The organism is Natronoarchaeum mannanilyticum, assembly GCF_039522665.1.
Lineage (GTDB): Archaea > Halobacteriota > Halobacteria > Halobacteriales > Natronoarchaeaceae > Natronoarchaeum > Natronoarchaeum mannanilyticum.
In genome coordinates this window covers 55622-111036 of record NZ_BAAADV010000002.1, presented here as the reverse complement: position 1 = coordinate 111036, position 55415 = coordinate 55622, and the positions used below count along the sequence as shown (strand labels likewise).

55 protein-coding genes, 3 tRNA genes and 1 pseudogene (2 of these 59 running past the window's edge) are annotated in these 55415 nt (G+C 65.4%); 27 read left to right on the top strand and 32 right to left on the bottom strand.

Annotated features, from left to right (window positions below; translation table 11 throughout):
• From ABDZ81_RS08265 to ABDZ81_RS08245, 5 genes are all read right to left on the bottom strand, one after another.
• Positions 1 to 260: the 5' portion of a hypothetical protein gene (locus ABDZ81_RS08265; RefSeq protein WP_343773485.1), read on the bottom strand. Its footprint begins 97 nt before the window's first position; only the first 260 of its 357 coding nucleotides appear in the window; the start codon lies at positions 258 to 260; the stop codon falls past the left edge of the window.
• Between the two features lie 74 nt (positions 261 to 334).
• Complete coding sequence (locus tag ABDZ81_RS08260) at positions 335 to 1111, bottom strand: hypothetical protein (RefSeq protein WP_343773484.1); 777 nt, start codon at positions 1109 to 1111, stop codon at positions 335 to 337.
• 31 nt (positions 1112 to 1142) lie between these two features.
• A complete protein-coding gene (locus tag ABDZ81_RS08255; protein WP_343773483.1) occupies positions 1143 to 1283 on the bottom strand; it encodes a hypothetical protein in 141 nt (46 codons plus the stop codon).
• A gap of 137 nt (positions 1284 to 1420) precedes the next feature.
• Positions 1421 to 1597, bottom strand: coding sequence for a hypothetical protein (locus ABDZ81_RS08250; RefSeq protein ID WP_343773482.1), 177 nt, complete (start codon positions 1595 to 1597; stop codon positions 1421 to 1423).
• A 189-nt stretch (positions 1598 to 1786) separates the two neighbouring features.
• Entirely contained in the window at positions 1787 to 4012 is a 2226-nt protein-coding gene (locus tag ABDZ81_RS08245) for a CDC48 family AAA ATPase (protein WP_343773481.1), read from the bottom strand.
• Between the two features lie 250 nt (positions 4013 to 4262).
• Between ABDZ81_RS08245 and larC the strand changes: the two genes are divergently transcribed.
• Positions 4263 to 5639, top strand: coding sequence for a nickel pincer cofactor biosynthesis protein LarC (gene larC, locus ABDZ81_RS08240; protein ID WP_343773480.1), 1377 nt, complete (start codon positions 4263 to 4265; stop codon positions 5637 to 5639).
• A 288-nt stretch (positions 5640 to 5927) separates the two neighbouring features.
• Positions 5928 to 6656 carry a four-helix bundle copper-binding protein gene (locus ABDZ81_RS08235; RefSeq protein WP_343773479.1) on the top strand — a complete coding sequence of 243 codons (729 nt, stop codon included), beginning with the start codon at positions 5928 to 5930 and terminating at the stop codon, positions 6654 to 6656.
• A 228-nt stretch (positions 6657 to 6884) separates the two neighbouring features.
• On the opposite strand, the gene ABDZ81_RS08230 is transcribed toward ABDZ81_RS08235, so the two are convergent.
• Positions 6885 to 7010 (bottom strand): phosphohydrolase, encoded by a 126-nt coding sequence (locus ABDZ81_RS08230; protein ID WP_343773478.1) that lies wholly within the window; start codon positions 7008 to 7010, stop codon positions 6885 to 6887.
• 90 nt (positions 7011 to 7100) lie between these two features.
• Positions 7101 to 7754 (bottom strand): helix-hairpin-helix domain-containing protein, encoded by a 654-nt coding sequence (locus ABDZ81_RS08225; protein WP_343773477.1) that lies wholly within the window; start codon positions 7752 to 7754, stop codon positions 7101 to 7103.
• Between the two features lie 117 nt (positions 7755 to 7871).
• Here ABDZ81_RS08225 and ABDZ81_RS08220 point away from each other — a divergent pair, with 117 nt between their 5' ends.
• On the top strand, positions 7872 to 8033 hold the full coding sequence (locus tag ABDZ81_RS08220) for a hypothetical protein (protein WP_343773476.1): 162 nt from the start codon (positions 7872 to 7874) through the stop codon (positions 8031 to 8033).
• Between the two features lie 54 nt (positions 8034 to 8087).
• Entirely contained in the window at positions 8088 to 8357 is a 270-nt protein-coding gene (locus tag ABDZ81_RS08215) for a hypothetical protein (RefSeq protein WP_343773475.1), read from the top strand.
• Between the two features lie 32 nt (positions 8358 to 8389).
• Here ABDZ81_RS08215 and ABDZ81_RS08210 read toward each other — a convergent pair whose 3' ends face one another.
• Positions 8390 to 9268, bottom strand: a complete 879-nt coding sequence (locus tag ABDZ81_RS08210; protein WP_343773474.1) for a hypothetical protein — start codon at positions 9266 to 9268, stop codon at positions 8390 to 8392.
• Positions 9269 to 9413: 145 nt separating this feature from the next.
• Between ABDZ81_RS08210 and ABDZ81_RS08205 the strand changes: the two genes are divergently transcribed.
• The 4 genes and pseudogenes from ABDZ81_RS08205 to ABDZ81_RS08195 all read left to right on the top strand — a co-directional run bounded on the left by ABDZ81_RS08205 (position 9414) and on the right by ABDZ81_RS08195 (position 14924).
• Positions 9414 to 10511, top strand: a complete 1098-nt coding sequence (locus ABDZ81_RS08205; protein WP_343773473.1) for a sensor histidine kinase — start codon at positions 9414 to 9416, stop codon at positions 10509 to 10511.
• Between the two features lie 373 nt (positions 10512 to 10884).
• Positions 10885 to 10986: pseudogene (locus ABDZ81_RS18150) on the top strand (surface glycoprotein); the annotation flags it as partial.
• 69 nt (positions 10987 to 11055) lie between these two features.
• A complete protein-coding gene (locus ABDZ81_RS08200) occupies positions 11056 to 13329 on the top strand; it encodes a BGTF surface domain-containing protein (protein ID WP_343773472.1) in 2274 nt (757 codons plus the stop codon).
• Between the two features lie 179 nt (positions 13330 to 13508).
• A complete protein-coding gene (locus ABDZ81_RS08195) occupies positions 13509 to 14924 on the top strand; it encodes an outer membrane protein assembly factor BamB family protein (RefSeq protein WP_343773471.1) in 1416 nt (471 codons plus the stop codon).
• Positions 14925 to 14955: 31 nt separating this feature from the next.
• Here ABDZ81_RS08195 and ABDZ81_RS08190 read toward each other — a convergent pair whose 3' ends face one another.
• From ABDZ81_RS08190 to ABDZ81_RS08180, 3 genes are all read right to left on the bottom strand, one after another.
• Entirely contained in the window at positions 14956 to 16287 is a 1332-nt protein-coding gene (locus ABDZ81_RS08190; RefSeq protein WP_343773470.1) for an aminotransferase class III-fold pyridoxal phosphate-dependent enzyme, read from the bottom strand.
• 118 nt (positions 16288 to 16405) lie between these two features.
• Positions 16406 to 17668, bottom strand: a complete 1263-nt coding sequence (locus ABDZ81_RS08185; protein ID WP_343773507.1) for an MgtC/SapB family protein — start codon at positions 17666 to 17668, stop codon at positions 16406 to 16408.
• Between the two features lie 254 nt (positions 17669 to 17922).
• The gene (locus tag ABDZ81_RS08180) at positions 17923 to 18198 is read right to left on the bottom strand and encodes a PadR family transcriptional regulator (RefSeq protein WP_343773469.1); all 276 of its coding nucleotides are present in this window, start codon (positions 18196 to 18198) and stop codon (positions 17923 to 17925) included.
• Positions 18199 to 18374: 176 nt separating this feature from the next.
• On the opposite strand from ABDZ81_RS08180, the gene ABDZ81_RS08175 reads away from it, so the two are divergent.
• The 6 genes from ABDZ81_RS08175 (at position 18375) to ABDZ81_RS08150 (ending at position 23287) form a co-directional block, all read left to right on the top strand.
• Entirely contained in the window at positions 18375 to 18647 is a 273-nt protein-coding gene (locus ABDZ81_RS08175) for an amphi-Trp domain-containing protein (RefSeq protein WP_343773468.1), read from the top strand.
• 1 nt (position 18648) lies between these two features.
• On the top strand, positions 18649 to 19056 hold the full coding sequence (locus tag ABDZ81_RS08170) for a GIY-YIG nuclease family protein (protein WP_343773467.1): 408 nt from the start codon (positions 18649 to 18651) through the stop codon (positions 19054 to 19056).
• A 63-nt stretch (positions 19057 to 19119) separates the two neighbouring features.
• A tRNA-Leu gene (locus ABDZ81_RS08165) sits at positions 19120 to 19203 on the top strand.
• Between the two features lie 350 nt (positions 19204 to 19553).
• Positions 19554 to 19973, top strand: coding sequence for a DUF8009 family protein (locus ABDZ81_RS08160; protein ID WP_343773466.1), 420 nt, complete (start codon positions 19554 to 19556; stop codon positions 19971 to 19973).
• A gap of 369 nt (positions 19974 to 20342) precedes the next feature.
• Positions 20343 to 21407 (top strand): gluconate 2-dehydrogenase subunit 3 family protein, encoded by a 1065-nt coding sequence (locus ABDZ81_RS08155; protein WP_343773465.1) that lies wholly within the window; start codon positions 20343 to 20345, stop codon positions 21405 to 21407.
• Positions 21408 to 21523: 116 nt separating this feature from the next.
• The gene (locus ABDZ81_RS08150) at positions 21524 to 23287 is read left to right on the top strand and encodes a GMC family oxidoreductase (RefSeq protein ID WP_343773464.1); all 1764 of its coding nucleotides are present in this window, start codon (positions 21524 to 21526) and stop codon (positions 23285 to 23287) included.
• A gap of 163 nt (positions 23288 to 23450) precedes the next feature.
• On the opposite strand, the gene ABDZ81_RS08145 is transcribed toward ABDZ81_RS08150, so the two are convergent.
• The 3 genes from ABDZ81_RS08145 to ABDZ81_RS08135 all read right to left on the bottom strand — a co-directional run bounded on the left by ABDZ81_RS08145 (position 23451) and on the right by ABDZ81_RS08135 (position 26361).
• Positions 23451 to 25541 (bottom strand): DUF7282 domain-containing protein, encoded by a 2091-nt coding sequence (locus ABDZ81_RS08145; protein ID WP_343773463.1) that lies wholly within the window; start codon positions 25539 to 25541, stop codon positions 23451 to 23453.
• 180 nt (positions 25542 to 25721) lie between these two features.
• Positions 25722 to 26030 (bottom strand): DUF8036 family membrane protein, encoded by a 309-nt coding sequence (locus ABDZ81_RS08140; protein WP_343773462.1) that lies wholly within the window; start codon positions 26028 to 26030, stop codon positions 25722 to 25724.
• Between the two features lie 55 nt (positions 26031 to 26085).
• A complete protein-coding gene (locus ABDZ81_RS08135; protein ID WP_343773461.1) occupies positions 26086 to 26361 on the bottom strand; it encodes an ArsR/SmtB family transcription factor in 276 nt (91 codons plus the stop codon).
• Between the two features lie 142 nt (positions 26362 to 26503).
• Here ABDZ81_RS08135 and ABDZ81_RS08130 point away from each other — a divergent pair, with 142 nt between their 5' ends.
• Together ABDZ81_RS08130 and ABDZ81_RS08125 are read left to right on the top strand one after the other, a co-directional pair.
• On the top strand, positions 26504 to 27292 hold the full coding sequence (locus ABDZ81_RS08130) for an inositol monophosphatase family protein (protein WP_343773460.1): 789 nt from the start codon (positions 26504 to 26506) through the stop codon (positions 27290 to 27292).
• Positions 27293 to 27388: 96 nt separating this feature from the next.
• Positions 27389 to 28522 carry a DUF63 family protein gene (locus ABDZ81_RS08125; protein ID WP_343773459.1) on the top strand — a complete coding sequence of 378 codons (1134 nt, stop codon included), beginning with the start codon at positions 27389 to 27391 and terminating at the stop codon, positions 28520 to 28522.
• 27 nt (positions 28523 to 28549) lie between these two features.
• Here ABDZ81_RS08125 and ABDZ81_RS08120 read toward each other — a convergent pair whose 3' ends face one another.
• The 5 genes from ABDZ81_RS08120 to ABDZ81_RS08100 form a co-directional block, all read right to left on the bottom strand.
• Positions 28550 to 28720 carry a hypothetical protein gene (locus ABDZ81_RS08120; RefSeq protein WP_343773458.1) on the bottom strand — a complete coding sequence of 57 codons (171 nt, stop codon included), beginning with the start codon at positions 28718 to 28720 and terminating at the stop codon, positions 28550 to 28552.
• Between the two features lie 123 nt (positions 28721 to 28843).
• Positions 28844 to 30562 (bottom strand): YcaO-like family protein, encoded by a 1719-nt coding sequence (locus ABDZ81_RS08115; protein WP_343773457.1) that lies wholly within the window; start codon positions 30560 to 30562, stop codon positions 28844 to 28846.
• 145 nt (positions 30563 to 30707) lie between these two features.
• The gene (gene tbsP / locus ABDZ81_RS08110; RefSeq protein WP_343773456.1) at positions 30708 to 31526 is read right to left on the bottom strand and encodes a transcriptional regulator TbsP; all 819 of its coding nucleotides are present in this window, start codon (positions 31524 to 31526) and stop codon (positions 30708 to 30710) included.
• Between the two features lie 361 nt (positions 31527 to 31887).
• Entirely contained in the window at positions 31888 to 32184 is a 297-nt protein-coding gene (locus tag ABDZ81_RS08105; protein ID WP_343773455.1) for a PRC-barrel domain-containing protein, read from the bottom strand.
• A 68-nt stretch (positions 32185 to 32252) separates the two neighbouring features.
• Entirely contained in the window at positions 32253 to 32456 is a 204-nt protein-coding gene (locus ABDZ81_RS08100; protein ID WP_343773454.1) for a hypothetical protein, read from the bottom strand.
• Positions 32457 to 32717: 261 nt separating this feature from the next.
• On the opposite strand from ABDZ81_RS08100, the gene ABDZ81_RS08095 reads away from it, so the two are divergent.
• The 3 genes from ABDZ81_RS08095 (at position 32718) to ABDZ81_RS08085 (ending at position 37029) form a co-directional block, all read left to right on the top strand.
• Positions 32718 to 35312, top strand: a complete 2595-nt coding sequence (locus ABDZ81_RS08095) for a glycoside hydrolase family 3 protein (protein ID WP_343773453.1) — start codon at positions 32718 to 32720, stop codon at positions 35310 to 35312.
• A 207-nt stretch (positions 35313 to 35519) separates the two neighbouring features.
• Positions 35520 to 35753, top strand: coding sequence for a zinc finger domain-containing protein (locus ABDZ81_RS08090; protein WP_343773452.1), 234 nt, complete (start codon positions 35520 to 35522; stop codon positions 35751 to 35753).
• 655 nt (positions 35754 to 36408) lie between these two features.
• Positions 36409 to 37029 (top strand): hypothetical protein, encoded by a 621-nt coding sequence (locus tag ABDZ81_RS08085; RefSeq protein WP_343773451.1) that lies wholly within the window; start codon positions 36409 to 36411, stop codon positions 37027 to 37029.
• 23 nt (positions 37030 to 37052) lie between these two features.
• Here the strand turns inward: ABDZ81_RS08085 and ABDZ81_RS08080 are convergent.
• Both ABDZ81_RS08080 and ABDZ81_RS08075 read right to left on the bottom strand, forming a co-directional pair.
• Positions 37053 to 37127 (bottom strand) — tRNA-Thr (locus ABDZ81_RS08080).
• Positions 37128 to 37225: 98 nt separating this feature from the next.
• Positions 37226 to 38212 carry a class I SAM-dependent methyltransferase gene (locus tag ABDZ81_RS08075; protein ID WP_343773450.1) on the bottom strand — a complete coding sequence of 329 codons (987 nt, stop codon included), beginning with the start codon at positions 38210 to 38212 and terminating at the stop codon, positions 37226 to 37228.
• A gap of 570 nt (positions 38213 to 38782) precedes the next feature.
• Here ABDZ81_RS08075 and ABDZ81_RS08070 point away from each other — a divergent pair.
• Positions 38783 to 39241 carry a hypothetical protein gene (locus tag ABDZ81_RS08070; RefSeq protein WP_343773449.1) on the top strand — a complete coding sequence of 153 codons (459 nt, stop codon included), beginning with the start codon at positions 38783 to 38785 and terminating at the stop codon, positions 39239 to 39241.
• On the opposite strand, the gene ABDZ81_RS08065 is transcribed toward ABDZ81_RS08070, so the two are convergent.
• The 5 genes from ABDZ81_RS08065 to ABDZ81_RS08045 form a co-directional block, all read right to left on the bottom strand.
• The gene (locus ABDZ81_RS08065; RefSeq protein WP_256393821.1) at positions 39242 to 39703 is read right to left on the bottom strand and encodes a NuoI/complex I 23 kDa subunit family protein; all 462 of its coding nucleotides are present in this window, start codon (positions 39701 to 39703) and stop codon (positions 39242 to 39244) included.
• A 25-nt stretch (positions 39704 to 39728) separates the two neighbouring features.
• Complete coding sequence (locus ABDZ81_RS08060; protein ID WP_343773448.1) at positions 39729 to 41396, bottom strand: NADH-quinone oxidoreductase subunit D; 1668 nt, start codon at positions 41394 to 41396, stop codon at positions 39729 to 39731.
• Positions 41393 to 42145 carry an NADH-quinone oxidoreductase subunit B gene (locus ABDZ81_RS08055; RefSeq protein ID WP_343773447.1) on the bottom strand — a complete coding sequence of 251 codons (753 nt, stop codon included), beginning with the start codon at positions 42143 to 42145 and terminating at the stop codon, positions 41393 to 41395. Before ABDZ81_RS08055 ends, ABDZ81_RS08060 begins: the two co-directional genes overlap by 4 nt.
• On the bottom strand, positions 42142 to 43083 hold the full coding sequence (locus ABDZ81_RS08050; RefSeq protein ID WP_343773446.1) for a thiamine pyrophosphate-dependent enzyme: 942 nt from the start codon (positions 43081 to 43083) through the stop codon (positions 42142 to 42144). The genes ABDZ81_RS08055 and ABDZ81_RS08050 overlap by 4 nt, the downstream gene beginning before the upstream one ends.
• A 136-nt stretch (positions 43084 to 43219) precedes the next feature.
• Positions 43220 to 44341: a hypothetical protein gene (locus ABDZ81_RS08045; protein ID WP_343773445.1), complete on the bottom strand. Its 1122-nt coding sequence runs from the start codon at positions 44339 to 44341 to the stop codon at positions 43220 to 43222.
• A gap of 831 nt (positions 44342 to 45172) precedes the next feature.
• Between ABDZ81_RS08045 and ABDZ81_RS08040 the strand changes: the two genes are divergently transcribed.
• Positions 45173 to 45745 carry an FxsA family protein gene (locus ABDZ81_RS08040; protein ID WP_343773444.1) on the top strand — a complete coding sequence of 191 codons (573 nt, stop codon included), beginning with the start codon at positions 45173 to 45175 and terminating at the stop codon, positions 45743 to 45745.
• 130 nt (positions 45746 to 45875) lie between these two features.
• Positions 45876 to 45949: transfer RNA gene (locus ABDZ81_RS08035), tRNA-Ile, on the top strand.
• Between the two features lie 183 nt (positions 45950 to 46132).
• Here the strand turns inward: ABDZ81_RS08035 and ABDZ81_RS08030 are convergent.
• The 3 genes from ABDZ81_RS08030 to ABDZ81_RS08020 all read right to left on the bottom strand — a co-directional run bounded on the left by ABDZ81_RS08030 (position 46133) and on the right by ABDZ81_RS08020 (position 48669).
• Positions 46133 to 46597, bottom strand: coding sequence for a site-specific integrase (locus ABDZ81_RS08030; protein ID WP_343773443.1), 465 nt, complete (start codon positions 46595 to 46597; stop codon positions 46133 to 46135).
• Between the two features lie 302 nt (positions 46598 to 46899).
• Positions 46900 to 47856 (bottom strand): hypothetical protein, encoded by a 957-nt coding sequence (locus ABDZ81_RS08025; protein ID WP_343773442.1) that lies wholly within the window; start codon positions 47854 to 47856, stop codon positions 46900 to 46902.
• 240 nt (positions 47857 to 48096) lie between these two features.
• The gene (locus ABDZ81_RS08020) at positions 48097 to 48669 is read right to left on the bottom strand and encodes a hypothetical protein (RefSeq protein WP_343773441.1); all 573 of its coding nucleotides are present in this window, start codon (positions 48667 to 48669) and stop codon (positions 48097 to 48099) included.
• A 94-nt stretch (positions 48670 to 48763) separates the two neighbouring features.
• Between ABDZ81_RS08020 and ABDZ81_RS08015 the strand changes: the two genes are divergently transcribed.
• Positions 48764 to 49651 (top strand): AlbA family DNA-binding domain-containing protein, encoded by an 888-nt coding sequence (locus tag ABDZ81_RS08015; RefSeq protein WP_343773440.1) that lies wholly within the window; start codon positions 48764 to 48766, stop codon positions 49649 to 49651.
• A gap of 109 nt (positions 49652 to 49760) precedes the next feature.
• On the opposite strand, the gene ABDZ81_RS08010 is transcribed toward ABDZ81_RS08015, so the two are convergent.
• From ABDZ81_RS08010 to ABDZ81_RS08000, 3 genes are all read right to left on the bottom strand, one after another.
• On the bottom strand, positions 49761 to 51098 hold the full coding sequence (locus tag ABDZ81_RS08010) for a phospholipase D-like domain-containing protein (RefSeq protein ID WP_343773439.1): 1338 nt from the start codon (positions 51096 to 51098) through the stop codon (positions 49761 to 49763).
• A gap of 123 nt (positions 51099 to 51221) precedes the next feature.
• Positions 51222 to 51542 carry a restriction endonuclease gene (locus ABDZ81_RS08005; RefSeq protein WP_343773438.1) on the bottom strand — a complete coding sequence of 107 codons (321 nt, stop codon included), beginning with the start codon at positions 51540 to 51542 and terminating at the stop codon, positions 51222 to 51224.
• Positions 51539 to 51742: a hypothetical protein gene (locus tag ABDZ81_RS08000; RefSeq protein WP_343773437.1), complete on the bottom strand. Its 204-nt coding sequence runs from the start codon at positions 51740 to 51742 to the stop codon at positions 51539 to 51541. The genes ABDZ81_RS08005 and ABDZ81_RS08000 overlap by 4 nt, the downstream gene beginning before the upstream one ends.
• A 149-nt stretch (positions 51743 to 51891) precedes the next feature.
• Here ABDZ81_RS08000 and ABDZ81_RS07995 point away from each other — a divergent pair, with 149 nt between their 5' ends.
• The 4 genes from ABDZ81_RS07995 to ABDZ81_RS07980 all read left to right on the top strand — a co-directional run.
• Positions 51892 to 52824: an NAD-dependent epimerase/dehydratase family protein gene (locus tag ABDZ81_RS07995; protein ID WP_343773436.1), complete on the top strand. Its 933-nt coding sequence runs from the start codon at positions 51892 to 51894 to the stop codon at positions 52822 to 52824.
• A 97-nt stretch (positions 52825 to 52921) separates the two neighbouring features.
• Positions 52922 to 54049: a lysylphosphatidylglycerol synthase transmembrane domain-containing protein gene (locus tag ABDZ81_RS07990; protein ID WP_343773435.1), complete on the top strand. Its 1128-nt coding sequence runs from the start codon at positions 52922 to 52924 to the stop codon at positions 54047 to 54049.
• A gap of 43 nt (positions 54050 to 54092) precedes the next feature.
• A complete protein-coding gene (locus ABDZ81_RS07985; RefSeq protein ID WP_343773434.1) occupies positions 54093 to 55247 on the top strand; it encodes an alpha-1 4-glucan-protein synthase in 1155 nt (384 codons plus the stop codon).
• A gap of 38 nt (positions 55248 to 55285) precedes the next feature.
• Positions 55286 to 55415, top strand: partial view of an iron ABC transporter substrate-binding protein gene (locus tag ABDZ81_RS07980; RefSeq protein WP_343773433.1) — the 5' end (the start) only. The gene runs 1007 nt beyond the window's last position; 130 of the gene's 1137 nt are visible here — the first part of the coding sequence; it begins with the start codon at positions 55286 to 55288; its stop codon lies off the right edge, out of view.

The following is a 55415-nucleotide window of genomic DNA, read 5'->3' as shown; positions in this document are numbered from 1 at the left end:
GGGTTGTCGCCGTCCTTCTCCGCGCTGATCACCATCGCACGCATGACCGCGAACACGGCGCCGATCATCATCACGAGCAACAGCGCCGTGATCGCGATCGCCGCTTGGTAACGCGTCACGTTCAGTTGCAGCCCGATCATGCTGAACAGGCCGCCGGTCAGCAGCGCGCCGAAGATCGACACCGCGGCGAGCTGCTCCGGGGTCATGTCGGAGAGCTGAACGGAGAAGTCTCCCGTCTCGTCCTCAGATGCTTGTGCCATCGGTAAGTTGTCGGACACAGGCGATAGAATACCATAATATTACCGGCCCGACCGGAATCGAGTGCGAGACGCCCTCAAAGACCGAAGATACGGCGGAACGCCGCTTCGAACTGGCGCCGAACGGTGTAGACGAAGGCCAGCGCCGTCGGCGCGCAGAGCCCGGCGTACGCGACCTCCCACGCGTCGAGCGTGAGATACTCGCCCCAGATCAGCGGCGTCGAGTTGCGGACCGCCGGCGGGATCGGCGGGTACAGCGCGGTCCGCTCGGTCAGGAACAGCCACGCGAGCACGATCCAGGGCAGCGACGCGACGTAGAACCACGCCGCCGGCATCACCCGGAAGCCCCGCCGGTAGCGGTCCGCAGCGATCAGTTCGGTCAGCTGGTACAGCAACAGCAGGAAGCCGATCGGCGTCGCCACGACGGCGATCCCCGCGGCGAGGTAGAAAAACGAGCCCGACACCTCGTAGAGGAACGGCATCGCGATGCCGGTCGCGATCAGGCCGACGATCGTGTACGACGCGACGGTTACGACCGACGCGAGCGAGACGTCCGAGCTCAGCGTTTTCGTCCCCGCGGCCATCGCCCGGTCGCGCTTGCGCTGGCAGTGGACGAACGCCAGCGCGCGGCCGCTCAGGAACGCCGCCAGAACGCCGGTCGGCGTCGTGACGGTCTCGACGACCGTCGGCGCGAACGGGGCGTCCCAGTGGAACCAGCCGACGACGCCGACCATCGCCGCGACGACGCCGGTCAGCACCGCCGACCACACCCACACACGCGCTGACAGCGTCCACGATGCGATCTCCAGCGATACGCTCGGCGGTTCCCCGGTCCTCGTCTGTGTCGTTGTCATGATGTCGTCGTTCAGTCCTGGGCGGGTCCTGTTACGTGGTCGTCACGTACAGGATGACGAGCACCAGGATGCTCAGGCCCAGCATGAGCATCGGCGCGACGCGGAGCGGGATCGACGCCGCGTCGTCTCGCCCCAGCGAACCGCTCTGCGCATCCGTTTCGGAACCCGTCACAGTCGTTTACCTAGGTGAAGCCTACACATCCACCCCTGATAAATCGATTCGTTTGTCAGGTTACTCGACCCGCTGATTTTACTCTCGACCGAGAATTTTTCACACGCCCCCGCCAGTTTATACGTATGTTGATATTTTCACAGAACGCTGATAACCACGAGTCCGCCGCCGATGGTGAGAAAGGCGATCGCGAACCCGTACTCGAGCACCTGCAGGTACAGCTCTTCCGTGTCGTTGCTTCCCCCGAGCCGCGTGAACACCGCCCCCAGGACGAACATCGCCGCGCCCGCGAGGACGTAGGAGGCCGTGACCATGCGGGTGTCGTACTCGCCGTTCCGACATAACTCCCCCGGCCCGAGAGACCACTCGTCGGACGGCGACGCCGCTGTCGAATCGGCGTCCAGTGCCGAACTCCGGCGCAAAATCAGGATCTGCCGCCACGAGAACGGCGTCGAAACGACGCCGGCGGCAGACGACGCCGTGAGTGGTTTCCCGCGAGCGCGTTACTGGAAGCCGATGCGGCCGCCGCCCTTACGGCCGGCCTCGCCGCTCCCGCCGCCCTTGAACTCCTCTTCCATCTGCTCGTAGTAGTCGAGGATCTCGTCGGTGATCGTCGGCCGGACGTCCTCCAGGGCCTGCCGGAAGTGGCGCATGTCGACGTTCTCGGCGTCGTCGTCCTCGCGGAGCGCCTCGATGGCGGCCTCCCGGGAGATCGACTCGAGGTCGCTGCCGACGTAGCCGTCGGTGATCTCGGCGAGCTCGCGCAGGCTCACGTCCGGCGACAGCGGGGTGTCGTCCGTGTGGATCTTGAGGATCTGCTCGCGGCCCTCCACGTCGGGCTGGCCGACCATCACGAGGCGGTCGAACCGGCCCGAGCGGATCAGCGCCGGATCGATCATGTCCGGCCGGTTCGTCGCGCCGATCACCATGACGTCCTCCATCTCTTCGAGCCCGTCGAGCTCGGTCAGCAACTGGTTGACGACGCGCTCGGAGACGTTCGAGCCCATCTCCTGGCTCCGCGAGGGCGCCAGCGAGTCGAGCTCGTCGAAGAAGATCACCGTCGGGGCGACCTGCCTCGCCTTGCGGAACGTCTGGCGGATCGCCTTCTCGGACTCGCCGACCCACTTGCTGAGCAGCTGCGGGCCGCGCACGCTGATGAAGTTGGCGTTGGTCTCGTTGGCGACGGCCTTCGCCATCAGCGTCTTCCCCGTGCCGGGCGGGCCGTACAGCAGGACGCCCTTGGGCGGGTTGACGCCCATCCGCTCGAACTTCTCGGGGCTGGACATCGGCCACTCGACGCTCTCTTGAATCTGCTGTTGGGCGTCTTCGAGGCCGCCGACGTCGTCCCAGGAGATCTTTGGCAGCTCGACGAGCACTTCCCGCATCGCGGAAGGTTCGACTTCGTTGAGCGCGCCGCGGAAGTCCTCCCGCTTGACGATCATCCGGTCGATCAAGCTCGGCGGGATGTCCTCCTCGTCGAGGTCGATCTCGGGGAGGTACCGCCGCAGCGCCTTCATCGCGGCCTCCTTCGTGAGGCTCTCGATGTCGGCGCCGACGAACCCGTGGGTCTCGTCGGCCAGGTGGCCGAGGTTCACGTCGTCGGACAGCGGCATCCCGCGGGTGTGGATCTGGAGGATCTCCTCGCGACCCGTCTCGTCGGGGACGCCGATCTCGATCTCGCGGTCGAACCGGCCGGGGCGCCGCAGCGCGGGGTCGACCGAGTCGACGCGGTTGGTCGCCGCGATGACGATGACCTGACCCCGGGATTCGAGCCCGTCCATCATCGTCAGCAGCTGGGCGACGACGCGGCGCTCGACCTCACCCGTCACGTCCTCGCGCTTGGGCGCGATCGAGTCGAGCTCGTCGATGAAGATGATCGACGGCGACTCCTCGGTGGCGTCCTCGAAGATCTCGCGTAACTGCTGTTCGGACTCCCCGTAGTACTTCGATATGATCTCCGGGCCGGCGATCGAGAAGAAGCTCGCGGAGGTCTCGTTGGCGACGGCCTTCGCGAGCAGCGTCTTCCCCGTGCCGGGCGGGCCGTGGAGCAGCACGCCCTGTGGCGGCTCGATCCCCAGCTTCTTGAAGATCTGGGGGTGTTTCATCGGCAGCTCGACCATCTCGCGGACCCGCTGGATCTCGCTCTGGAGGCCGCCGATGTCCTCGTAGGTGATGCCGCCGCCGGTCTTCTCGAACCCGGAGATGGGCTCCTCGCGGAGCTCGACGTCGGTGTCCTCGGTGACGAGCACCACCCCCTCCGGCTCGGTCTCGACGGCGATCAGCGGGATCGCCTGCCCGGGCGAGCGCATGAACGGGTGGTTCGTGCTACTCATCACGGGCACGATGTCGCGCTCGACGACCGGCCGCTTGAGGATCTGGCGTTTCACCATGCCGGCGGCGTCGGAGCCGAACTGGACGCTGGCCTCCTCGGGCGGCGCCAGCACCAGCGAATCGGCCTTCTTCGCCTCGGCTTTCCGGATCGACACCCGTTCGCCGATCCCCACGTCGGCGTTCTGTCGGGTGAACCCGTCGATGCGGACGGTGTCGGTGTTCCAGTCCTGTCGGTCGGCGCGCCACACCTTGGCGGCGGTGGTGTCGGCGCCCTCGATCTCGATGATGTCGCCCGGACTCAGCTTCAAATGCAGCAGCGTGTCCGGGTCGAGGCGTGCGATGCCGCGGCCCGAGTCGTTGGGGTAGGCCTTCGCGACTTCGAGTTGAACTTCATTCATGATTAAGTGCCTGCGGGGATGTTCGACTGTCCGGGACCGGTTCCGATATGTCTTTTGTTAGTCGGAGGTCGTCGTCGATCGGCGTCCCGTTTAGTGTCACACGTTAGCACGCGAAACTCCGTGACCCGGACACATATGGCTAACGGACGAGGCACCACGAACCTCGTTCGTAACCGGAAGCAGCTGTTCGGCCGCGCCCGCCTTCGACGGATCCCGATGGTTTTTCGGCTTCGCCCGCCGGAGTAGCGGTATGCGACTTCTCGCTTTCGACGGCCGGACCGGCGCCAGCGGCGACATGCTGCTGGCCGCGCTGCTGGCGGCCGGCGCCGACCGCGACGCGCTCGCTCCCGTCGAGGCGGCGCTCGACGTCGAGTACGTCGTCTCCGAGCGGACGCGGGCCGGCATCGCCGCGACGGCGGTCGACGTCGTGCTCGCCGGCGAGTCAGGCGGGGACGACGCCGACGCTCACTCGGACGACCACTCTCAGAGTCACAGCCACGACGCCGACGACCATTCACACGAACACTCGCACGACGCCGACGAGCACTCGCACGATCACGACCACACGCACGATCACGGTCACGACGCCGACGGCCACTCGCACGACCACAGCCACGCCGAGGGCGCCGGCCCGAACCGGACGTTCCCGGAGGTGATCGACATCGTCGAGGGAATGGACCTCCCCGAATCGGCCGAGGACGACGCGAAAGCCATCTTCCGGCTGCTCGGCGAGGCCGAGGCGTCGGTCCACGGCACCGATCTCTCCGAGACGCACTTCCACGAGGTCGGCGCCGACGACGCGATCGCCGACGTCGTGGGGACGGCGCTGTTGCTCGACGACCTCGACGTCGACCGGGTCGTCACGACGCCGGTGTCGGCCGGCGGCGGCACCGTCGAAATGAGCCACGGCGAGTACCCCGTCCCGGCGCCGGCGGTCGTCGAGATCGCGGAGCGAGCCGACTGGTCGCTCCGGGGCGGCCCGGTCGACGCCGAACTGCTGACGCCGACGGGCGCGGCGATCCTCGCGCACGTCGCCGAGGGACGGGCGCAGCTCCCCGACATCGACGTCGCGGCGTCGGGCTACGGCGCCGGCGATCTGGAACTGGAGGAGCGACCGAACGTGCTCCGGGCGCTGGTCGGCGAGCGGGAGGGCGAACTTCGGCGGGACGACATCGCGGTGCTGGAGACGAACGTCGACGACGTCGCGCCCGAGGTGCTGGGCGGGCTCCAAGAGACGCTCGCGGAGGCGGGCGCGCGCGACGTGACGATCGTGCCCACGACGATGAAGAAGTCCCGGCCGGGCCACCTCGTGAAGGTGATCGCCAAGCCCGAGGACGCCGAGCGCGTCGCCCGGCGGCTGGCCGAGGAGACCGGGACGCTCGGCGTCCGACAGGGCGGGGCCAGCCACCGTTGGATCGCCGATCGCTCGTTCGAGACCGCGCGGATCGAGGTCGACGGAGACGAGTTCGAAATCGCGGTGAAGATCGCCAGCGACGCCGACGGTGCGGTGTACGATGTCAGTGCGGAGTACGACGACGCGGCGGCGGTCGCCGCCGAAACCGGGCGACCGATTCGAGAACTGCTCCGCCGGGCCGAGGCGGCGATCGACGCCGGGGTCGGCGAGTAATCCCGACGCCTGCGAACGGCCGGGCGACGCGTTCGCCGCGGCCGACCTGACAGCCCCGGAAAACTTACTCGTCGTAACCCCCCGTTGCGGCGTTCGAACGAGCCGAAACGGTGACGACCGTTTATCACCGCACCCGTGGGACCATCCAGTGCGCGGCGGCGTTCCCGCCGACGATACATTATGAGTCAGCAACAGCCACCGGCAGGACGGTCGCGAGGCACAGGCCAACAGACGGGACAGCGGGGCGGCCAGATGCAAGGCGAGCAGCCTCGCCGAAGCGGGGGACAGATGCAGGGACAGGGCGAACAGTTCCACGAGAGCCCCCAACAGCTCGTCCCCCAGACCGGCCAGGAGCTCGACGAGGACCTCACCAGCGAACTCCGGGTCGCGCTCCACGACTTCGAGGAGGTCTCGCGGACGACGCGCTGGTGCGTCGACAAGATGGTCGACGAGGGGGCGGGGATGGCCGACTGCATCCGCGTGTGCCAGGATCTGGGGGAGCTCGCGGACCTCAACGTCGGGATGATCACCCGCGACTCGATCTACGGGCTGGAGGCCGCGCTGCTGTTCGCGGCGGTCGCCGATGACGGGCTCGACGTAATCGAGCAACACCGGATGGCGCACTGCCAGGAGACGGCCGACGCCGTCCGGCGCGCGCTCGACTCGACGTGGCAGCTGATCGAGGCGTTCGGCGAGCCCCAGTTGATGCACCAGCTCGAAGAGCGGCTCCACCAGTCGACCGAACAGCGCCAGCAGCAGTCCTCTCAAGAGATGCCGCCCGCGGTCGAGCAGTCCCAGGGCATCCCGCCGGAGCAGGGCGGGCAGCAGACGGGCGGCGGAAGGCGGGGCGGGCAGCAGACGGGCGGCGGAAGGCGGGGCGGGCAGCAGACGGGCGGCGGAAGGCGGGGCGGGCAGCAGACGGGACAGCCGACGCAGCAGGGCGGCCAGTCCCGTGGAGGTCAATCGCAGGGGGGTCAGATGAGAGGGGAACGTCAGCACGGCCGCCAGCAGTACTGAGCGCCCGCGCTCTCGCGTTTTTTCGGACGACGACTACAGCCCGCAGCCGCAGCTGGGTCAGCCCGCGCAGCGGTCGTGGCGCCGGGTCCCGTATCCACGCCGGATGCCGTGTCCACGCCGGCCGCAGTGCTGACTGACCATCGGCTTCTCCCCCGGACGGACCGGCTCAAAAATCAAATCGTTCGGTACGCGTCATACGTGCGCCCCATTCGCGTTCCGCGATCGCCGCTACGTCGGGTCGTTCGTGCGCTGGAGCAGGTACACCATCTCCCACATCGCGTCTTCCACCTCGCCGCCGTCGGCGGCGTCCTCGATCTGTTGGTACAGCGAGTCGGACACTGTGATCTCGGGCATCACGTGAAGTTGCGAGCGCATCGCTTATTAATGTACGGTAATTCGTAATAGAGTTAATCAGCGGCGGGCGCGCCGGACGGCGCGGCGCCATCACTCGATCCCGCGGAGCGCGTCGTGGATCCGCTGGGCGCGCTGCTCGCCGATCCCGTCGATCCGAGCGAGCTCGACGGGGTCGGCCGCCAGGAGCGCCTCCACGCTCGGATAGGCGTCGTACAGCGCCGTCGCGATCGCCGGCCCGATCCCCTCGATGCAGGCGTACATCCGCTTCGCCGTGGGTTCGCTTCTGCTCGTCACCGCCCCGGGCGATACCGGTCGCCGCGAGGGATCTTCGGTGTGTTTCCTGCCGAGTCGCACTGCAACGTCGACGAGTATGGGCAGCGTCGAACAGGGGATCACCGGTACGCCGCGACGGGCGGTGATCGACGCCATCGACCCGCGGATCGCCGCCGACGAGACGCCGGTCGGCAGCGCGTCGACGTCCGCGAGATCTCCCTCCAGCAGGAGGTAGGCGTGGTCGAACGCCTCACTCATCGCCTCGACCTGACGTTCGACGTCCGGCCCGGACTGCGCGGCGACGCCGTTCACGTAGTCCCGGAGGGTCTTGCGCTCGACGCCGACCGATCCGACGACGACGTCAGCTGCTGCGAGCCGCCGGACGTCGACGTCAGAGACGTCCGGATGCTCCCGGACCGCCTCGACGACCGACGAGGGCTCTCTGTCGTCGACGTGCACGGAGACCGTCATCGCTCGATCGTCGTACGGCTTCGACCGACTTCAACGTCTCGCGGCGGTCGCCGACGCGTCGGAGCGGTCGCGAGGACTCGTGTGAAACTTAAGGAGCGTCCGATGGTACCCACACGCATGGCCGAAACGCACCAGTCCGCGACGCGATCGCACTGCTGGAGCTGTGGCTTCGAGGCGCCGTCGGGGGGCGACGAGTGGGAGACGATCGAGGTCGTCTCGGTCGGGACGATGACGCGCTGTCCCGAGTGTGGCAGTACGGACGTATCGACCGGGCGATAGTGCTCCCCGGCGACGGCCCCGAACTATTTCTTCCCGTTCGTGGTGGTCGCGCACATGGGAGAGACACCGGACGTCGAATCCGTCGAAACCGACGACGATTACGTGCACGTGCGCTTCCGCGACCCGGACCAGTTCGACGAGATCCGGACGCCGGACTGGGCCGAGGAGCCCGCCGGCTCCGTCGCGGAGGGCAGCGAGGTCAGGACCGGCAAGGAGGAGGGCGACGACGATTGGCTCGTCCAGTCGGTGCTGATACCGGCGGACCACGACGAGGACGACGCGCGCGACGAGGCGAAACGGATCGTCGAAAAGATCGAGTCCTGACCCGGGCAGATCCGCACAGCGGGGTCATTCTGTCAGTCATCCAACCACTGCTCGCGGAGACACGGCCTGAAGAGGACGTCGTAGCCGGAGCTGTCCCGGACGTTGTCGACGCGCCGCCGGAGCAGCTCCCACTCGCGGTCGGTCAGGTCGATCCGGTCGCCCGATCCCATCACGCCCCGGTTGTCCGGATCGTCGGCGTGACAGAGCCCGAGATGGGCGAGCTCGTGGAGGACGAGCCGTCGTTCCTCGCGAGGATCGTCACGGTCGGCGACCACCGCGCGGTTGCCCACGCTGAACCCGTTGACGTTGCCGTCCTCGCCGCCCCCGAGCGCGTCCGTCACGGGGCTGTACACGAGCCCCGAGTAGTCCGGGTGCGCGCGGCCCGGCACGACGATCAACTGGATCGCGGCGTCCCGGAACAGGCGCTCGACCTCGGTTCGATAGAAGCTCTCGCCGCCCCACAGGAGCGCCCGCGCGTTCGACCCGTAGCGCCGCTCGAAGGCCTCCCTGTCGTATCGGTCGGGGTAATCGAGCCACTGAGCGTAGATTCCTTGGCGGCGGAACAGTCGCTCGATCGACGCCTTCGTTCCCGAGGAGACGTCGGTTCCCTCGACGTAGCGGACGTCGATCAGGAGGTCCCGCCGCTCGGGATCCAGCCCTTCGAACTGCTCGCCGAACGTGTCCGCGAACGCTCGTTCGAGGGACCCGTCGGCCTCGCCGCCGTCGGGAAGTCCGTCTCCGTCGCGGTCGGCGTCGGGGTTCGCGTGCGCGTGCGCCAGTGAACCAACCGAGAACGGAAACGCCGTCGCGCCGGCGATCGCACCGAGCAGCGAACGACGGGACGCCGTAGGGCGGGCCGCATCGTCGGAACCGCCTTCCGCTGTCCGACTCGACACGGCGCGGTGTGACATCGAACAGTCGATGGTTACGTTGGCGTTATATGATAGTAACGGCCTCGTACTGACAGGTCAGCGAAGCGACTTTCGGCCGCCGGTGACGAGTATCCGCCGGTCGCCTCACCGACGCCGTTTTGATGTTCCCGACCCATCCCGTAGTATGGTCGCCGGCCGAGACGACGCCGAAGCGCTCGGGCACGCCGCGCTGAACACGCTCCCGCTCAGCGTCGCCGTGCTCGACGCCGACGGCGTGATCGTCCAGACGAACGAGTCCTGGGAGACGTTCGCCGACGAGAACGATCTCTGCGGGGACTCGGTCGGCGCGAACTACATCTCGGTCTGTCGTTCGGACTCGGACGACGAGATCGCGATCGCCGTCGCAGATGCGATCGAGGCGGTCCTGGCCGGCGAACGCGACCAGTTCATCCAGGAGTACCCCTGCCACTCACCCACCGAACGGCGATGGTTCACCGCGCGCGTGAGCCGGTTCGAGCGCGACGGCGACGCGTTCGCGGTCGTCGCGCACGCGGACATCACCCAGCGCAAGCTGGCCGAGCTCGCCGCCGAGTCGCGCGCCGAAGAGCTCGAAGCCGAACGGGACACGCTCGCCTTCCTCAACCAGCTCGTCCGTCACGACATCCGCAACGACGTGACGCTCGTGGCCGGGTGGGCCGAGCTGCTCGACGACCACGTCGACGAGGAGGGTCGCGAGTTCCTCGACCAGATCGTGCAGACGACCGATCACATCACCGAGCTCACCCGCACGGCGGCCGACGTGGTGGCCGCGATGGAGGACGACGACCCCGACCTGCGAGCGATCGCGCTGGCGCCGGTGCTGGACGCCGAAGTTCGAAAAGCCGAGGCCAAACACGACCGCGAGCACCAGCCCGTCGAGTTCCGCCTCGACGACGTGCCGGGCGACGTGCGCGTCCGCGCGGACGATCTCCTGAGCTCGTTGTTCTCGAATCTCCTGAACAACGCCGTGCTCCACAACGATTCGGCGGTGCCGACCGTCGAAGTCGACGTCGGCGTCGGAACCGACGAGGTGACCGTGACCGTCGCCGACGACGGCCCCGGCATTCCAGAGGACCGCCGAGAGTCGATCTTCGGGCGCGGCGAGAAGGGCATCGAAAGCCCCGGCACCGGCGTCGGCCTCTACCTCGTCGCCGAACTCGCCGGGCGATACGGCGGGACGGTTCACGTTGAGGATAGCGACCTCGGCGGGGCGGCGTTCGTCGTGACGCTGCGGCGGGCTTGAACTATCGGATAGTAGCCGGCGAGGATACTTGGGCCCCGCCGTAACCGATTGCCGGACGACATCGTTCGGATCAGTAAGTTGTACTTTCCGGGATATACGGCGTTAGGACCTCGATCGGTTCAAGTACGAATCGGAGACCGATCGGGGGCCTCGGCTGACCCTACCCGTCGGAAAGGAGACCTGTAACGTCGCATGAGAACAGATAACAACGCCCTAGTCTCACCACAAAGCATTTATAACGACAGCGTAACCTTCGTACTGTACCCCTACCCATGGTGGCAGCATCGAGTATCACCGTCCGGAACGACTTCCGGTCGCGTGCGAAAGTTGGTGTCGCCGTCTGATCGACAGACAACTGATTACAACAACAACCATGACAGACAACAAGTCATATCGTGAAAAGGGACGCGCAGTGTTCCTGGCAGCGATGATGGTACTCTCTGTGGTTGCTGGCTCCGCCGCGCTGGTGGGGACTGCAGCTGCGAATCACGGAGATGCCGACAACACGAATCTAGACGGTGAAACGTTCTATCAAGGACAGACAGTGACGATCGACGGTTTCGACGCCGATGAGACCGTTGAGCTTCGCGAAGGTCTCGCGGACGACACGGCGAACTCGGAACGTGTCGAGTACATCCGTGCTGACGGTGACGGTCACGTCACGGTCAACATGAAGGATTACTCGGGACCGCACTACATCGAAGCTAATGGTGGTCCCTACGGTTCGTTCTGGGTCGAACAGCAGGACTTCGACGCCAGCTTCGCCTCCGACACGGTTGAGTCGGACTCGTCGGTCAACCTCGACCTGACGAGCGACAACCGCGACGTGCAGAACTTCGACGTCGAGATCTCGGGTGAGGACGCCAACGGAAACGCGCTCGACGCGAGCACGCTCTCGTCCATCTTCGGCGGTACTGAAGAAGATGGCTACGTCGTCGTCGCTGGCAGCTCCAGCATCACTGGTGACTTCAGCGACCAGAGCACCGGCAACTACTCCTTCGACGTGAACGTGGCCGACGCGGACGCGTCGTCCAGCGCTTCGGTCGAAGTCGTCGAGCCGGTCGACGCTGACATCACCTTCACGCAGGACAGCTTCGAGGGCCAGGTTGGCAACGAAGTCTCGTTCACCTTCAACGCGCAGGGCGTCGAGAATGACGTCTACGTGAAGGTCGGTGACGAGGACGATGTCAACTACGAGCAGCACCTCCGCGTCTCCAACCTCGGCGAGGTCGGTGATAACGAGGACGTTACGGTCACGCTCAACACCTACGACGTCACGTGGGAGGTCACCGAAAGTGACGCCAACGTGAACGTCGAGAACACGGTTCAGGACGTGCCCGGCGCACTCGGTAACGCCGGCTACGAGCTGAGCATCGCCGACCAGTACGGTGACAACGGTAACGACTACTCCACCGACTACGAGCAGGACGTCTCGTTCCTGAACCTGAATCAGCGCACGTCGTTCAACGATGCGACGATGAGCACGTGGACGGCACCGCAGAACGCCGTCGACAACGCTGACGATCTCGAAGACGCGACGCTCACCGAGACGAGCACCATCGCAGAGGGCGATGAGCTGCTCGTCAACGTCGAGGCAGAGAGCGTCTACGGCTTCGTCGAAGAGGGTGACGACATCGGCTCCGCCGCCAACGGCGTCCCCGGCATGCAGATCAAGGTCACGGAGGACGTCTCCGGTCCGAACCGCCCCGACGCGACGAACCTCTGGGCGACCTTCCCGGACGATGGCGACGCTGACTACCAGGGCGAGCTTCAGGGCACCGTCGTGAACGCCGACCAGCAGAACGGTTCGTTCACCATCCTGATGGAGTCCGAGCACGGCGCAGCGCTGCCGACCGGCTCCTCGCTCGACACCACGATCGAGATCGGCGCCAACAACAACTTCGTCAATAACTGGGACGACGACCTCGAGTCCATCTCGGGTTCGTTCAGTCTCGAAGAGCGCAGCATCGACTGGTCCGACAGCGCGTCGGAAGTCGCGGCCTCTGAGGACGCGAGCGCAACCGGTACGACCAACATCGCGCCCGGCAGCACGATCGACACGCGTGCCCGCACCGGCGGATCGAGCGGATTCGTCGAGCGAGACACGCCGACCGTGATGGCCGGCGAGGATGGTAACACGTTCACCGCTTCCTTCGACCTCTCGAACGAGGAAGCCGGTACGGAGTTCAGCCTCTACGCAGAGGATAACAGCTTCGAGAACAACAACGTCGAGATCACCTCGACGCTCGTAGAAGCTGACGCCCCGCCCGAAGCCGAGACCCAGGTCTCCTTCGGTCAGGACACCTACAAGGTCGTGAAGAACAGCAGCGTCGAAGTTGATGTCGAGGTTACCGCCGGCGCCGGCGGTCTCGACACCAGCGTCCCGCTGACGCTCGCTGGCGACGAGGTTGGCACGCAGTCCACTGGCAACCTCAGCGCCGACGACACCACGACGCTCACCTACAACATCGACTCCACCGACCTCGAGACGGGCGACCACACCCTCGAGGTTTCCGTTGACGACGCCTCCGCCTCCGCGACGCTGAACGTCACGGAGCAGAAGGGCGAGGACAACGGCACCGACAACGGTACCGACAACGGCACCGACAACGGCACCGACAACGGCACCGACAACGGCACCGACAACGGCACCGACAACGGCACCGACAACGGCACCGACAACGGCACCGACAACGGCACCGACAACGGCACCGATAACGGTGGCGACTCCAGCGACGGTCAGCCCGGCTTCGGCATCGCCGTCGCCATGCTGTCGCTGATCGGCGCCGCGATGCTCGCGCTCCGGAAGCGCGAATAACTAATCAGCCCTCGCGGCTGATCCCTTTCCGCATCGGGCGGATCCCATTTTTTGATACACGATACCGGATAGCTGCTGGTCTCGCAATCCGGTTCCGGTCGAGACGCCAGTACGCCGGATCACCGCGACGCGGACACCGTGACGTTTTTGCGCCTCGCATACATCGGAATCCACAGCAGATGCGCCCTCCAGAACAAGCGACGACGCCCGACGACGACGGTGTATCCTGCTCCCGTCGGCAGATACTGCGGAGCGCCGGCGTCGCCGGGACCGCCGGGATCGCGGGGTGTACGGGAGTTCTCGACGGCCCATCCGACGGAACGGATCGCGAATGTACGGCCGCCGAGCCCGCAGCGTCGGTCTCCGAGTACGCAACTCACCCGAGAGACGACGTGACGATGTTCCAGCGGGGGCTTCACAGACTCGGCTACTACCCCGACGAGACGGTTCCCGAGTCCCCGACCGTCAACTGGGAGTTCCCGATCAACTTCGACGGGCATACGGCCGCAAAGTCGAGTCCGGTCCCCACGCCGGACGGCGAGACTATCATAATCGCGGGCGACAAGGGTCGGGTCGACGCACGGTCGCCGAACGGAAAGCTGCAGTGGACGGTCCAGACCGGCGCGACGAACAACGGATTCCACGCGTCACCGACCGTCGTGGACGAAACGGCGTATCTCGGGGGGTACGACGGCGATATGTACGCCTTCGACGTGCCGTCCGGAGAGATGGTCTGGCACACGCCGTCCGAGGAACTCGACGGGGCGACGGCGATCGGATCGAGCGCCGCATACTACGATGGAACACTGTACGCCATCTCGGAGTTCTGGAACCCTTCGCGCGGAGCGCTGTGGGCGTTCGACGCGGAAACCGGCGAACCGACCTGGAAATCAGACCGGATGTGGGGACAGCCCCATCCGTCGCCGACGATCGATCTCGACGCAGGCCGGATCCTCGCCGGCTCGAACGACGGAGCCGTCTACTGCTGGGCGTTTCCGTCGCTCGAATTCGAATGGAAGTTCCAGGCCGGACCGCCCGGCGGTCCGACGGGTGAGACGAAAGGTGACGGCGCATTCAACCTCGGCGCGCAGATCAAGGGTACCGTCGCCGCGCACGACGGGTACGGATACGTCTGTTCCTGGGACTCCCGGATCTACTGCCTCGATCTTGAAGATGGGACCGAAGAGTGGTCGTTCGACACCGGTGACGTGAGCATGGCGAATCCGGCGGTCGACCCCGAACAAAACGTCGTCTATACGGGAAGCGATAGCGGGAACGTTTTCGCGCTCGATGCCGACACGGGCGAAGAGCTGTGGGCGACCGACGTGGGCGGACGCGTCATCGGCGGGCTCACGGTCACCGCGGGGACGGTGCTCGCGGGATCGTACGACTCGCACCTATACGCACTCGACAAAGAAACCGGCGGTCGCTGTTGGCGAGTCGAAAACAGGGGACGAGTCACCAGCGCGGCGGTGCCGGTCGACGGGCGGATCTACTACGCGGAGCGCGCTGTCGTCTCGGGCTATTACGACGACGACGAGGAAACCGTCATGGAAGCTCCGGGTCACGCGTACTGCCTGGTCGAAGACGACTGAGAAGGGTAGAACGCTCGGCGGACGCCAGAGGTCAGGCTGTCGCCCGGATCGACTCGACCAGCAGTTCGACGCCCAGCCGCAGCTCGCGCTCGGTGACGTCCAGCGGCGGCAGCACGCGCAAGGTCGAGTGGCCACAGCCCAGCGTGAGCAGCCCGCGCTCGAGCGCCTGCCGAAGAACGGCTTCGCGCCGGTCCGCGGTGTCGAACTCGACGGCGAGCATCAGCCCGCGGCCGCGCACGTCGACGACGCCGGGGAGTTCCGCGTCGGCCAGCAGCTCGTGGAACTGCGCGCCCCGGCGGACGGCGTTGTCCTGCAGGTCGTGCTCGCGGATCGCGTCGATCGTCAGGACGCCCTGGAGCGCCGCGAGCACGTCGCCCGCACCCCACGTCGAGGAGAGCCGGCCGGTCTCCTCGGGGAAGAGATCGGAGCGACCGATCGTGGCGCCGACGCGGAGTCCCTTCGCGCTGGCGATGACGTCGGGCGTCAGATCGGTGTGATCGACCGCCCAGAACTCGCCGGTGCGGCCGAGCCCCGACTGGATCTCGTCGGCGACGATCGCTACGTCGTACTTCTCGCGAACGGTCGCCAGATCAGACAGAAACTCCTCGTTCGGAATGCGATAGCCGCCTTCGCCCTGGATCGGTTCGAGGATCACGAACGCGAGTTCCTCGGGATCGATCACGCCGCGCTGGGGGTGGAGGCGGTCCGCTAAGGCGTTGCCGCCGGGACCGTCGGTTTTCCAGCCGCAGGTGCACTCGCCGTCGCAGGCGCAGTAGGGGAGACTGACGACGCCCGGGATCTCGGGGAACCCCTTGCGGTGCTTGGCCTTCGAGCGGTTCAGCGAGAGCGCGCCGAGCGTCCGACCGTGGAACGCGCCGTCGAACGTGATCGCGCGGTGGCCGCCCGCCGCGTAACAGATCTTGATCGCGTTCTCGACGGCTTCGGCGCCGGAGTTCGAGAGAAAAACGCGATCGAGGTTGTACTGCTCGCAGGCGTCCGCGAGCCGGTCCATGAGCTGGGTCGGGCCGGGGAACTCGGGGTCCTCCGGGGGCCAGCCGCCGCTGACGTAGAAGTCCTGGCCGGCGATCTTCGTCGGATCGGGCAGGTCGAACGCGTCGATTCGATTGGCGATCTTCGGGTTGTTGTACCCGAGCGGCGACGCCGCGACGTGGCTGGTGAAATCCAGCAGGACGTTGCCGTCGACGTCCGTACAGAAGGGGCCGACCGCCTTCTCGGTGACGTCCCAGACGAACTCGTAGACGTACGTGCTGGGCGCCGCGTGCTCGTGGTGGTGTTTCACCCACCGTTCGGCGCGCTCGCCGGGGATGGCATCGACCTCGGGGACGGCCGTCGCTCTGTCCATGTTCGAAGTGAGGGGCCGAACCGGTAAAATACCCGAGTGCTTCGGTCGTCGCCTGCGCGGCGGCAGCCGTCGGTCGACGGCGACGCGAGCGAGTCCGGCGCCGACGTCGCCGCGTCGATCAGATCGTCACCGCCGCGGTGGCCGCGCCGGCGCCGAGCAACAGCAGTCCGCTCCAGCCGGCGACCCGGTAGGCGAAGTTCCGATCGGGGCCGAGCCCCGCGAGCGCGACCTTCACGAGGACGCTCGAAGCGGTCGCCAGCAGGATGGCGACGACCGCGGTGCCGGCGTCCAGATCGCCCACCCGGTAGAGCATCACCGCCGACGCCGTCGCGCCGGCGCTGGAGACGAGCCCGGTCGCCGCGGCGGTCGCGTAGAAGCCGAGCCGCCCGAGGTGGATCTCCGCGAGCGAACCGAGGACGAGAACGGCGAGGAACACGAGCCCGAACCCGAGCGCGTTGCGGAGCGAGAAGGGATCGACGAGTTCCATCTCGACCTGCTCGGACCAGTCGGCGGCGTAGACCGCGATCGCCACCGAACCGAGGACGATCGCACCCAACGGGACCAGCGCGCCGTAGAGAACGCGCCCGCCGCCCAGGGTGAACACCAGCGCGATGCCGAGATTTCTGAGGGCCATCGCGGCGTTGGCGAGCAGGATCGCGGCGATCGCGTAGGCGCCGGCCTCGGGGCGCTGGCGAACGTGGTCGATCATCGTCCCGACGACCGCCGCCGAGGACGCCAGCCCGCCGAAAAAGCCCGTGACGGCGATGCCGCGCCCGCCGTAGTTCATCACGACGGCGTAGTTGACGATGCCGATTCCGGCGACCATCACCACCATCAGCCAGGCGACGCGGGCCTCGATCGGTACGGGCGTGCCCAGCACGTCGAGTTCGACGGGCTCGGACGGCAACAGCGGGTAGATCACGAACGCGAGGATGGCGAACTCGCTGGCCGAGCGAAGCTCCTCGCGGGAGAGCCCCCAGGCGATGTCGTGGAGCTCCCGCTTCAGGACGAGCAGCAGCGAGGACAGCACCGCGACGGTGACGCCCTCGATGACGAACTCCGCGGCGACCAGCGCGCCGACGCCGTAGGCGACCAGCATCGACGTCGAGGTCGTCAGGCTCAGTCCCTCGTCCTCCTCGCGGTCGGCGAGCAGCCCCTGGACGGCCAGCAGGACCCCCTGAACGACGACGAGCAGGCCGCCGACGACCAGCAGCGTCTCCCGGTCGAGCACGACGAACACCGCCCCGAGCAGGCTGATCAGCGAGAACGTCCGGATCCCCGCCGTCTTCTGGGACCACTCCCGTTCGAGGCCGAGAAACATGCCCAGCGCCGCGGCGAGCGCGATCCGCGCCACCGTGCTGTCGAGCGCGTCGTCGCCCATCGGCCCGGTCTGGAGAAGCTGGGGCGTCGACGCCGCCGCCTCGGCGACCGCTGGCGACGACGCGGCGTCGGCGAGAGCGACCGACAGCTCGGCGACGGCGGATTCGAACACCGGTGAGGATACGAGAATATCGACCTTAAAGCCGTTGCAGAACGCGGGTCGACGCCTGAGCTATCCCGCTGACGGATCCAGAGGACTGACAGGCGAGCGGTCGAGTCGGGGATGATGAATCGCCGCCGGTCACGCCCGGGCGATCACGTCGACGCGTAGCCCGTCTCCCACTCGATCCTGGCTTCGAGCTCCCGTCGGCCGCGGCGCGTCAGCGTGTACTCGTTGGTGCGCCTGTCGCGCTCGCCTTTCTCGACGAGCCCCTTCTCGACGAGCGTGTCGAGATTCGGATACAGGCGCCCGTGGTGGATCTCCTTCTCGTAGTACTCTTCGAGTTCCTCCTTGATCGCGAGCCCGTGGGGATCGTCCAGCCCGGCCACGACGTACAGGAGGTCTCGCTGGAAGCCTGTCAGGTCGTACATTGGACAACTACCAGTGTGGTTGGAACGTCGGAAAATAAAGATATCGTCTCGGACGGAATCTATCGGTTCTCAACGGTCACACGCCGGATCAGCTGACCACGGACGGTAGCCACGACCCGGGCCCGCGTCGGACCGTAGCCCACCGGCTTATACCGATTCGGCACGTAGGTGCAAGTATGCCAGAAGAAGTGCTGTTCAAGTCCGAGCGCGCCCAGTCCCGCACAGAGATCGCCGAGACGCTGCGCGCCGTCGCCGACAAGCTCGACGCCGGCGAGTCGATCAGCCTCTCGGCCGGCGAGCAGTCGATCGAACTCGACCCCTCGGAGCGACCGGAGTTCGAGATCAAGGCCGAGCGGGAGACCGGCGGGAGCAGCGAGGAGCTCAGCGTCGAGTTCGAGATCGAGTGGACGCCCGGCGCCGAGGAGGACGGTCCCGTCAGCGTCGAGTAGGATGGACGGCGGCACGTACACGCTGCTGATCGAACTCTCCCGAGAGATCGATCTGTCGGTCGGCGCGCTGGGAGTGCGCCCCCTCGACCGGGGCTGGTACGCCTACACCGGCTCCGCGCTGGGAGCCGGCGGCTTCTCCCGCGTCGACCGCCATCGGCGCGTCGCGTCGGGTGAGCACGACGTGCGCCACTGGCACGTCGATTACCTCCTCGGCCACGACGCCGCGGCACTCCGGGACGTCGTTCGCGCGCCGGGCGCCGACGTGGAGTGTGCCGTCGCGAGGGATCTTCCAGGGGGACCGGTCGAGGGGTTCGGCGCCTCGGACTGCGACTGCGAAGCACATCTCGCGTACGCGCCCGCGGAATCCGAACTTCGGCGCCGCGTCGAAGCGGCGTACGCCGACCGCTGACGGCCCCCGGACTCCGGGAAACCGATGCCTTAAACGTGGGCGAGTTCGTTCCTCCGGGTGCGTGCGAGGGTAGCCAAGCCCGGAAACGGCGGCGGACTCAAGATCCGCTCCTGTAGAGGTCCATGCGTTCAAATCGCATCCCTCGCACTGCCAAACAGTGCGGCAAGACGGAGCGTCTTGCCCTCGCAAACTTCTCACACTCCTGCTTTGGTAGCAATGGCTGGGTACGGGGACGAACTCAAGATCCGCTCCTGTAGAGTCTCGGCGAGCGAAGCGAGTCGAGGCAGGGAAGTCGCAGCGCCGAGCGTCAGCGAGGCGACCGTCTTCCCGTGGTCCATGCGTTCAAATCGCATCCCTCGCACTGCCAAACAGTGCGGCAAGACGGAGCGTCTTGCCCTCGCAAACTTCTCACACTCCTACTTCAGTAGCGATGGCCCGGTACGGCGGTAGCGTCGTTCCGCGGGACCGCTAAGTGGGTTCGGCCCCAACCGCCGTCGATGGCGGAGTCAGACGATCCGACCGCGATCCGGTCGATCGCCGTCCGCGGCGACGATCTGGCGGCGGCGCTCGAAGCCGAGATGCGAAGCGGCGGCGACGCCGTGCTCCGGATCACGCCACCCTTCAGCGGGCGGATGCGAGCCCGGCTCCACGTCCCCGGCGACGACGCCTACGACGCGCCGGCGCCGATCCACGTCGGTCCCCGAGAACTGGTCGACGAGCCGCCCGCGTACCCCGAGCCGGCGGAGACGGAAGACGCCCTCCGCGCCGATCCCGACGCCGAGTACACCCGCGAGCGCCACCGCGAACGCCATCAGGATGCCGTGGCGGCGTGGCGCGAAGCGGTCCGCGAGTGCGTCGTCGACGAGGTAACGCTGGCGACCGACGACGAGCACCGGGTCGCCGTCACGCTTCTGTGAGCGTCGGCGTGCGCCTGGCGCGGACGGGGGCGGCACGACCGGGCGAGACTGCATGATCCTGCGCGTAGCGCCGTGACAGCTGCAGTAGCTGTTCACCGGCGGACGTGTCGTCGCGACCACGGGTCACCGCTCGCGGATACCGGGTCGACCGAGACGTTTTGGCTCGCGACAGGTCTTGATTCGTCGACGCGGGCGCGACCGGTGCGGGCTCGTCCGGCCAGCCGAATTACGGTCACATCGCGTACCGGTAACCCTCGAACACTGTCGACGGACGCCTCGATACCGACGAGTGTCACGACAGACGATACATGAGGATTATCTAACCGATCTTCGAATACAGTTTTGAACGGTAGTGTTGGATGTCAACGCGTGTCAGATCAAGACAAACCGCTCGATTTTACGCGCAGAGACGCGATGAAGGTCGGCGGCGGCGTCGTTGCCGGCGGGCTGGCGATCGACCCCGAGGGGTGGTTCACCGACGACTTCGACGTCGACCAGATGCAGGAGGTAGAGCTCGAACCGGAGGGGCTGCAGTACTTCACGATCGAACAGGCCGAGCTGGTCCACGCGATGACGGCGCGCATCTACCCGTCCGACGAGAACGGGCCGGGCGCGCCCGAGGCGGGGGTCGTCTACTTCATCGACCGGCAGCTCAACGACGCCTGGGGCCGGGGGGAGCGGTGGTACATGGACGGACCGTTCGCGGGCGTCGAACCGGTGACGCCGTTCGTCGAGGAGGGCGACCGCGCCGGGCCGGGCGCGGAGATCGCCTTCGAGAACATCGAACCCAGCGCCACGCAGGGGTGGCAGTTCCCGATGGCGCCGAACCAGGTGTACGACCACTCGCTGGACTACGTCGAGGAGTACTGCCAGAACGAGTACGGGTCGAGCTTCGTCGACCTCGATCCCGGCCAGCAGGACGACGTGATCGAGTCGCTCCAGCGCGGCGAGGTCGACACCTTCCGGGGCGTCACGCCGGAGGCGTTCTTCCGGATGCTGCGACAGAACACCCTCGAAGGGATGTTCGCCGACCCGATGTACGGCGGGAACCGCGAGATGGTCGGCTGGCGACTGAAGAACTTCCCCGGGACGCCGGGCGCGCTGGGCAGCTACCGACAGATCATCGATCAGGAGGAGTACGTCGCGCCCGAGGAGTACCGCTCGATTGCCGACGACGTCGATCAGGTCGCCGATCTCGGACCGACCGGCGGCGTCGATCCGGCGGCCGGCAACGTGACCGAGGCCGCCAACGTGTCGGAAGAGAACGCGACTGACGGAGGCGGCGACCCGACGGGGAACTCATCGGACGGCGGCAACGCGTCGGACGGCGGCAACGCGTCGGACGGCGGCAACGCGTCGGACGGCGGCGGCAGCGACGGCAACGTCGCAGGCGAAGGAGGAGGAGGAGCGAACAGTTCGGGACACTCGCACTGAGCGGCGCCGCCGGCGCGTAGACCATCGCAGATCGAGGAGAGAGCGGGGCGACGGGACCGAGTACGGGGCGACCAACGACGCGCTGCCGGATTGCAGCGCACGACCGAACATCACAGATGGCACAACAACTCGATCCGGTCGACGTCGTGACGGTCGGCGTCGGCTGGACCGGCGGAATCGTGGGCAAAGAACTCTCGGAGGCGGGCTACGAGGTCGTCGGCCTGGAACGGGGCGGCGAGGTGTCGACCGAGGACTTCCTGACGGTCCACGACGAGCTGGGGTACGCGCTCCGGTACAAGCTGATGCAGGACCTCTCGAAGGAGACGATCACCTTCAGAAACAACGTCGACCAGACGGCCCTGCCGATGCGGCGGTACGGCGCCTTCCTGCCGGGGACCGGCGTCGGCGGCGCGGGCGTCCACTGGAACGGTCAGACCTGGCGCTTCCTGCCGTACGACTTCCAGATTCGCTCGCACACGATCGAGCGCTACGGACGGGACGCGATCCCCGAGAACATGATGCTGCAGGACTGGGGGATCACCTACGAGGAACTCGAGCCGTACTACGACACGTTCGAGTACATGGCCGGGATCTCGGGAGCGGCCGGGAACCTGCAGGGCGAAACGCAGGAGGCGGGCAACCCCTACGAGGGCGCCCGGGCGCGGGACTATCCGCTCCCGCCGATGGAGACGCCGCCGGCGCTCGAGCGATTCATCGAGGCGACGGAGAACCTCGGCTACAACCCGTTCATGGCGCCCTCCGCGAACCTCTCCGAGGAGTACACCAACCCCGACGGCGCTCAGCTTGGCGCCTGCCAGTACTGCGGGTTCTGCGAGCGCTTCGGCTGCGAGTGGGGCGCGAAGTCCTCGCCGATCCTCACCGTCATTCCGGTCGCCCAGCGGACCGGCAACTACGAGCTCCGGACCCACTCGAACGTCGTCGAGCTGATGTACGACGAGAACGCGGGCCGCGTGACCGGCGTCCGGTACGTCGACGAGCAGACCGGCGACGTGTACGAGCAGCCCGCGCGATCGGTCGCGCTGACCGCGTACGTCCTCAACAACGTTCGGCTCCTCCTGCTGTCGGGAATCGGCGAGCCGTACGACCCCGAGACCGGCGAGGGCGTCGTGGGGAAGAACTACTGCTACCAGAACTTCCAGGCCAGCGCGACAGGGTTCTTCGACGAGCAGTTCAACCTCTACATGGGCGCCGGGGCGCTGGGGGCGTCGATCGACGACTACAACGGCGACAACTTCGACCACGCGGACCTCGATTTCCTCCACGGCGGCAACGTCGCGATCTCCCAGACGGGCGACCGGCCGATCGTGAACAACCCGGTCCAGGAGGACGTCCCGTCGTGGGGCTCGGAGTTCAAGGCCCGGAGCCTGGAGAACAACCACAGCACGCTGTCGATCGCCGCCCAGGGCGCGGTGATGCCGTTCCGGCGCAACTATCTCGATCTGGATCCGACCTACACCGACCAGTACGGCAACCCGCTCCTGCGGATGACGTTCGACTGGCGTCCGCAGGACCGGAATCTCGTCGAGCACATCGGCCCGCAGCTCGTGGAGATCATGGAGGAGATGGGCGCCGAGACCGTCGAGGGCAACACGTCCCTGGAGGGGAGTTTCGACATCGTCCCCTACCAGTCGACGCACAACACCGGCGGGGCGATCATGGGGTCGGACCCCTCGCAGTCGGTCGTCAACAGCTACCTCCAGTGCTGGGACGCCGAGAACCTGTTCATCCCGGGCGCGTCGGCGTTCCCGCACAACAGCGGCTACAACCCGACCGGCACGGTCGGCGCGCTGGCCTACCGGGCCGCCGAGGGGATGCAGCGCTACCTGGGCGACCAGCAGATGCTGGTCAGCCCGGTGTAGGACGTCGTCCGACTTCGGCGTCCCACGGAGTCGGTGGAATCGGCGGCGCCGCGGCGCGGTCGGCGTCCCGCAGGCTCGGGGGTATCGCGAGCGGGCGCTCGTCGGTGCGAAATCGGCGGCGAAAAAGAGCGTCGAACGCGTGGGGAGGGCCGAAAGCGCCAGGTTACCGGCGGGACCGCAGGGCGATCAGGCCCGCGCCCAGCAGCGAGAGCGCGGCGATCGCGACGCCGAAGCCGGGGCTGCCGTCCGACTCGGCGGACTCGTCGTCCGAGCTGTCGGCGTCGTCCATCCCGCTGGACTCGTCCGTGTCGTCCATCCCGTCAGACCCGTCCATGTCGTCGGAGTCGTCCATGTCGTCAGACTCGTTCATCCCGTCCGATTCGTCCAGGCCGCCGGACGCCATCACCGACGCGTCGGCGACGATGGCGCCGCCGTTAGCGGTGTAGGGCCCGTCGCTCGCGCCCTCGTCGGCGACGAAGTCGTACGTCTCGTCGCCGTCCGTGTCCATGTGGGGCATCGCGACCGCGACGCCGTCTTCCTCGTAGGGGCTGTCGAGACTGATCTCGACGTTCTCGTGGGTACCCGGACCGAGGTACTCGCTGGTGCCGCGAACGCTATCGAACACAGCGCCGTCGAGAACCGTCGCGTCGTGGATCGTGACGAACCCGCCGTTCGAGAGCGTGACGGAGTCGACGACGATTGATCCGTCGCTCTCCTGGTCGCTGATCGAGACTGCGGCCGGAACGCTCACCGTCCCGGCGTCGACGACCGCGCCGCCGTCGGCGGTGAAGGGACCGTCGGCGCCGCCCTCGTTCTCGACGAAGTCGTACATCTCGTTGCTGTTCGAGTCCGTGTGAGGCATCGCGACGAGCGAACGCGTCTCGCTGATCGGCTCATCGAGCGTGACGGTCACGTTCGCGTGGTGGCCCGCTTCGAGGTACGCGCTCGTGCCGATCACGCTGCCGAGCGTCTCGCCGGCGAACAGGCTGGAGTCGTGGATCGTCACGAACCCGCCCTCGGAGAGATCGACGTCCTCGACGACGACGCTGGTGCCGTCGGACGTCTGGTCGGCGAGCGAGACTGAGGCCGAGACGGTGACCATCCCGACGTCGACGACCGCGCCGCCGTCAGCGGTGTAGGGGCCGTCTGCGCCGCCCTCCTCGGCGACGAAGTCGTAGGTCTCGTTACCGTTCGAGTCCGTGTGGGGCATCGCGACGAGCGTGTCGTCCTCGGTCAGCGGATCGTCGAGGGCGACCGTCACGTCGTGGTGCAGCCCGGGTGAGAGGTACTCACTGGTGCCGCGAACGCTGTCGAACGTCTCGCCGTCGTTGATCGATGAGTCGTGCATCGCGACGAAGCCGCCCTCGGGCACGAACACCCGCTCGACGGTGACGTGGTTGCCGCCCGAGGCCTGAGCGTCGAAGGTTGCGCTCGCTTCGGCCTGGACTGTCGCGGTCGCGGTGTCGACGATCGCGCCGTCGTCGTCGACGTAGGGACCGTCGGCGCCGCCCTCTTCGGCGACGAAGTCGTACATCTCGTTGTCGTTCGAGTCGGTGTGGGGCATCGGGATCACGGTCGCGTTCTCCGAGAGTTCGTCGTCGAGGTGGACCCGCACGTTCTCGTGGTGGCCCGCTTCGAGGTACTCGCTGGTGCCCCGGACGCTCGCGAACGTCTCGCCGTCGAGCAGGCTGGCGTCGTGGATCGTCACGAACCCGCCCTCCGAGAGCTCGACCGAGTCGACGACGATCGAGCCGCCGTCGGTGGGCTGGTCGGAGATCGACACCGCGGCCGAGACCGTCACGTTCGCGCTCGCCGCGACGGCGCCGCCGTCGGCGGTGTAGGGACCGTCGGCCTCGCCGTTGCTGGAGACGAACGTGTACGCGCGGTCGCCGTCGGTGTCGCGGTGGGCCATCGCGGTGAGCCGCTCGTCATCGTTCAGCGAGTCCGCGAGCGTGACCGTCACGTTCTCGTGGGTGCCCGCTTCGAGGTACGCGCTCGTGCCGGCGACGCTGCCGAGCGTTTCGCCGTCGGCGAGGCTGCTGTCGTGGATCGTCACGAAGCCGCCGTCGGGGAGCGTCACCTCGTCGACGGTGACCGTCGTGCCGCCGGACGTCTGATCGGCGAACGTCACCGACGCCGCGTGGTTCGAGGTTGCCGCTGCTGTATCTCCCGCCGCTGCGGGCGCCGCGCCGACCAGCCCGACGCTGGTCGTCACGACGACGATCATCAGTGCCGCGGTGATGCGTTGCCGCATACTCCGACGGTCGGAGAGGTATTTAAAGTCGGTTTCCCGAACTGTCACCCAATTTCGTTCGTATTCCGTTCCAAAACGCGTACAGTGTCCATCTATGCGGCGATATCGATATCGGGGGGCGAGCGAACGGAATATAAAAACGAGCGCGAACGATACGAGCGACCGGCGGGACAGCGAGGCTCAGTCCCAGGTGACCCACGTCAGGAACGCCAGGCCGACCGTCTGGCTGACGTGGAGCAGCATCTGGGCGCGCCAGACGATCGGCGGCACGGCCGCGCTGTGCCACCAGGGCGAGAGGTCGGGATGGACGAGATAGAAGTACAGGTTCAGCAGGTTCTGGGTGAGCAGGAACGCGGCGAACAGCAGCAGTCCCAGCGTGTGCTTCGATCGGAACTGCAGGTAGTTCCGTCCCCAGACGTAGCCAAGCACCAGCAACAGCGCTACGTTCGCGAGGACTGCCACGCGCACCACGTCGACCCAGAGCGTCATCTGTCCACCTCTATCCATCCAGTCCGGTTATACTCTTTCCCAAATTCGTACATAGTTAGTTCACCTGTTCGAGGATCTGTTCGACGGTGTCCCAGTGGTGGCGCACCCGGTCGGTCGGCAGGTAGATCGCGCCGTAGTCGTCGCCGCTCTTCTCGGCGATCTCGTTGTCCTGCAGGACGTCGAGGTGGTGGCGAACGGTCTTGTAGTCCAGTTCGAGGTCCTCCGCGAGCTGGTTGGCGTTGCGAGGCCGATCGTCGATCGCCCGGAGAATCCGCGCGCGGTTCGCTCCGCCCCGAGTACCCGTAAACACGTACCACAGGACGGCCTCCATTAGTAGTCGAGTGGTTTGCAATCCTTGTAATAGCATCGACACAGGTAGTCGTTCGGCAAGTAGCGCAGCCGAGAAACCGCGCGGCGGCGATCGGAGGCCGAGCATCGACGCCCCTAACTGCCGCGGCGGCGGTACTCGACCCATGGAGATCGACGATCCCGCGAGCGTCGCAGAGCGCGCGGCACGGGCAGGCGGCGAGACGGCCGCCGAGACGTTCCGCGGTCGACTCGACGTCGAGACGAAGGAGAACGAGGCCGATCTCGTCACGCAGGCCGACCGGGCGGCCCAGCGGACGGTACTAACCGAACTGCGCGACGCCACGCCGGACGTGCCGATCGTCGCCGAGGAAGAGGACGCCAGAAAGGACGTGCCCGCGGACGGGCCGGCGTGGATCGTCGATCCGATCGACGGCACCGCCAACTACGTCCGTGGGATCCAGGTGTGGGCGACCAGCGTCGCAGCCGTCGAGGACGGCGAGCCGATCGCCGCGGCGAACGCCTTGCCCGCGCTCGACGACGTCTACGTCGCCGACCGGTCGACCGCCCGGATGAACGGCGAGCCGATGGCGGTCAGCGAGCGCTCGAACCCGGCGGCGTTCGCGGTCGCGATCGCGATGTGGTGGGGGTTCACCGAGGGCGGCGAGTACGGCGATACGATCGCTCGGCTCGGCGAGCGGTTCGGCGACCTCCGCCGGCTGGGCTCCGCGCAGGCCACGCTGTCGCTGGTCGCGTCGGGCGCGCTCGACGGCGCGGCGACGCCGATTCCGCCGAACCCGTGGGACGCCGTCGCAGGGGTACAGCTCGTCCGAGCGGCCGGCGGCGTCGTCACCGACGTTCACGGCGACCGCTGGACGGTCGACAGCGACGGACTGATCGCATCGAACGGCCGCGCTCACGAGCGGCTGGTCGAGGCCGTCGGCGCGGACGACTGAGTCGCTCCGACGTCCTCGATTCGGTCGGCGCCGGCTCGTGCGCGTCGCGTACCCGAGACCGGAACGCTGAAACCCCGCGCATACGGGCACTCCTGTATGGACGAGCTGTCAGATCGGATCGATCCCGCCCGGGCGTGGGTCGCGGTCGCCGGGGCGATCACCTCTCTTTTCGTGCTCGGCTCCGCCCTCTTCCCGGGCCGCGTCTACGACGGCTTCCTCTGGCGCTACTACTGGGGTCCCGTGGTCGCGGACGGCACCCGGGGCGAGGCGTGCGCCGTGCGTCACAACGGCGAGACGACGTTCTACGACTCGGTCGCCCAGTGCCAGGAGGCGGCCGGCTACGCGGCGACGCCGGGGTACACGACCGTCTCGACCGTCACGTACGCGCTGGTGCTGGTGTTCATGCTCGTCGGCGTCTACTTCCTGATCCGGCGGCTGGACTTCGACTACTCCCCGGCGACGTTCTACGCGCTGGTTCCGTTCGTCTTCTTCGGCGGAGCGCTCCGGGTCGTCGAGGACGTCTCGGTCGCCGTCGATCCCGGGTCGCCGGTGGCGATCTCGTTCCCGCTCAGCGCGCTGTTCATCAGCCCCTTCATCTACTTCACCGTGTTCCTCGTGACGCTCGTGAGCGTGCTCGGCAGCATCGCGCTGGCACACCGCGACGTCGTCGAGCGCTTCCAGGTCCCGCTCGCGGCGGCCGGGACCGCCGCGCTCTCGATCACGCTGGCGTGGCTGGCGTACGCGATACAGGTCGCCGACGTCGTCGAGTTCAACGCCGTCGTTCCGCTGGTCACGCTCGGCGGCGCGACGCTTTTGGCCGGCGCGACGTGGCTGGCGATCGAGCGGTTCGCGCCCCACGTTAACCGCGGCACCGGCTACATGGGGCTGGTGATCATCTGGGGCCACCTGGTCGACGGCATCGCCAACGTGCTCAGCCTCGACTTCGGGCCGGAACTGGGACTCCCCGCGTACGCCCCGAAACACGTCGTCAACGGGTTCATTCACAACGTCACGCCGCAGATACAGCCGGCGTGGATGACGGAAACGATCGGCGGAACGTGGCCCTTCATCTTCGTCAAGCTCGGCGCCGCCGTCTTCGTCGTCTGGGTGTTCGACGAGCGGATCTTCGAGGAGAGCCCCGGCTACTCGCTGCTGTTGCTGGTGACCGTGCTGGCGGTCGGACTCGGCCCCGGGTCGCGGGACTTCCTCCGCGCGACGCTGGGTATCTGAGCGGCGAACCGCCGCTCGATTTCGTGTTCAACTGACTCTGTTCAGCGTCCGTTCCGGAAAGTACCGGCCCCCGCAGTCGACGCACTCGGCGACCGGAACGGTCTCGGCGACGTCGACGTCGAGCGCGTCGCCGGCGATCGTCCGCTGTGTCAGGTCGCCCCCGCAGGTCGCGCAGGGGAGCTCGAACTCGGTCGTCACGGTCGACCCTCCCCCTCGATGATCCCATTCATGCGTATAATTGGCACACCACGTAATTGTACGGTAGACGGTCTCTTAAAACTATAGCGCGATCGGGTCCGAAGCCCCCGAGTCGGGCCCGAGTCAGGGATACGGATGCATCCGCCGATCGAGTCGCGGCTCGAACCCGAGATCGTCGGGCACCGAGCGCGCTCGCTCGCCGAAGACGGGATCACCGGTGAACAGCGGCTGGGCCGAGGGCGCGAGCGCGCGGACGACCTCGAAGCCGATCCGGTCTAGATCGCGCGGCGTCAGTCGGACGCCGTACGGCGTCAGGCCGGCGTCGCTCGCCCGCTCGACGACGGCGTCGAGCTCGGCGGTCCCCGTCGGCGGGTCGTCGGGGCCGACCGAGTCCGCGGGTACCGGGCCGCCGGCGTCGAGGAACGCTTCGGCCTCCGCGGGGAACTCGGCGTACGCGCCGATCGCGCCGCTCTGGTCGGCCGCCTCGTCGGCCCCCATCGAACGCAGCTCCATCCAGTTCTGGAGCGCCTCGGCGAGGGCGCCCCGCGCCGCCGCGACCGGATCGAGGTCGGCGTCCGAGCCGACCGCGAAGCGGGGCCACTCCCCCTCGCGGTGGACCGCGACCGCGACGACCGGAACGTCGACGTCCTGCGTGACCAGCAGCGGCGTCACCGAGAGGCCCTCGCCGGCGGCGCGGCGAGCGAGCGCGTCGAACCCCTCGTCCTCGACCGAGAGTTCCAGCGGCTCGAACGTCGAGTACCACGCCAGCATCGTCGCGTCGCGCTCGATCACCTCGTACAGCCCCGAGAGCAGCGCCTGGACCGTCGAGGCGCCGAGCCCGAGTCCGGTCGTGATCGACGGCCCGAACCGGCGCTCCGGCGGCGGGAAGACGGCCTTCTCGGCGGGCAGTTTCGCCGCGTCGCCGGTCGCCAGCTCCTCGCCCTCGATCCAGGGGAACGAGCCGGCGGAATCGGCGTCGGCGCCATCGGGCAGGACGAACGCCGCGGGCGGGACGGCGTCGTCGAGATCGCCCGGCGGAGCGTTCTCGAAGTCGTCGGTCCGATAGACGGCCGCGCCGTAGCGCTCCAGGGCCTCGCCGAGCGCCTTCATGAACGCCGGGTTCCAGTCGTCGTCGACGCCGGCGGCCTGGGCGGGTGCGCTCGCGTCGCTGAACCCGTCGGTCGCGGCGAGCTGCGCGAGGTAGTACGGCGCCGGGAACGACTCGATCTCGCCGATCGACCGGACGATCCCGACGCGCTCGTCGAGCGCGCGTTCGGCCCGCGTGAGCGCGTCCTCGACGGGCAGCGACTCGTAGTCCCGGTCGAGCGTGCGGTCGGGGGACGTCTCGGCGCACTCGCAGTCGGGCACCGGCAGAAACTCGCGCCGGCTGTGGGGCACCTCGACGACGCCGCCGAGCAGCGACGACTCCTCGCCGGAGAGCAGGGCGACCAGCTCCCGGCCCGCGACCGCGCCGGCCATCCGCACCGCGCTGCGGTCGGCGCTCGGTTCGACCGGCTCGTCCTCGGCGTTGGCGGCGACGCGCGCACGCAGGCAGTCGTGACAGCCCGTCGAGGGCGCGTACCCCGCGACCGCGGCGTCCAGCTCGTCGACGCCGCGCCCGCCGACGCCGCCGACCTCGATCGAGAGCCACGGCGTCCCGCCAGCGAGAGCGGCCTCGTTCGCGCGCTCGAACGTTTCGGCGCCCGCGAGGTCACAGACCACCGCGACGTCGGCCGCCCCGATCTCGCCGGCCGACGCCGACCGCGCTCGCACGTCCACGTCGCCGAGCGCGGCCTCCACGGCGTCGACGGCGGGTCCGGATCCTACGATAGCAACGTCCATGCCAGTGTCTCCGTCGGTACGCCGGTAAAAGGGTCGGAATCGTCGCGACATTGGATCGTCGGCCGCGGACGCGCCGGCCGAACGCGCGATGGTCGAACGCTACGCTCGCGGTCGGAACGGCAGAAGAATCGAACCGCAGACCGGCTTAGTTGAGGATCGACTGCGCCGTCGTCGCGAGCTGGCCGTTGTCGGCGTCGGTCAGGCGATCGTCGCCGAGCTTCAGACGCAGGCGCGGGCGGCCGACGTCGATCGGCACCTTCTCGGTGTCGATCAGGCCCATGTCCTCGAGCTTGGTCTTCGTTCGGGAGAAGGTAGCCTTGCTGGCGATGCCGACGTCCTCGCCCCACTTGCTGATGTCGTACAGCAGCGCCTCGTTCTTGGCGGCGACCAGCAGGCTGATCGTCACCTCGTCGAGGCCGTCGCCGTCGCCGCGAGCCGTCTCCAGCGAGTCGAGGATATTACTGAAGTCGTCCTCGGCTTCGGGGCTGATCTCCTCGGAGAGCGTCTCGCGGACGCGCGTGATCGGCGGCGTGCGGAGGTTGTACTCGTCGGCGCTCTCCCAGCGGCTCTGGTAGGCGTCGCTGGCCGACTCGACGAACCCGTCGTCGTCGGAGACGAGGCCGCCGACCTGGCTGCCGGCGTCGACCAGCGCGACGACGGCGTCGGCCGTCAGCGCCAGCGAGTTCCCGGGCGGGGACTCCGTCGTGCGCAGTTCGAGCACGTCTGCGTCGACGAGGTCGGCCGTGTTGCTCGCGACGATGAAGTCGTCCATCACGTCCTTCAGGGTTCGCTCGTCGGCGAGCAGTCGGACCAGCGGCCGGTCGTCCTCGAACGCCGTCGCCACGTCGACGAACGACTCGATCGCTTCCCGCGAGGGGTTCACGAGGAAGAGCTCGTCGTCGGATTCGGCGAGTAGTTCGCGGAGGATATCGTCAAGTTGCCTGTCGAGTAAATTTGAATTCATCTCTGTGTACACCTGAGGATCGGTTAACACTTAATTTTATTGGCCGCAACCAAGGCATATCTTTCATTCGTTTGTATTATCCGAACAATGATTAAGCATCGCCGGAGGGGAGCCGGACGGGAGTTTTCGACTACGAAACCGCGATGATGGAAAGAATGAAGTGATATTACATCGAACGAATCTGATAATGGCTCACACGGAGTACGGCCGTCGACGGGCCGCGGACGCCGACGAGCGACGACGGATCACCGGAGCAGCCGGCGGCAGCGCCTACACCGGCCCCTGATCCCGGAGTCCGATCGGACCGAAAACGCCGGGGCGGCGAGGTTCGCACGGTGCCGTGAAAAGAGCGTGCCGCCGGTCAGACGACGACTTCGTCTGCGCCCTCTTCCTCCCGGGGGCGGAGTCGCTCGATGATATCGTTGATCAGCACCACGTCGCCCACCGACCGCACCCAGCGGTAGGGGATCAACACGCCGCGAGAGTCGCCCACGTAGCCCGAGAACAGCTCCGGGTTCAGTTCGTGGAGCGCGAGTCCCGTCACCTGCTGGTTGTCGAGGTCGAGGCGGACGTCCTCTACCTCCCCGACGAACACCCCGTTGTTCGAGTACACTTCCCTGCCGACGAGGGCGGTGATCTCCTCCGATGTCGTCTCCATGTACTTGCCAAGTGAGGGTGGAAACTTAACTCTTAGTCAGACGCGCAACGATCCGCGCCACCGGGTGGTCATTCCTCGTCGGGTAACAGGTGGCTCACGTCGTGGTCGCCGATGCGCAACTCGGCGTCGTCCTCGACGCCGTCCCGCAGGATTCCACCGAGTTCGATCAGCCGATCGCGCAGTTCGTCGGGTTCGCCGAGGGCCTCGTCGTGCTCGTCGAGCAGCCGGATCGCGGCGACGACCGTGTCGTAGTGGTACCGGTGGGCGTCCATCGGATCGGGGTTCGGCGACGCCGCCCTTGAGCGCGACGATCCCACGGGGCTTCCGAGGAAGTTGTCACGCGATGCAAGATCGAGGCGCGGCGTCGGACGGCGGCGCGGAGTAGAACTCCACTCCAATCGCTGCGGAGGTGGGTAGCCCAGCGCTATGTGAGCGGTAAAATCCCCGTAAACGCCGACCGACCAGCGTCTCCGACATGAAATATAATTACAAACTCAATTACAAATTATCCCTCTTCGGTACGGTCGCGTGGAATGTCACACGACAGTGACGGTCACGACGAGGCATCGCACGCGGACGCGTCGCGGCGGACGTTCATGAAGGCGACCGGGGCGGCCACGGCGACGGCGGCGATCGGCGCCGGCGAGGCCGCCGCGGGCGGCGACGACGACGAGGTCGACGTAGACGAGCTTCTGGAGTCGCTCTCGCTCGAACAGAAGGCCGCCCAGATGACGCAGGTGGCGGTCAGCACCTTCGATCCCGAGGCGACCTCGGGTGACGGAGAAGACGATCCACTGCCGGCCAGTTTCGGCGTCGACACGCTCGGCGAGTACTTCTCGGAGCTCGGCGTCGGGTCGATCCTCTCGGGCGGCGCGGCGCCGCCGAGCTTCGACGCCCAGGAGGTCGTCGAGGGGATCAACGACCTCCAGGCGTACAACCTCGAACACGCCGACCACGGGATCCCGTTCCTCTACGGCGTCGACGCGACCCACGGCAACGTCCTGCTGGAGGGCGCGACGTCGCTCCCCCAGCGGCTGAACATGGGGTCGACGCGGGATCCGAAGCTCGTCGCCGAGGCCGAGCGCCACACCAGCGACGCGACGGCGTCGATGGGCGCCCACTGGACGTTCGCGCCGACGACTGACCTCCAGCGCGACCCGCGCTGGGGCCGGTTCTTCGAGGGGATCAGCGAGGATCCCAAGCTCGAAGGCGATATCTCGCGTGCGCGCGCTCGAGCGCTAGAGGACGACGACCGGATGACCGCCTGCGTCAAGCACTTCGGCGCGTACTCGATCCCGAACAACGGTAACGATCGCGCCCCGGCGTCGACGTCGATGCGCGATCTCCGGACGAACCTGTTCCCGCCGTATCAGGAAGCGCTGGAGGCCGAGCCCGGCACGGTGATGGTCAACAGCGGCGCGGTCAACGGCAAGCCCGCCCACGCCTCCCACTGGCTGCTGACGGAGGTGCTCCGCGAGCGCTACGGGTTCGAGGGGCTGATCCTCTCGGACTGGGACGACCTCTATCGGATGCTCTCGAACCACGACTACGCGCCCGACTTCCGGACCGCGACGAAGGAGGCGATCAACGCGGGCGTGGACATGTACATGATCGGCAACGGCGGCACCGCTCCGGGGCCGGTCCAGTTCATCGACACCGTCGTCAGTCTGGTCGAAGACGGCGAGATCCCGATGGAGCGCATCGACGAGGCCGTCCGGAAGGTGCTCGAACTCAAGGTCGATCTGGGCCTGTTCGAGGAGCCGACCGTCGACGAATCGCGCATCGGCGGGACCCTCGGAGGCGCACAGGAGTCCTCCGAGCAGTTGGCGAAAGAGTCGCTGGTACTGCTGGAGAACGACGAAGAAACGCTCCCGCTGTCGGGCGACGAGGACGTGCTGCTGACCGGGCCCGGCGTCGACGGGGACGGCAACAACACCCGCGCGCTGATGCAACACGGCGGCTGGTCGCTGGGCTGGCAGGGTCCGAGCGCGGGCGGCCCGTTCCCGCGCCAGAGCCTGCTCGTCGACGAGCTGGAGAGCCGCGTCGACGACCTGACCCACGTGCCCACGACCTACGAGAACTCGACGTGGTACGCCGGCCAGGGCGACGGCCAGAATCAGCAGAGCGACGAGAACGGGAACTTCGACTTTACCGAGGATCAGGAAGACGCCGTCCGCGATGCCGCGCCCGACGCCGACGCGGTCGTCGTCGTGATCGGCGAGGGCTGTCACAACGAGGGGTTCGGCGACCGCGACGAGCTCGTCCTCGACGAGGCCCAGCAGGCGCTCGTCGACGTCGTCGACGAGGAGACCGACGACGACACGCCCGTCGTCGGCGTCATGCTCGCCGGAGCGCCCCGCGGCGACTCGGAGACGTTCGACCAGCTCGACGCGCTGCTGTTCGCCGGCCAGCCCGGCAGCGACGGCGGCGTCGCCGTCGCGGAGACGCTCGTCGGCGAGTACAACCCCTCCGGCAAGCTGGCCTTCAGTTGGCCCCGGAACCCCGGCACGCCCGTCGGGACGGTGCCGATGCCGTACAACCGCTACCCGCCGACGTCGACGGGCGCGACCGACAACTCCCCGCTGTACGAGTTCGGGCGCGGCCTGAGCTACACCGACTTCGAGTACTCGAACCTCTCGGTGGCGCCGAGTTCGGTCAAGGATCCCGCGAAAGCCGAAACGGTACGGACCAGCGTCGACGTCGAGAACACCGGCGGTATGGCGGGCGAACACGTCGTCGAGGTGTTCAACACGCAGTCGTACGGCTCGGTGCTCCAGCCGCTGCGCCGGCTGCTGGGCTACGAGCGCGTCCACCTCGACGCCGGGGAGACCAAAACTGTGAACATCGAGGCCGACCTCTCGGCCCTGGAAGTCGTCCCGGGCGACGTCCCCGCCATTCAGTCGAAGATCGTCGAACCGGGAGACTACGAGCTTTCCGTCGGCGACCTCACGACGACGCTATCGATCAAGAGCGCCGGCTCGATCACCGGCAACGGCCCGCTGGTGAGCCTCTACGACGCGAACGACGACGGGCGGATTACCGGGAAGGACATCCGAACACTGCTCGGGAACGTCTGGAACGACGACGATCACGGCCGCGGCAAAAAGAAGGGCCACGGCGACGACTGAGCGAGTGACGGCCGTGGCGGCGTCGACGCGGTCGCGCCGTCGCGCCGCTGCGGCGGCGTCCGTTGTCGCTAATTCGACCCGGGCGCCGCTACGGCACCTCGTTTGCCGCGGCGAGCGGCCGCGATAGGCCGTGTTACTCCGATCCTCAAACGATCACTCGCCGTGAAATTGTACACTATTAATTAAGTAAGACTCGTTACTGACCACATGGCGATTTCTCAACGCCAGAGCGAGGTCGTCGGTGGCCGACGCCGACAGGCCGGCACAGAGCGGAACGACACCGAACCCATCTGCAGGCGGTGCGGCGGCGCTCGGGTGGAGATCGCCGAGTCAGATCGGGCGGCCTACGCCTGTCCGAACTGCGCTCGCACCCACACGAGGGACGGCGAGCAGTACGAACCGCCGGAAGTGCGGCAGTACTCGCACCGATATTCGGCCTGAACGGGTTCTCCGATGCGATTTCGAGATCGACCGGCCGGGTAACAGCGGGCGGAACGGCAAGCCGGTGCGGAGTAAAACCTCTACGCGATCCGGCGCGATGACTGCCGGACCAGTGACCGACGTTTCGCCCGCCGCGAGGGGATCGTGTCGCGTGCCGTCGTAACGCGTGACGAGTGCAGCTCGACGCGCCTCCAAAGTTCGAGGCGTCGGCGCGCCAAGGATGACGTTATAGCCGCCGGTCACCGCTCCGGACGACCGAAAGCGGACGTAGTCCGATAGCGGATCCGAAGGACGCGGACCGAACCGAATCCGTATCCTCAACGACGCCGAGAGCCGGTCGTCGAAGATCCGGTCGCCACACTGACGTATCGCCGAAGCCGAAGTTAGGCGCTGTAAGCGGCCGTTTTTTCCCCGACCGAACCCGCAATGAAAACGCCGCCGAGTACGCACTCTATAACTTTCCGCTCGGAACCGCAGTTCCAATCCGGGTCAGACATCGAGCGCGCTCTTCGGCGTGCGCGGGCCAGGAGCCCTTCTGTGCGACGCCGGCCGCACCGGTACGATAGGGACGCCAGCAGCGCGCCACCCGAGCGTCGCCCTCGCTCTCGGCGAATCCGAAGCGCGCGACCGAAAGCGCGTCGGCCCCCGATATACTATGACACGAAACGATTCCGAGAACGACAGTACCGGCTGGAACGAATCGCGACGCGGCGTCCTCCGGAGCGGGGCGCTGGCGCTCGGCGGCGTCGTCGGGCTTTCTTCGGGCGTCGCCGCCGGACAACAGACGAACGAGACGGACTCGGGCGACGGGGTGGATCCGAGGGACGGTGACGACGACGACCCGGACTTCGTGATCGACCGTGAGTACGAGTTCGCGATGTTCCAGCAGGACTTCCAGTCGATCGGCGAGTTCATCATCACGTCGCCCGTGATCGACTGGTCGCCGGCAGTCACGCTGGCGGACGGAACGGCGCTCGGAGACTCGTACAACACCAGAATGATACGGTACCGCGACGGCGAGCTCGTGGCGATGTTCGTCGACCGGGACGCCGAGTTGCCCGACTACAGCGAGCGCGTCGGGTACGTTGTCGATCCCGAACAGGAAGTCGATCAGGGCGAGTTCGTCCAGCCGCAGGTGTACACGATGGGCGGCGCCGGCGTCGAGATGGACGGCGATCTGCTCGTCAACCCCGTGTTCAGGCCCGTCGAAGACGACTATCAGGAGGCGCTCCTGCGAACGAGGGCGTTCGGCCTGCAGCGAAACGGGGAACGGTAGCGGAGTTGGTCGCGGGAAAAGGAAGCCGGTGGGGGGATTTGAACCCCCGGCCTATTCCTTACGAAGGAATCGCTCTAGCCAGTCTGAGCTACACCGGCGCGGTGTCGCTGTTCGCACTCAAACATACGCCCGATGGATTGCTTAAGGGTTGCGAAGTCGCCCGCCCGCTGTCCTGCGTCACCGTTTCGCACCCGCTTCACTCGCTCGCCGCGAGCCGGACGTCCAGACAGACGTTCAGCTCGTGGGGCGCGTAGGACCGCACCTCGTGGCGGTTCTCGACGGTCACCTCGTACGCCGGCTGGGCGGCCGCGCGGATCGCCGCCTCGCCGGGGGCGAAGGGGTCGTCCTCGTGCTGGATATCGTAGAAATGGATCAGACAGTCGTCGCCGGCGATCCGCACCGCGGCGTCGAGGAACTCGTCGGCGCTGTGGGGCAGGTTCATCACGATCCGGTCGGCCCACCCCTCGTAGTCGGCCGCCACGTCTCGGACGTCGCCCGCGATTGCAGTCACCCGATCGGCGACGCCGTTGCGTTCTGCGTTCTCGCGGAAGTACTCGATCGCGCGCTCGTTGACGTCCGTCCCGACGACCGTCGCGCCGCGCTTCGCGGCGGGGACGGCGAAGGGGCCGACGCCGGCGAACATGTCGAACACGCGCTCGCCGGACTCGATCTGCTCGGTCACGCGGTGGCGCTCGGTCGCGAGCCGGGGCGAGAAGTACACCTCGTCGAGGTCGAGCAGGAACTCGCAGCCGTACTCGCGGTGCACGGTTTCGGTCGAGTCGCCGGCCAGCAGGTCCCAGTCCCGCACGCGCTGCTCGCCCTTGATCTTCGAGGCGCGATCGAGCACCGTCTCGACGGGCAGCGCCGACTCGACGACGGCGTCGGCGATCTCGCGGGCGCGCTCGGGGTCGTCCTCGTCGAGGATGACGACGTCGCCGAGGCGTTCGAGGCTCGGATCGTACCCCAGGATGTCGGCGGGCATCTCCGGCGTCGAGCGCTCGGGGAGGTCGCGGCTGACGACCTCGAACTTCTCGGGCACGGCGTCGGGGTCGGTCACGGGGATGTAGAGGACGCCGTCGTCGGCGTCGATCTCGACGTCCTCGGCGACCAGGTCGGCGTCCGCGAGCGCGCGGCGCGTCTCCTCGCCGCGCTCGCGGGCGACTCGCACGCAGGGCGCTTTCATGAGATAGGTTGAACGCCAGCCGAAAGTAACGCTTGTGCAATACCCCGCCGACTTCTACAGATTGGATTGAAGGCTCTCCCGGCCTCGCTCAAACGGTAGTAGCGACCTCCAACCACCAGAAAGCCCCGCCGCGCTCTCTGGAATTCTCGGTTCCTCGAACACCCTGAAAGCCCCCGCCGCGCTCGACCGGTTGCGGCTCGTTGCGCTCCTCGGCCTTCGGCCTGCGGTGCTTACGTCGCCTCACCGGATCGAGCGCGACGGCCCCTTTCATTCCCCACCCTACAGCACCACGTCCTCCCCAACCGATTCGCTCGGTCGCTTCGCTCCCTCGCTCATCCCTCGCGCGGCGCTGTCTCGCCATGAAGGCTCGACAGCGCGCGCCACCGCATCCGCTGGGTGGTTACTGGTAGTCGACTGGCCTCTCACTATCCGCAGCCGCTTTTTGTCGTCCATTGCCAGGCTCGGGCCCCTCCAAAAACGGGCGGTGCTGAGCAGCGCAAGGCGCAGTGGAACGGCTCGTAAACAACTGACGACCGAAAACTGATGCCGCTGTGACGCGACGGGTCACACGTGCCTCCGTCACTCCCCTCCCGCACCGAAGCAGGGACGCTCGTTGCCGTGACGCTCGCGGTCGTCGGCGCGTGGCGTCCGTGGGTGCGGAAGATCCCCGTTCGTACCGCCGATGGATCGCTCGTGTCCACCAGCGAACTGGTGCAGGGACTCCGGGCCGGGATTCACGGACTCGACATGTTCGTCGTCTTCGGCGCTCTCGTTGCGGTCCTGGGGACGCTGATCGCCCGTCGATACGACGTCTCGCCGGCACCGTTTCTCGTCGCGGCGTCCGTCCTGATACTGTGGGCCGCGAGCACCATGCTCGCCGAGTACCGATCCGTCGAGCGGTACGAGCCCGAGCTCGGCGTCTACCTGACGCTCGCCGGCGGGCTGGTGCTCCTCGTGCTGGGCGTCGCTCGCGGCGTCAAGGTCGCAGTTCGACGTCGACGCGGCGAGCGTACGGGACCAGCCACCTGATCACTGATAGTCGACCGTCCCCTCGCCCTCGCCGATCCACGCGCCGCGATCGGGCTCCCGAGATTCCAGCGGATCGATGTCCTTGAACCACGGCACCGTCTTCAACTGTTCTTTGTTGTACACCAGATCGTCCTTGGTGTCGCCCGTGAACTCGAAGTTCTGGGTCAGCAGGATCGCGTCGACCGGACAGACCTCCTCGCACAGGCGACAGTAGATGCACTGCCCGACGTGGAGGTTGTACTGTTCGGGGTTGCGCTGCTCGTCGGTGACGATCTGAATGGTGTCGTTCGGGCAGACGTTCTCGCACTGCCGGCACCAGATACAGCGCTCCTGGCTGAACTTGTGGATCCCCCTGAAGCGCGGCGACACTTCGGGCGCGTCTTCGGGGTACTCGACGGTGAACGTGTTGCCGTCGAGCGCGTGCTTCATCGTCGTCGCCATCGATTTGAGCAGTCCGATCATCGTCGTGAGGCCTCCGTTCGGTCGGTCATCGGTCCACGCTCCCGAGCACGATGTCGAGGCTCCCCAGTGAGGCGATCATGTCGGCGACGTACTCGCCCTCGGCCATCTCCGGCAGCGCGTGGAGGTTGTGGAAGCACGGGCTGCGGATCTTGAACCGGGCGGGCTTGTTGGTGCCGTCCGAGCGGATGTAGACGCCGAGCTCGCCCTTGGCGATCTCGACGGTCTCGTACACCTCCTTGCCGGCCTCGGGGCGGAGCGTCCGCGGGACGTTGCTCTGTATCTCGCGCTCGTCCTCGGGCCAGTCTTCGAGCAGGTCGATGCACTGGTCGACGATTCTGGCGGATTCCTCGATCTCGCGGAGCCGGCACATGAACCGCGAGTAGTTGTCGCCCTCCGTCGCCGTGACGACGTCCCAGTCGAGCTCGTCGTAGTAGCCGTAGGGGTCGTCGCGGCGGACGTCGTAGTCGATCCCCGAGGCCCGGCCGACCGGGCCGGTGCAGCCGTACTGCTTGGCGGTCTCCTTCGAGATGACGCCGGTGTCGATCGTGCGGTACTGGAAGATCTCGTTCTCGGTGAACAGGTTGTGGTACTCGTCGATCGTCTCGGGCAGGTCGTTCAGGAAGTCCCGCACCTTGTCGAACCACTCGTCGCGGGGTTCCGGCAGGTCCCAGGCGACCCCGCCCAGCCGGAAGTAGTAGAACATCATGCGCTGGCCGGTGAGATCTTCGAGGATGTTTTGCACCTTCTCGCGGTCGCGCATCGCGTACATGAAGATCGCGGTGAAGTCGCCGTACGTGTCCAGCGCGAACGTGCCCGCCGCGAGGAAGTGCCCGAGCATTCGCCCGAGCTCGGTCGCCATCGTCCGGAGCACCTGGGCGTACTCCGGAACGTCGAGGTCGGCGAGGCTCTCGATCGCCCGCGCGACGCCCCACTCGTTGGGCATGTTCGCGGTGTAGTCCCAGCGATCCGAGTAGGGGATGATCTGGTAGCGGTAGGTGCCCTGCTGGGCCATCTGCTCCTCGCAGCGGTGCAGATAGCCGATGTCGGGTTCCAGATCGACGACCGTCTCGCCGTCGAGCACGGTTTCGAGGTGGAGGACGCCGTGGGTCGCGGGGTGGTGGGGGCCGATGTTGACGAACATCGTGTTCGACCCTTCGGGGCTGTGGTGGTCCTGCAGCGGGTTCTCGTGAGCGCGGTAGGCCACGATCTGTGGCTTGTCCTGATCGTAGTCCAGCGAGAGCGGATGGCCCGTCCACGTCTCGGGCAGCAGGATCCGCTCGAGGTCCGGGTGGTCCTGGTACTCGATGCCGACGAGGTCGTAGGCTTCGCGCTCGTGCCAGTCCGCCGTCCGGAAGACGGGTTCGGCGCTCTCGCTGACCGGCCCGGTCTTCGAGGCCGGGACGATCACGTTGACCTCCTGAGTCGGATCGTCGAACTTTCGCAGGTGGTAGATCGACTCGTAGCGATCCTCGTACTCCTGGGCGGTGAGACAGGATAGGTGGTCGAAGCCCGCCTCGTCTCTGAGCGTCGAGAGCACGCTCTGGACGGCGTCGGGGCGAATCACGAACCCGCCGGCGTTGACGTGATCCTCGCGCCCGATGACGCGCTCGCCGAGCAGTTCTGCCAGTTCGTCGTAGTCGACGCCGCCGTCCTCGGTGACGCCGACGGGAAGGGGATCTCGCTGTCGACTCATGGCGAATCGGCCCAGTTGTACCGCATCACGAGGTCGTCCTCGTCGATCTGGTCGGCCAGTTCGTCGACGACTTCGTCCTTCGGCAGGTCGCTGAACTGTTCGAGTTCGTACGGTTTGACGACCACCGGCGAGGACTCTCCGTTGGCGATGCGCTCTTGCAGTTTGACGACGCCGTAGACCAGCGCCTCGGGCCGGGGCGGACAGCCGGGGATCTGGATGTCGACCGGGATCGCCTCCTCGGCGCCCTTGACGACGTTGTACCCCTGCTGGAACGGCCCGCCGCTGGCGGTGCAGTTGCCCATGCCGACGACGAACTTGGGCTCGGGCATCTGGTCGTAGACGCGCTTCATCCGGGGCGTGAACTTCGAGACGATCGTTCCGGGAACGATGATCACGTCGGCCTGCCGCGGGCTGGCCCGCGGGACGCCGGAGCCGAAGCGGTCGAGGTCGTGTTTGACCGCGTAGGTGTGCATCATCTCGATGCTGCAGCAGGCGATCCCGAACTGCAGCATGAACATCGAGGAGCCCCGCACCCAGTTCATGAACGTGTCGAACTTCGTGAGGATGAACGGGACCGAACCGAACGCCTCGCGGAGCCGCGAGTTGAACCGGTCGTCGACGCCCGGCCCGGTGCGGGCCTCGCGGCGCTCGGCCTCGGGATCGGTGCTCTCGTAGATCGCGTCGCGCGGCGCGCCGCCGCTCGTCCCCGGCGTCGAGTCGGGGGCGCCGTTGCGTGGTGAGTCGCTCATGTGTGCCTGTCGAGCAGGTCGTAGGAGCGCTCGGCGTCCCAGTCGTACTCGTCGTCCATGTACCGTTCCGCGAGCGGTTCGTCGGGCATCTCCCCGATCGCCTGCTTTTCCTCCTGGTAGGACGGCCGATCCTCGTCGACGAAGTACCGGCCCGTCAGCACTTTGTCCTCGTTCAGCGCGTCCTCGGTCTCGTACATCATCTCCTGGGCCTCGCGCCGGTCGGTGACGTCGAAGTCGTAGTCGTCGGATTCCTGAACGTCGATGTAGGGCACGTACTGTCGCGCGTCTTTGTTCCAGGTCGGGCACTGTGTGAGGAAGTCGATGTGCGCGAACCCGTCGTGCTCCATCGCCTCGACGAGGATCTCCTTGGCCTGGTTCGGGTTGACCGCGGCCGTCCGCGCGACGTACGACGAGCCGGCGGTCAGCGACAGACTCAGCGGCCGCAGCGGGTTCTTCGCGCTCCCGCCCGGCTGGGTCTTGGACTTGTGACCCTTCGGGCTCGTCGGCGAGGTCTGGCCCTTGGTGAGCCCGAAGATCTCGTTGTTGAACACGATGTAGGTCATGTCGTGGTTCTCCCGCGCGGTGTGTACGAAGTGGTTCCCGCCGATGCCGTAGCCGTCGCCGTCGCCGCCCGCGGCGACGACCTCCAGCCCGTCGTTCGCGAGCTTGGCCGCGCGGGCGACCGGCAGCACGCGGCCGTGGATCGTGTGGAACCCGTAGCTGTCGAAGTAGCTGTTGAGCTTGCCCGAGCAGCCGATGCCCGTACAGACCAGCGTCTCCTCGGGCGAGCGGCCGACTTCGGCCATCGCCCCCTTCAGCGCCTTGAGGACGCCGAAGTCGCCACAGCCCGGACACCAGGTCGGCTGGGGCTCGATCCCGGGCGTGAACTCGTCGCGGTCTACCTCTCGGTCCTCTCCGATCGCGTTGAATGCGCTCATGATTTCGTGAATCCCCCGTTCCGCAGTTCGGCCGTCGAACGTCTCCGTTCCGTACCTGAACCGACGCGCTTGGCTCTGTTAACTGTTGGCCCGCCAACAAGTGACGCGCAAACGTCGCGCAAGCGTTCGGGTGGTATCACCCGCGCTCGCGGTCGTGATAGTAGATCGTGATCGCCGCGGCGCCGTCGACCTGCGTCGCGCGCACGCACGAGCGCGATCGTCGCGACGGCACGATCGTCTCGCCGCCGAGGTGAACCGACCGGCCGGCGCTCGGCTTCCCGCAGACGGGGCAGACGTCGTCGTCCGCCGTCTCGGTTTCGGCGTCCGACGCCTCGGTTGCGTCGTCCGCTCCCGTATCGAGCTCGTCGGCGGCGTCCGGTGTCGCTCCGGACGCCGATTCGCCGGTCGCGCCGGCGTGACGCCACTGCCGCTCGGATCGGCGCTCGATCTCGGGCAGCGACTCGAACGCCGGACGCAGGCACCGCTCCCAGAGCGCCTCGGGCGTTTCGTAGCCCGGGTCGTGGGCAGCGTGGACGGCGGCCGCGAGTTCGTCCTCGGTCGCGGTGCCGCGCTCGCGCAGCAACGCCGCGGCGGCGAGGACGGCGTCCCGTTCGGCGTCTGTGGCGTCCAGTGTTTCGAGGGCGTGCTTCAGCCCGCCGCGGGGGTCGGTCGGCTCGTCGAGGTCGACTTCGCGACCGTTTTTGCGAGGCCGGTCGGCCGACGCGGCGTCGTCTCGCGTGGCAGTTCCCCCGTCGCCCGCAGTCTCGTCGTAGCGCCACGTCTCGCCGTCGTCGGGGCGCTGGACGCCGGGCAGCTCGGCGAGGTACTCGCGGACGAACTGCTCCCACCACTCGTCGGGGTCGGGGTAGCCCGCGGGGTGCTCGTCGTACACGTCGGCGGCGATCTCGCCCGCGGTCGCCTCGTCCCAGTGCCGGAGGTACGCGAACGCCGCGCGGATGGCGTCGGTCCTGTCGGGCCGGACCTGGAACGACTGGATTGCGGCTTCGACCTCCTCGGGCGTGTCGATCCGATCGTCGGCGCTGCCGTCGCCCGGCGCGCGCAGGAGGTTCCGGCCGTCTCTCGTCAGGGACCAGCCCTCGCCCTTCGCGTGAACGAGCCCGTTGTCGTGGAGTTCTTGCAGGCGGTCGTCGAGGTCGTCGGGATCGCGGTCGAGTTCCTCCGCGATGGCGTCGAGGCTCCGGTTGGCGTCTTCGAGCGTTTCGAGTATCGCGCGGTCCTCGTCTCTGAGCGTGGTCATACGTGACCTACGACGACGGGGACTTTCAGCGTGGGTTGCGAGGTACTGGTGTGTTGGTTCGATCGACGGAGGGCAGGCGTGTACAGGACCCCGAAAGCCCCCGCCGCACTCTCTGGAACAGCACTCGACGATAACTTCCTGAAAGCCCCCGCCGCGCTCGACCGGTTGCGACTCGCTGCGCGCTTCCTTCGCTCGCGATGCTCGCTCAGTCCAGTGCTTGCGTCGTCTCACCGGATCGAGCGCGGCGGCCCCTTTCATTCCCGCCCAACCGCAACCTCGTCCTCCCCATCCGACTCCTTCGGTCGCGCTGCTCCCTCAGTCGTCCCTCGCACGGCGCTGTCTCGCCACAAGGGCTCGACAGCGCGCGCCACCGCAACCGCGCGGCCGGGCGCGACTCTTGTGTTCACGCGAGCGAAGCGAGCGTGAGCTCGGAAGACGCGCAGCGTCTTCCGGTGTCGCGCCGACGGGGGAGGGCCGGGCCGCGCGTGGTCGCCATCAGGCGACCCGCGCAATGCGGTGCTGCCCCTGGCGGACTGAAAGGGCGAGGGTCGGTCGACGGTTCTCGTCCGGCCCTATCCGAACGAAGTGAGGATATCCGGGCGAGAACCGTCGAGCGGGCCGAGGGCTTTCGTCGTGTTATCGTCAGTCGCTGTCCCAGTCGCTAGGAGCGGGCCGAGGGCTTTCGAGGCGTTCCTAGCGTCTGAAACAACGAGTACCGTTCAGACAGTCTCGGAGACATTCGATCCGGCCACAAGAGAGCAACCCCGCCAGTTTCCCAGCCATCCCACACCGATGTTAAGCGTTATCCGGCCCGACCCGCTACTAGGCAGCATGTTCAAGCGGATCCTGGCGCTGCTGTTGCTCATCCCGCTGCTCGACGCCATCGTGCTGGTGTGGCTCGGGTTCCAGTTCAACCCGGTGCTGATCGTCGCGCTGGTCGTGCTGACCGCGCTGATCGGGATGCTGTTCGTCCGCGCTGAGGGGCGCCGGACGATGCGCAAGATACAGCGGGCGCTGGGCGAGGGGCGCCCGCCGACCGACGAGCTGCTCGACGGCGGGCTCCTGATCGCGGCGGGCGCGTTCCTGCTCACGCCGGGGCTGGTCACCGACGCGGTCGGCTTCCTGCTGGTGCTCCCGCCCTCGCGGATCGTGGTGCGCAAGCTCGCCAAGAAGTTCGTCGTGACGCCGTACCTCGACAAGAAGACCGGCGGGTTCGCCTCCGGCAAGGTGTACACGTTCGGGTTCCCCGGCGACGACGGCGCCGGGCAGAGCGGAAGCCAGGCCGGAGGGCAGCAGGGCGGCCAGGCGACCGACGGCGCCGGCGACGTGTACGACCTCGGGAGCGACGCCTACGACGTGGAGTTCGACGACGACGAGCGCGACGGGCGCTCGACCGACCAGTAGCGGGTTTTCGCCTCGCGTGCGATCGCGGCGACGCGATAATCGCACGAGGGCGTCACCTGATGACAGGGTTCGTTCGGCTACGAGAAGGAAACGCTTAAAGGCAAGTGCCCACTATCCGAAATTGCGTCGCGGGCCAATAGCTCAATCAGGTTGAGCGCTCGGCTGATAACCGGGAGGTTCGCGGTTCAAATCCGCGTTGGCCCACTTTTCGGCGACGAACGGACGTGAGGAGCGAAAAGTACACCCGAGCGGATTTGAACCACGCGAAGACGGTCGCTCGCTCCGCTCGCGCTGCGACTTCTCTACTTCAAATCCGCGTTGGCCCACTTCTCTGTGGTCGTTTTTTGAGTAGTAGAGCGTGCACGGGAGAACACTCACTACGAGCAACTAGTGCGCGAAGTAGCATCGGAGATCGCGACTGCTGACCTTCCACCAGTCCGGGTTACCAGTCTCGTCGGCGATGCGATCGGCCGTCCTGATCACAACGCGCTGGACGCTCCGCGGCGTCAGCTCGATCAGCGGCTCGTCGTCGGCGATCTCCTCGCTGTTGCTGTAGAGGTGGATCGCCCGCTCAACCTCGCGCGGCAGGTAGGCGTTCCGCGGCTTCCCGCCCTCGCCGGAAGTGTCCTTGCCGCGGGGGACCCGGAGGCGGTAGTGCTCGCCGTCGCTGGTCCGTCGGACGTGCTCCGGCCGGAGCTGCGGGATCTCGAAGCTCCGGAGACCGACCTCGCCGCCGAGGCGGACGATCAGGTCGTCGCGGTAGCCTTCTGCGGCGTTCCGAAGGCGCTCGTACTCGTCGGTCGTCAGCCAGCACCGATACGAGTGGTGACCCGCGTTGCGCTCGATTTCCATGTCGCAATTGCTGTACCAAGTGTGACGGATAACATTTCGGGTGGGCCGTGATCGGGCCGCTATTCAGGGTGGTTCTCGGGGTTCGCGTCGGAGTTGTGGAAGAAGTGGGACGTGGACTTCTATCCGGTATTAGGCTTGACGGTGATCGGGCTCACAATGTGCAAGAAATCGAATCTCCAGTTCATTGTGAACCGGCTCATGTGGTTCTTTCGGGGGAAAATTCGACCTTGAAATCGTCTGAAGGTCAGCGAGTTCTACCAAGGAGCCATACTCTCAACCTGAACAACATCGGCCATCACGTATTATAGCCACATTGAGTCTGCAATCTGTTCTAATACTTCGTCGGTGTACCCCTCCTCAAGGATTTCACGAAGGTCTGCCTCATCGAAAACCAGGACATAGGTACCTTGCGCAAACTCCCACCGGATCAGTTGCTCACCCCGGTCAGTGACCCCCTCTTTGGAGAAGATCACACACCCGGAGCATTCTGGGTGAATTGATTCTGCTTTTCGAATCATTGAGCGCAAACTATCAACGCCAACTGACTGGTGACGCCATTTGCAATCGGCGAACACGAATTCTCCCATCCCCCGCCAAGGGTACCTAGAGGAGTTATTCGTTAAGATGAACTCGTAAACGCCAGTTGAGCCAAAAAACTGGCTCTTCCTGACATTAACATCTGGTATGGTCTTTTCAAATATATCTGCGACCAGGGATTCAACTAATCTGTTTGCTTCCCTCTCCTCGGCATCCTGTATCGCTTCATACTGCTCCCTCAGGTCTTGGAGAACTGATTCGGAGATGTCAACGTGAGCACGCCCAGGGTCAGTGTCGAGATGTTCTTTGGCTAAGTCGTGATTTCGGGGGTTTCCTACTAATCGGTTTCTAAGCCGCTCAAAGTCAAGGATTGTCGCCTTCCAACCGTACTCTTCTCGAAGCTCTTCTTCTACTCGGTCACGCTTGGTTGCTGCGGGATTTTGAGTAGTTCCAAAGATGAAAAACTCGAACGATTCGGGGCGATCTGCGGCACTCTCTGCATCATTCTTCACTTTCTGTTCCCAGCTTTGAGAGATACTACAATGGAGAATACCAGTATCATCGTCCCTTGTTAAAATTGAGTCCCGTCCACCGTCAGTGCCTCTTGTACCAGTAGGATCAACATGGTATCCTTCTCGATAGAGTAAATCTTCTGCAAGTCGTTCAAGTCGACTTCCATTCTCCAATCGTTTGAGAGTTCTCTCGGTGGGAGTTCCTGGCATATCAAACCATTCTGGTGAACAAACATATTACTTCTCCAGTCTCTGGCTGTGGTCCCAGTATTGAATCTTCTTGTGCGGGGTCACTGTGTCTGGATCCTCTTTTGAGACAGCGGGTTAGAATGGAGCCGCTTGATCGATACTGAGCTTCTCAGATCAGGCAAAAATCAAAGCTCTGAGGATCTCTGAATAACATCGGTCATATTGATAACGGCTAATAAGTGCACTAAGAGAGACCCCTTCTTACCAAGGTTGATTGTTGTAATCTCTCCATAGCGATGAGGGGTACTGATCTCTGTGAACAAAGACAGGATCCTTCTCGTCAGTAGCATTCTGAAGCTTCTTCAGAAGGGAAACCGCTTCAGCGGATTCCTCTGGGAGCGTGAATGAATCCTTCTCATTGTCATCTCGTGCTTCACATGAGACAAGAAATGCCCGAAGACGTCGAGTTGCACCGACAGGAACGAAGATAACATTTAAGTCTCCTGATGTATGCTCAAGCCACTCTTCAATAAGATCCTCAGCGTTATCCCGAGTTTCTTCGATACCTTCCTCCCACGTCTGATCGTTGGGCATCGTGTTTTGCCAAGCGTCATTGAGCGCCTCTTTCATCGTGTCAGCCATTGGGCCTTCAATTAGGGGAGTGTCCCGTTCCGTTTGGATGAGTCGTCGAAATTCCTGCAGTCGAGATCGGCGAACTGCTACCGGGTACGCAATATCATAATCTTCACGAGAAATATCAATAGTCGGCTCTTCGTCTTCGGCGTCTTCGTCTACTACTTTTGGCGATCCAAGCAGTGAATCTAGTAGTCCCATGACAACCAGAATATTCTAACGAAGTATCAACTTTTCCCACGTCACCAATAGGTGTGACACAGGGTTTTTGTTCTCTGTATTAGAGGAATTAGTTATGCCTGACTCCCCGTACCCCGAATCTGTTTCCGAGTGGTCGAAGGAGACCATCGAAGCCCTCGAACAATCGAATCACGAGGAGAATCAACATATAGAGTACAAACATCATCTCCAGTATCCAGACAACGGGAACGAAAAATCGAAATCGGAGTGGAGATCGAACTTAGAACGGGAATTTACAGCGTTTGCCAACGCGGGTGGAGGGGTCATTGTCTTTGGAATAAACGACGACGTTCAGCCAGCCCCGTTTGAAAGGCCAAATATGGAGACTGGGCGGATAGTTAGTCAACTGGTGCACAAAACGACTCCCCCAGTCAAAACAGAAGTCGGAGCAGAGATTGAATACGGTGAGGGTGGTAAACGAATCATTCTCCCGGTGAGGGTATTTGAGGCGACACGGAAGCCCGTTGCAACAGCTGATGCGGCCTATTACGTTCGAAGCAATGAGGGGAAGCATACAATGACTCGGCAATTACTGGAGTCGTTGTATGTAGAACGGGACAGGAGACAGCAGGCGATCAGGAAACTGGAGTTGGAGATCGACCGGTTTAATAGCGTCTTCGAAAAGCAGATCGAGGACCGGAAACGAGACGAGGCGCCACACCCATTTCACGCGTTCAATATTGAGGGGCTCAAAGACGCACTCCGAGAGAATACCCATCTCTATGCGCAGGATCTGGATGAAGAGATCCAGTCAGTGTTTGATGCGATCGGAGAACTTGAATTATATGAGCGCCGGTACAAAAGGGAAATTAGAGGTGAATTTAATGACCCATACCGTGATAGCGTAGAGGACTTTAATAGAGACACAGAAAGTACCTTCCGTCAGTACTTTTCAGATCTCAATCAGGAGCTTGAAAAGCTATCAGAAGCTGCAGGTATTTGATATCTAACTGTGATCATGGCTGTCAATTATTTTTACTACCCTATAGTAGTGGGTCTGAAATAGATAATATACAAAAGTCGATTCAACCATTGCAGAACAGGTAATAGAATCAGCCGATTTGTACGTTTTCAGCCTCTTCCCAGACCTGGTCAAAATAATCTATTGCCTCCTGAACTGAGTCTGGATCTCGTGTATAGAATCCTGCATTAAACTGATCACGGAGTTGATCTCTTGTTAAGTCAGCCGATGAAACTACTACTTCATCCTGGTCACCGATTACTAATCTTGAATGTACGCGGTGATGTTCTCTTACACCACCCTCAGTGGCTTCAATGAGATCATTGAGAACGTCCTTCTTTATCCTCTTTCTATTTCCTTTGACATTCCGACCACGGGTTAGAACACGTACCTCTAACTCAGGAGTAGTCTTAATTTGATCAATAATGTCGTCAAAGAGCATATCAATATATAATGAATTCACCCTCAGAATGTCGCTCACTTCACTGATTATACCTTCTGCACTATCCTGAATCTCTGCAGCATAAGATGCAGAAGGATCAATTGGAACTGTCCGTACGAAATCGGGTCGTTTGGCCTCAATTTCTTGCCGATGTAGATCTCGTTCCCATGCGAGATCCTGTTTTGGGATTTTAGGACCCTGGCCAGCTGCGATAAGAGTGAGTCCTACCGTAGCATTGAACATCAGACTATCCTGGTCAAAGAAGGAGCCATCTTCATTCTGGCCCTGGATAATATCGTCTACCAAGTCCTGCATGAAATCCTCGTACGAAACCTCAGAACGATTCAATGCTAATAGAATTAACCATGGCTTGGTTCCCCTGAACCTCCATATGGGTCCTTCCCCTGGTTCACCCAGCTCTTGTTTGGCTCTCTCATATAGTTCCTCAGATAACTTATTTATTTCATCCGAGTATCGGAAATAGTCATATTTACTAAGTACAAGAATACCAAGAGCTAATCTCCTTGTTCTAAGACGATCCTTGTCTGGGACCACTTCCGAGAGGAAGAATTCAATTCCCTCACGGATCACGTTATCATCCACATCTTCCTGTTGTACTAGAATCCATAATGGCCCAATGTCCGTGTCTGCGATCGTCAACCCTCCGTGCTTGGTTTGTGCTGATTCAATTCTAGACTTAAGATCTACGAAGGTTGAATCAGCCTGAAGATCACGATGCTTGGCGACTAATTTTGCATATAACGTTGCTTGAGGAGCACCCTCAAATACGATCGGTCCACGGTGTACATCGTCAGAGGGCCAATTACTAAGAAATTCTATGGCCTTCTCACTTCCAAACTTATCTAAAAAGTATGCTACAGGAGGCGTATTGAACCCTGAGTAGACATCACTTGAGTAATGCTCAGAAATATAGTTCACGAGCTTTTGAAGAGGCTCAGAGCTAGAATCTATCGCTCTTTGATCCATAGCATGGAATAGTAGGTTCAATACATAAAAATTGTCAGCAACAGAAGAACGCACACGGATCCATTCCTCTATTGTTCATCAGCATCGTGAGGCGGGTCAGTGTCGAGAGAGCTATGAGCTAGATTAATCACTGTTCTTAGACCCGCAAAGAAGTTTAAAAGGGAGTGCGATGAAGAACCAGACTATTTTCAGCGGAAGAACCACCGTGAGCCAGAAAAGCCCTTTCAGAATCGAACCCGATGATGTGTACTTGTTCAAGACTCGCCGAGCATTCTCGTCGTCAATCAACTCTACCAGTTCCTCTCCGTTGAGCACCTCGACTTCCTCCCGTTTCCCCTGTTTTCGCGCATCCTCGGTGTACTCCGTCGTCGTGATTACCACGATCTTGTCGACGTCGTCGTCAAAGCGGTATTCGAGGACGCTGTTCTCGTCCGACTTGTTCACCTTGTCACTCCCCGGTAGATTGGTTCGACCAGTTCGGTCGTTGAGGACCGGAGGAATCCGCCACCGTTCGTTGCTTTGAACACCGCACGCTGGCCGTCCGTCTCCTCGACTTCGTAGCCCCGGCGATCCCATAGATCCGCAGCGAAGTCGTCAGCATCAATCTCGATGAGTTCCTCTCGTATATCCTCGCGATTACTCATTCGGATAGACAACAGACATAATCGAAAGTGGAACATTTTGACGTGGTGTAGTATCCGATTCTCTGACTGCAGATCACTACTGAAATTGGAATAGACCTCCACGACCCCGCTCCGGAACCGTTATTTCCCTGACCGAAAACTCCCGAGGTATGACGATCACGGACGAGCGGGTCCTCGTGACGGGCGGGGCCGGCTTCATCGGCACGCACCTGGTCGATCGCCTGCTGGCCGACGGCAACGACGTCGTCGTCGTCGACAACCTCTCGAACAGCACCCGAGACCGAGTCCCCGACGACGCCGAGTTCGTCGAGGCGGACCTCACCGACCCCGACGCACTGGACGGCGTCCTCACCGATGACGTCGACCTCGTCGTCCACCTCGCGGCGTCGAAGGTGGTCAACGTCGACGACCCGCACCAGCAGTTCCACGACAACACCCGGATGACGACGAACCTGCTCGAAGCGATGGCCGAGGCGGGCGTCGACCGGATCGCCTACACCTCTTCCTCGACGGTGTACGGCGAGGCGCCCCGGCCGACGCCGGAAGACTACGCGCCCCTCGAGCCGATCAGCGCCTACGGGACGAGCAAGCTCGCCGACGAGGGGCTGCTCTCGGTGCAGGCCCACAGCCACGATTTTACCGTGTGGACGTTCCGCTTCGCCAACATCGTCGGGCCGGGACTGCGCGGCGCCGTGATCCCCGACTTCGTCGAGAAGCTGCGGGACGATCCCGAGACGCTGACGATCCTCGGCGACGGCCGACAGGAGAAATCCTACATGCACGTCACCGACTGCGTCGACGCGATGATCCACGTCGTCGCGAACGGCGACCAGCCCGTCAACACGTACAACCTCGGCACCAGAACCACGACGTCGGTCGACCGGATCGCCGCCATCGTCGCCGACGAGATGGACCTCGATCCCGACTACGAGTACACCGGCGGCGACCGCGGGTGGACCGGCGACGTGCCGAAGATGCGCCTGTCGATCGAGAAGCTCGCCGCGCTGGGGTGGGAGCCCGAACTGTCGAGCGACGCGGCCGTCCGGCGCTCCGCGCGGGAGCTGATCGCCGAGCTGACCTGAAATATCTCGAAGGAAAGATCCGGAGAGATACGTCCCCTCCCACCCGACCGTGCCAGTTTTAGGTGGGCTTAAATATTAGCAGCGGACACGTGGGAGCATGGACGACCGCGACGCGTCGGCGTCGACCGGCCTGCTCACCCAGCGGCGGATGACGATCGCGGGCACCGCGATCGTCGTCGTCGGCCTCGTGCTGGCGGCGCGCGCGTTCGACGTGGATCGGATCGGCGCCGAGATCGCCGGTGCGAATCCCCGGATGCTGGCGCTGGCGGTCGGCGTCTACGCGGCGTCGTGGCCGCTGCGCGGGCGGCGCTACGCCGACGTGCTCGATGCGATGGGCCACCGCGCCGGCACCGGATTTCTCACGATGGCGGTGTTCGCCAGCCAGACCGCAAACCTCGCGATCCCCGCGCGGGCCGGCGACGCCGTCCGCGCCCATCTGATGCGCGCACGCAAAGACGTACCTTACCCCGCGGGCTTCGCCTCGCTGGCGGTCGAGCGCGCGTTCGACCTCGTGACCGTCGCGGCGCTCGCCGGCGGGTCGATCCTCGCGCTGGCGGCGCTGGGCGAGGCGACGCCGTGGACGATCGCCGGCGAGATGGCCGGCGGAGAGCGAGCGCTGACGGTCGCCGGCGGCGTCGGCGCCGCGGCGGTCTCGGCTGCGGTCGCCGCGCTCGCGCTCTCGCGCAGTGGCGCCGAGATCGCTCCGGGGCTCCGCGAGCGCGCAGCGAGCCATCCGTTCGTCGAGCGCGCGATCGACGCCGCCGCGGAGTTCCTCGCGGACGTCGCCGTCGTGGCGCGAAGCCCGCGGGCGATCGTCGCGATCGGACTCGGCAGCCTGCTCGTCTGGAGCGCCGACGTTGTAACGGCCGTGCTCGTGCTCGCCGCGCTGGGCGCCGAGCTCGACGCCACGGTGCTAATCGTCGTCGGCACGCTGGCGGTCAGCGTCGGCAATCTCGCGAAAGTGCTTCCGCTATCGCAGGGCGGGATCGGCCTGTACGAGGCCGCGTTCACGGGACTGGTCGTCGGGTTGACGCCGGTCGGGGCGAGCCTCGCGCTGGCGGCCGCGATCGTCGACCACGCGCTGAAAAACGTCGTCACGCTGGCCGGCGGGGCGCTCGCCGTCGTCTCGCTGAACGTCTCGCTGTCCGAGGCCGCCGCGAACGGCGAGACCGGTGACGTCGTTCGAGACGCCGGTCCCGACCCGGACGCGGAGTCGGCGGACTGACACCGACAGTGTTTTTAGGTTGGCCTAAAACTAGTCGAACGAGATGACAGCAGACATCTGCGTCGTGGTCCCGACGATCCGGGAGTACGACTGCATGCGATCGTACTTCGAGAACGCCCGGGAGCACGGGTTCGACCTGTCGCGGCTCCACGTCGTGCTGGTCACGGAGGACTTCTGTGACACCGACGAGATGGAGGCGATGTTAGAAGAAGAGGGCGTCTCGGGCGAAGTGTTCGACGGCAGCCGTCGCGCGGAGTGGTACGAGGAACACGGCGTCAAGGAGTACGAGCACGTCGTGCCCGCGGCCAGTCACGCCGAGACGAGCTTCGGCCTGCTGTACATGTGGGCGCACCCCGAGTTCGAGTACGGGTTCTTCATCGACGACGACACGCTCCCCCATCCCGAAGACGACTTCTTCGGCGGCCACATGGAGAACCTCGCCCACGAGGGTGAGATCGAGACCGTCGCCTCGGACGAGCAGTGGGTGAACGTGCTGTACGACAACGTCGACGAGCACGGCCTGTACCCGCGCGGGTACCCCTACTCGGCGATGGACGAGACAGTCGAGACCGAGCGCGCTGAGGCGGGCGACGTCGTCGCCTCGCAGGGGCTGTGGACGAACGTGCCGGACCTGGACGCGGTGCGGATCCTGATGGACGGCGACCTGCAGGGCCAAGCCCAGACCCGCACCGAGCGGGACGACTTCGGCGAGGACTTCGTCGCAGCCGAGGGCAACTACCTCACGGTCTGCTCGATGAATCTCGCGTTCGAGCGCGAGGTGATCCCCGCGTTCTACCAGTTCCCGATGGACGACAACCCCTGGGACGTCGGCCGGTTCGACGACATCTGGAGCGGCGTCGTGCTCAAGCGGGCCTGCGACGTGCTGGGCACGCAGATCTACAACGGCGGGCCGCTGTGCGAGCACAACAAGGCGCCCCGCTCGACGTTCGACGACCTGCACAACGAGGTCGCCGGACTGGAGCTCAACGAGCACTTCTGGGAAGTGGTCGACGACGCCGGCGCGGACGCCGACAACTACGCGGACGTGGCCGAGTCGATCGCCGAGGCGCTGGCGTCCGGCGAGTTCGACGAGTACCAGAACGGCGAGTTCTTCGAGTACTGCGGCGAGTACATGCTCGACTGGCTGGACTGTCTCGACGCGATCGAGCGGCGCGCCCCCGCGCCCGCTGACGATTGAAACGACGGATACAAGTGCATTTAGGCGAACCTAAAACCATGAGCCAAGACGACAACACGAACGGACGACGGCACCGCCGAGCGTTCCTGGCCGGAACGGCCGCGTTCGGCGCCGCCGGACTAGCAGGCTGTATGGACCTGCTCGGCGGCGACGACGAAGAGGACGACG

Coding starts and splice junctions, on each gene's coding strand:
- ABDZ81_RS08055 (WP_343773447.1), bottom strand. CDS start 42,145: ATGAGCGACTCACCACGCAACGGCGCCCCCGACTCGACGCCGGGGACG.
- ABDZ81_RS08225 (WP_343773477.1), bottom strand. CDS start 7,754: ATGACGGTCTCCGTGCACGTCGACGACAGAGAGCCCTCGTCGGTCGTC.
- ABDZ81_RS08205 (WP_343773473.1), top strand. CDS start 9,414: ATGGTCGCCGGCCGAGACGACGCCGAAGCGCTCGGGCACGCCGCGCTG.
- ABDZ81_RS08160 (WP_343773466.1), top strand. CDS start 19,554: ATGGCGGAGTCAGACGATCCGACCGCGATCCGGTCGATCGCCGTCCGC.
- ABDZ81_RS08230 (WP_343773478.1), bottom strand. CDS start 7,010: ATGCCCGAGATCACAGTGTCCGACTCGCTGTACCAACAGATCGAGGAC.
- ABDZ81_RS08010 (WP_343773439.1), bottom strand. CDS start 51,098: ATGGATCAAAGAGCGATAGATTCTAGCTCTGAGCCTCTTCAAAAGCTC.
- ABDZ81_RS08215 (WP_343773475.1), top strand. CDS start 8,088: ATGGGAGAGACACCGGACGTCGAATCCGTCGAAACCGACGACGATTAC.
- tbsP (WP_343773456.1), bottom strand. CDS start 31,526: ATGAATTCAAATTTACTCGACAGGCAACTTGACGATATCCTCCGCGAA.
- larC (WP_343773480.1), top strand. CDS start 4,263: ATGCGACTTCTCGCTTTCGACGGCCGGACCGGCGCCAGCGGCGACATG.
- ABDZ81_RS08220 (WP_343773476.1), top strand. CDS start 7,872: ATGGCCGAAACGCACCAGTCCGCGACGCGATCGCACTGCTGGAGCTGT.
- ABDZ81_RS08190 (WP_343773470.1), bottom strand. CDS start 16,287: ATGGACAGAGCGACGGCCGTCCCCGAGGTCGATGCCATCCCCGGCGAG.
- ABDZ81_RS08090 (WP_343773452.1), top strand. CDS start 35,520: ATGGCGATTTCTCAACGCCAGAGCGAGGTCGTCGGTGGCCGACGCCGA.
- ABDZ81_RS08000 (WP_343773437.1), bottom strand. CDS start 51,742: ATGAGTAATCGCGAGGATATACGAGAGGAACTCATCGAGATTGATGCT.
- ABDZ81_RS08100 (WP_343773454.1), bottom strand. CDS start 32,456: ATGGACGCCCACCGGTACCACTACGACACGGTCGTCGCCGCGATCCGG.
- ABDZ81_RS08130 (WP_343773460.1), top strand. CDS start 26,504: ATGGAGATCGACGATCCCGCGAGCGTCGCAGAGCGCGCGGCACGGGCA.
- ABDZ81_RS07995 (WP_343773436.1), top strand. CDS start 51,892: ATGACGATCACGGACGAGCGGGTCCTCGTGACGGGCGGGGCCGGCTTC.
- ABDZ81_RS08135 (WP_343773461.1), bottom strand. CDS start 26,361: ATGGAGGCCGTCCTGTGGTACGTGTTTACGGGTACTCGGGGCGGAGCG.
- ABDZ81_RS08015 (WP_343773440.1), top strand. CDS start 48,764: ATGCCTGACTCCCCGTACCCCGAATCTGTTTCCGAGTGGTCGAAGGAG.
- ABDZ81_RS08060 (WP_343773448.1), bottom strand. CDS start 41,396: ATGAGTCGACAGCGAGATCCCCTTCCCGTCGGCGTCACCGAGGACGGC.
- ABDZ81_RS08175 (WP_343773468.1), top strand. CDS start 18,375: ATGCCAGAAGAAGTGCTGTTCAAGTCCGAGCGCGCCCAGTCCCGCACA.
- ABDZ81_RS08140 (WP_343773462.1), bottom strand. CDS start 26,030: ATGACGCTCTGGGTCGACGTGGTGCGCGTGGCAGTCCTCGCGAACGTA.
- ABDZ81_RS08045 (WP_343773445.1), bottom strand. CDS start 44,341: ATGACCACGCTCAGAGACGAGGACCGCGCGATACTCGAAACGCTCGAA.
- ABDZ81_RS08150 (WP_343773464.1), top strand. CDS start 21,524: ATGGCACAACAACTCGATCCGGTCGACGTCGTGACGGTCGGCGTCGGC.
- ABDZ81_RS08210 (WP_343773474.1), bottom strand. CDS start 9,268: ATGTCACACCGCGCCGTGTCGAGTCGGACAGCGGAAGGCGGTTCCGAC.
- ABDZ81_RS08125 (WP_343773459.1), top strand. CDS start 27,389: ATGGACGAGCTGTCAGATCGGATCGATCCCGCCCGGGCGTGGGTCGCG.
- ABDZ81_RS08085 (WP_343773451.1), top strand. CDS start 36,409: ATGACACGAAACGATTCCGAGAACGACAGTACCGGCTGGAACGAATCG.
- ABDZ81_RS08235 (WP_343773479.1), top strand. CDS start 5,928: ATGCAGGGACAGGGCGAACAGTTCCACGAGAGCCCCCAACAGCTCGTC.
- ABDZ81_RS07990 (WP_343773435.1), top strand. CDS start 52,922: ATGGACGACCGCGACGCGTCGGCGTCGACCGGCCTGCTCACCCAGCGG.
- ABDZ81_RS08170 (WP_343773467.1), top strand. CDS start 18,649: ATGGACGGCGGCACGTACACGCTGCTGATCGAACTCTCCCGAGAGATC.
- ABDZ81_RS08030 (WP_343773443.1), bottom strand. CDS start 46,597: ATGGAAATCGAGCGCAACGCGGGTCACCACTCGTATCGGTGCTGGCTG.
- ABDZ81_RS08185 (WP_343773507.1), bottom strand. CDS start 17,668: ATGGGCGACGACGCGCTCGACAGCACGGTGGCGCGGATCGCGCTCGCC.
- ABDZ81_RS08095 (WP_343773453.1), top strand. CDS start 32,718: ATGTCACACGACAGTGACGGTCACGACGAGGCATCGCACGCGGACGCG.
- ABDZ81_RS08050 (WP_343773446.1), bottom strand. CDS start 43,083: ATGAGCGCATTCAACGCGATCGGAGAGGACCGAGAGGTAGACCGCGAC.
- ABDZ81_RS08245 (WP_343773481.1), bottom strand. CDS start 4,012: ATGAATGAAGTTCAACTCGAAGTCGCGAAGGCCTACCCCAACGACTCG.
- ABDZ81_RS08065 (WP_256393821.1), bottom strand. CDS start 39,703: ATGATCGGACTGCTCAAATCGATGGCGACGACGATGAAGCACGCGCTC.
- ABDZ81_RS08145 (WP_343773463.1), bottom strand. CDS start 25,541: ATGCGGCAACGCATCACCGCGGCACTGATGATCGTCGTCGTGACGACC.
- ABDZ81_RS08260 (WP_343773484.1), bottom strand. CDS start 1,111: ATGACAACGACACAGACGAGGACCGGGGAACCGCCGAGCGTATCGCTG.
- ABDZ81_RS08040 (WP_343773444.1), top strand. CDS start 45,173: ATGTTCAAGCGGATCCTGGCGCTGCTGTTGCTCATCCCGCTGCTCGAC.
- ABDZ81_RS08195 (WP_343773471.1), top strand. CDS start 13,509: ATGCGCCCTCCAGAACAAGCGACGACGCCCGACGACGACGGTGTATCC.
- ABDZ81_RS08180 (WP_343773469.1), bottom strand. CDS start 18,198: ATGTACGACCTGACAGGCTTCCAGCGAGACCTCCTGTACGTCGTGGCC.
- ABDZ81_RS08250 (WP_343773482.1), bottom strand. CDS start 1,597: ATGGTCACGGCCTCCTACGTCCTCGCGGGCGCGGCGATGTTCGTCCTG.
- ABDZ81_RS08020 (WP_343773441.1), bottom strand. CDS start 48,669: ATGGGACTACTAGATTCACTGCTTGGATCGCCAAAAGTAGTAGACGAA.
- ABDZ81_RS08025 (WP_343773442.1), bottom strand. CDS start 47,856: ATGCCAGGAACTCCCACCGAGAGAACTCTCAAACGATTGGAGAATGGA.
- ABDZ81_RS07985 (WP_343773434.1), top strand. CDS start 54,093: ATGACAGCAGACATCTGCGTCGTGGTCCCGACGATCCGGGAGTACGAC.
- ABDZ81_RS08075 (WP_343773450.1), bottom strand. CDS start 38,212: ATGAAAGCGCCCTGCGTGCGAGTCGCCCGCGAGCGCGGCGAGGAGACG.
- ABDZ81_RS08115 (WP_343773457.1), bottom strand. CDS start 30,562: ATGGACGTTGCTATCGTAGGATCCGGACCCGCCGTCGACGCCGTGGAG.
- ABDZ81_RS08105 (WP_343773455.1), bottom strand. CDS start 32,184: ATGGAGACGACATCGGAGGAGATCACCGCCCTCGTCGGCAGGGAAGTG.